The sequence below is a fragment of the Rhodococcus sp. MH15 genome (assembly GCF_019266045.1).
Classification (GTDB): Bacteria; Actinomycetota; Actinomycetes; order Mycobacteriales; family Mycobacteriaceae; genus Rhodococcus_F; species Rhodococcus_F qingshengii.
On the sequence record NZ_LPNP01000080.1, the window covers coordinates 733,738 to 791,408 of the forward strand.

Annotated in this window: 54 protein-coding genes (2 of these 54 only partly in view); 31 read left to right on the forward strand and 23 right to left on the reverse strand. The window is 62.1% G+C overall.

Annotated elements, in window-relative coordinates:
* The 4 genes from ATN37_RS26370 to ATN37_RS26385 all read left to right on the forward strand — a co-directional run.
* Positions 1–243, forward strand: partial view of a bifunctional 2-methylcitrate synthase/citrate synthase gene (locus tag ATN37_RS26370; protein WP_047269777.1) — the 3' end only. Its footprint begins 879 nt before the window's first position; 243 of the gene's 1,122 nt are visible here — the last part of the coding sequence; its start codon lies off the left edge, out of view; its stop codon occupies positions 241–243.
* 189 nt (positions 244–432) lie between these two features.
* Positions 433–1,215 (forward strand): enoyl-CoA hydratase, encoded by a 783-nt coding sequence (locus tag ATN37_RS26375; RefSeq protein WP_218695802.1) that lies wholly within the window; start codon positions 433–435, stop codon positions 1,213–1,215.
* Positions 1,216–1,275: 60 nt separating this feature from the next.
* The gene (locus ATN37_RS26380) at positions 1,276–2,136 is read left to right on the forward strand and encodes an SDR family NAD(P)-dependent oxidoreductase (RefSeq protein ID WP_047269779.1); all 861 of its coding nucleotides are present in this window, start codon (positions 1,276–1,278) and stop codon (positions 2,134–2,136) included.
* 9 nt (positions 2,137–2,145) lie between these two features.
* Positions 2,146–2,622: a MerR family transcriptional regulator gene (locus ATN37_RS26385; RefSeq protein WP_210377693.1), complete on the forward strand. Its 477-nt coding sequence runs from the start codon at positions 2,146–2,148 to the stop codon at positions 2,620–2,622.
* On the opposite strand, the gene ATN37_RS26390 is transcribed toward ATN37_RS26385, so the two are convergent.
* The gene (locus ATN37_RS26390; protein WP_218695804.1) at positions 2,619–3,539 is read right to left on the reverse strand and encodes a TIGR01777 family oxidoreductase; all 921 of its coding nucleotides are present in this window, start codon (positions 3,537–3,539) and stop codon (positions 2,619–2,621) included. The two genes, ATN37_RS26385 and ATN37_RS26390, sit on opposite strands and share 4 nt — an antisense overlap.
* Positions 3,536–4,213, reverse strand: coding sequence for a TetR/AcrR family transcriptional regulator (locus ATN37_RS26395; RefSeq protein ID WP_214924389.1), 678 nt, complete (start codon positions 4,211–4,213; stop codon positions 3,536–3,538). Before ATN37_RS26395 ends, ATN37_RS26390 begins: the two co-directional genes overlap by 4 nt.
* 145 nt (positions 4,214–4,358) lie before the next feature.
* On the opposite strand from ATN37_RS26395, the gene ATN37_RS26400 reads away from it, so the two are divergent.
* Entirely contained in the window at positions 4,359–4,763 is a 405-nt protein-coding gene (locus ATN37_RS26400) for an EVE domain-containing protein (protein ID WP_218695806.1), read from the forward strand.
* A gap of 12 nt (positions 4,764–4,775) precedes the next feature.
* The gene (locus tag ATN37_RS26405; protein ID WP_003940281.1) at positions 4,776–5,222 is read left to right on the forward strand and encodes a MarR family winged helix-turn-helix transcriptional regulator; all 447 of its coding nucleotides are present in this window, start codon (positions 4,776–4,778) and stop codon (positions 5,220–5,222) included.
* A gap of 6 nt (positions 5,223–5,228) precedes the next feature.
* Here ATN37_RS26405 and ATN37_RS26410 read toward each other — a convergent pair whose 3' ends face one another.
* Positions 5,229–5,882 (reverse strand): TetR/AcrR family transcriptional regulator, encoded by a 654-nt coding sequence (locus ATN37_RS26410; RefSeq protein WP_003939740.1) that lies wholly within the window; start codon positions 5,880–5,882, stop codon positions 5,229–5,231.
* Between the two features lie 94 nt (positions 5,883–5,976).
* Between ATN37_RS26410 and ATN37_RS26415 the strand changes: the two genes are divergently transcribed.
* From ATN37_RS26415 to ATN37_RS26455, 9 genes are all read left to right on the forward strand, one after another.
* The gene (locus tag ATN37_RS26415) at positions 5,977–6,438 is read left to right on the forward strand and encodes a MaoC family dehydratase (protein WP_042453553.1); all 462 of its coding nucleotides are present in this window, start codon (positions 5,977–5,979) and stop codon (positions 6,436–6,438) included.
* A 28-nt stretch (positions 6,439–6,466) separates the two neighbouring features.
* Positions 6,467–7,639: an acyl-CoA dehydrogenase family protein gene (locus tag ATN37_RS26420; RefSeq protein ID WP_047271166.1), complete on the forward strand. Its 1,173-nt coding sequence runs from the start codon at positions 6,467–6,469 to the stop codon at positions 7,637–7,639.
* A gap of 9 nt (positions 7,640–7,648) precedes the next feature.
* Complete coding sequence (locus ATN37_RS26425; RefSeq protein WP_218695808.1) at positions 7,649–8,782, forward strand: acyl-CoA dehydrogenase family protein; 1,134 nt, start codon at positions 7,649–7,651, stop codon at positions 8,780–8,782.
* 130 nt (positions 8,783–8,912) lie between these two features.
* Entirely contained in the window at positions 8,913–10,841 is a 1,929-nt protein-coding gene (gene htpG, locus ATN37_RS26430; protein ID WP_003940518.1) for a molecular chaperone HtpG, read from the forward strand.
* Between the two features lie 154 nt (positions 10,842–10,995).
* Positions 10,996–11,535, forward strand: a complete 540-nt coding sequence (locus ATN37_RS26435; protein ID WP_003940638.1) for a DinB family protein — start codon at positions 10,996–10,998, stop codon at positions 11,533–11,535.
* A 92-nt stretch (positions 11,536–11,627) separates the two neighbouring features.
* The gene (locus ATN37_RS26440) at positions 11,628–13,208 is read left to right on the forward strand and encodes an FAD-binding oxidoreductase (RefSeq protein WP_037128630.1); all 1,581 of its coding nucleotides are present in this window, start codon (positions 11,628–11,630) and stop codon (positions 13,206–13,208) included.
* Positions 13,205–14,122, forward strand: a complete 918-nt coding sequence (locus ATN37_RS26445) for a diacylglycerol kinase (protein WP_007731349.1) — start codon at positions 13,205–13,207, stop codon at positions 14,120–14,122. The genes ATN37_RS26440 and ATN37_RS26445 overlap by 4 nt, the downstream gene beginning before the upstream one ends.
* 46 nt (positions 14,123–14,168) lie before the next feature.
* On the forward strand, positions 14,169–14,996 hold the full coding sequence (locus ATN37_RS26450; RefSeq protein ID WP_007731350.1) for a potassium channel family protein: 828 nt from the start codon (positions 14,169–14,171) through the stop codon (positions 14,994–14,996).
* A gap of 47 nt (positions 14,997–15,043) precedes the next feature.
* The gene (locus ATN37_RS26455; RefSeq protein ID WP_007731351.1) at positions 15,044–15,730 is read left to right on the forward strand and encodes a TetR/AcrR family transcriptional regulator; all 687 of its coding nucleotides are present in this window, start codon (positions 15,044–15,046) and stop codon (positions 15,728–15,730) included.
* A 6-nt stretch (positions 15,731–15,736) separates the two neighbouring features.
* Here the strand turns inward: ATN37_RS26455 and ATN37_RS26460 are convergent, their stop codons facing one another.
* On the reverse strand, positions 15,737–16,921 hold the full coding sequence (locus tag ATN37_RS26460; protein WP_218695810.1) for a metallophosphoesterase: 1,185 nt from the start codon (positions 16,919–16,921) through the stop codon (positions 15,737–15,739).
* A gap of 123 nt (positions 16,922–17,044) precedes the next feature.
* On the opposite strand from ATN37_RS26460, the gene ATN37_RS26465 reads away from it, so the two are divergent.
* Complete coding sequence (locus tag ATN37_RS26465) at positions 17,045–17,674, forward strand: GyrI-like domain-containing protein (RefSeq protein ID WP_007731353.1); 630 nt, start codon at positions 17,045–17,047, stop codon at positions 17,672–17,674.
* 3 nt (positions 17,675–17,677) lie between these two features.
* On the opposite strand, the gene ATN37_RS26470 is transcribed toward ATN37_RS26465, so the two are convergent.
* The 6 genes from ATN37_RS26470 to ATN37_RS26495 form a co-directional block, all read right to left on the reverse strand.
* Entirely contained in the window at positions 17,678–18,070 is a 393-nt protein-coding gene (locus ATN37_RS26470; protein WP_029256216.1) for an RNA-binding S4 domain-containing protein, read from the reverse strand.
* Between the two features lie 24 nt (positions 18,071–18,094).
* Positions 18,095–18,988: an oxygenase MpaB family protein gene (locus ATN37_RS26475; protein ID WP_218695812.1), complete on the reverse strand. Its 894-nt coding sequence runs from the start codon at positions 18,986–18,988 to the stop codon at positions 18,095–18,097.
* Between the two features lie 164 nt (positions 18,989–19,152).
* Positions 19,153–20,001: a 3-hydroxybutyryl-CoA dehydrogenase gene (locus ATN37_RS26480; protein WP_003940434.1), complete on the reverse strand. Its 849-nt coding sequence runs from the start codon at positions 19,999–20,001 to the stop codon at positions 19,153–19,155.
* An 87-nt stretch (positions 20,002–20,088) separates the two neighbouring features.
* Positions 20,089–21,246 carry an acyl-CoA dehydrogenase gene (locus ATN37_RS26485; protein ID WP_003939784.1) on the reverse strand — a complete coding sequence of 386 codons (1,158 nt, stop codon included), beginning with the start codon at positions 21,244–21,246 and terminating at the stop codon, positions 20,089–20,091.
* 159 nt (positions 21,247–21,405) lie between these two features.
* Positions 21,406–22,098 (reverse strand): TetR family transcriptional regulator, encoded by a 693-nt coding sequence (locus tag ATN37_RS26490; RefSeq protein ID WP_003939674.1) that lies wholly within the window; start codon positions 22,096–22,098, stop codon positions 21,406–21,408.
* Between the two features lie 28 nt (positions 22,099–22,126).
* Positions 22,127–23,731: an acyl--CoA ligase family protein gene (locus ATN37_RS26495; RefSeq protein ID WP_218695814.1), complete on the reverse strand. Its 1,605-nt coding sequence runs from the start codon at positions 23,729–23,731 to the stop codon at positions 22,127–22,129.
* A gap of 131 nt (positions 23,732–23,862) precedes the next feature.
* On the opposite strand from ATN37_RS26495, the gene ATN37_RS26500 reads away from it, so the two are divergent.
* Both ATN37_RS26500 and ATN37_RS26505 read left to right on the forward strand, forming a co-directional pair.
* Entirely contained in the window at positions 23,863–24,729 is an 867-nt protein-coding gene (locus tag ATN37_RS26500; protein ID WP_030535167.1) for a response regulator transcription factor, read from the forward strand.
* Between the two features lie 115 nt (positions 24,730–24,844).
* Positions 24,845–26,272: an amidase gene (locus tag ATN37_RS26505; RefSeq protein WP_003940167.1), complete on the forward strand. Its 1,428-nt coding sequence runs from the start codon at positions 24,845–24,847 to the stop codon at positions 26,270–26,272.
* Positions 26,273–26,300: 28 nt separating this feature from the next.
* Here the strand turns inward: ATN37_RS26505 and ATN37_RS26510 are convergent, their stop codons facing one another.
* From ATN37_RS26510 to ATN37_RS26565, 12 genes are all read right to left on the reverse strand, one after another.
* Positions 26,301–26,981, reverse strand: coding sequence for a 3'-5' exonuclease (locus ATN37_RS26510; RefSeq protein ID WP_003940028.1), 681 nt, complete (start codon positions 26,979–26,981; stop codon positions 26,301–26,303).
* A 123-nt stretch (positions 26,982–27,104) separates the two neighbouring features.
* A complete protein-coding gene (gene menC, locus ATN37_RS26515; RefSeq protein WP_030535169.1) occupies positions 27,105–28,238 on the reverse strand; it encodes an o-succinylbenzoate synthase in 1,134 nt (377 codons plus the stop codon).
* On the reverse strand, positions 28,228–29,049 hold the full coding sequence (locus tag ATN37_RS26520) for a GNAT family N-acetyltransferase (protein WP_030535170.1): 822 nt from the start codon (positions 29,047–29,049) through the stop codon (positions 28,228–28,230). The genes menC and ATN37_RS26520 overlap by 11 nt, the downstream gene beginning before the upstream one ends.
* Positions 29,027–30,190 (reverse strand): M20/M25/M40 family metallo-hydrolase, encoded by a 1,164-nt coding sequence (locus ATN37_RS26525; protein WP_003939777.1) that lies wholly within the window; start codon positions 30,188–30,190, stop codon positions 29,027–29,029. Before ATN37_RS26525 ends, ATN37_RS26520 begins: the two co-directional genes overlap by 23 nt.
* Complete coding sequence (locus tag ATN37_RS26530; protein ID WP_218695816.1) at positions 30,187–33,570, reverse strand: alpha/beta fold hydrolase; 3,384 nt, start codon at positions 33,568–33,570, stop codon at positions 30,187–30,189. Before ATN37_RS26530 ends, ATN37_RS26525 begins: the two co-directional genes overlap by 4 nt.
* Entirely contained in the window at positions 33,567–34,358 is a 792-nt protein-coding gene (locus tag ATN37_RS26535) for an ABC transporter ATP-binding protein (RefSeq protein WP_003940215.1), read from the reverse strand. The genes ATN37_RS26530 and ATN37_RS26535 overlap by 4 nt, the downstream gene beginning before the upstream one ends.
* Complete coding sequence (locus ATN37_RS26540) at positions 34,355–36,235, reverse strand: dipeptide/oligopeptide/nickel ABC transporter permease/ATP-binding protein (protein ID WP_225320135.1); 1,881 nt, start codon at positions 36,233–36,235, stop codon at positions 34,355–34,357. Before ATN37_RS26540 ends, ATN37_RS26535 begins: the two co-directional genes overlap by 4 nt.
* Position 36,236: 1 nt before the next feature.
* The gene (locus ATN37_RS26545; protein WP_003940249.1) at positions 36,237–37,250 is read right to left on the reverse strand and encodes an ABC transporter permease; all 1,014 of its coding nucleotides are present in this window, start codon (positions 37,248–37,250) and stop codon (positions 36,237–36,239) included.
* Between the two features lie 61 nt (positions 37,251–37,311).
* On the reverse strand, positions 37,312–38,913 hold the full coding sequence (locus tag ATN37_RS26550) for an ABC transporter substrate-binding protein (protein WP_218695817.1): 1,602 nt from the start codon (positions 38,911–38,913) through the stop codon (positions 37,312–37,314).
* A gap of 227 nt (positions 38,914–39,140) precedes the next feature.
* The gene (locus ATN37_RS26555) at positions 39,141–40,739 is read right to left on the reverse strand and encodes an ABC transporter substrate-binding protein (RefSeq protein ID WP_099697550.1); all 1,599 of its coding nucleotides are present in this window, start codon (positions 40,737–40,739) and stop codon (positions 39,141–39,143) included.
* A 144-nt stretch (positions 40,740–40,883) separates the two neighbouring features.
* On the reverse strand, positions 40,884–42,485 hold the full coding sequence (locus ATN37_RS26560; RefSeq protein ID WP_007731373.1) for a CdaR family transcriptional regulator: 1,602 nt from the start codon (positions 42,483–42,485) through the stop codon (positions 40,884–40,886).
* Positions 42,486–42,534: 49 nt separating this feature from the next.
* On the reverse strand, positions 42,535–43,449 hold the full coding sequence (locus ATN37_RS26565; protein WP_050654830.1) for an SDR family NAD(P)-dependent oxidoreductase: 915 nt from the start codon (positions 43,447–43,449) through the stop codon (positions 42,535–42,537).
* Between the two features lie 100 nt (positions 43,450–43,549).
* Between ATN37_RS26565 and ATN37_RS26570 the strand changes: the two genes are divergently transcribed.
* Positions 43,550–44,167: a TetR/AcrR family transcriptional regulator gene (locus ATN37_RS26570; protein WP_007731377.1), complete on the forward strand. Its 618-nt coding sequence runs from the start codon at positions 43,550–43,552 to the stop codon at positions 44,165–44,167.
* A gap of 302 nt (positions 44,168–44,469) precedes the next feature.
* Positions 44,470–45,621, forward strand: coding sequence for a magnesium and cobalt transport protein CorA (locus ATN37_RS26575; RefSeq protein WP_007731382.1), 1,152 nt, complete (start codon positions 44,470–44,472; stop codon positions 45,619–45,621).
* 87 nt (positions 45,622–45,708) lie between these two features.
* Here the strand turns inward: ATN37_RS26575 and ATN37_RS26580 are convergent, their stop codons facing one another.
* Positions 45,709–46,326, reverse strand: coding sequence for a hypothetical protein (locus ATN37_RS26580; RefSeq protein ID WP_007731384.1), 618 nt, complete (start codon positions 46,324–46,326; stop codon positions 45,709–45,711).
* A gap of 109 nt (positions 46,327–46,435) precedes the next feature.
* Between ATN37_RS26580 and ATN37_RS26585 the strand changes: the two genes are divergently transcribed.
* The 11 genes from ATN37_RS26585 to ATN37_RS26635 all read left to right on the forward strand — a co-directional run.
* Positions 46,436–47,482, forward strand: coding sequence for an ATP-dependent DNA ligase (locus tag ATN37_RS26585; protein WP_218695818.1), 1,047 nt, complete (start codon positions 46,436–46,438; stop codon positions 47,480–47,482).
* A complete protein-coding gene (ligD, locus tag ATN37_RS26590; protein ID WP_003940248.1) occupies positions 47,482–48,522 on the forward strand; it encodes a non-homologous end-joining DNA ligase in 1,041 nt (346 codons plus the stop codon). The genes ATN37_RS26585 and ligD overlap by 1 nt, the downstream gene beginning before the upstream one ends.
* A 78-nt stretch (positions 48,523–48,600) precedes the next feature.
* Entirely contained in the window at positions 48,601–49,116 is a 516-nt protein-coding gene (locus tag ATN37_RS26595) for a DUF6764 family protein (protein WP_039973227.1), read from the forward strand.
* A gap of 108 nt (positions 49,117–49,224) precedes the next feature.
* Positions 49,225–50,436: a serine hydrolase domain-containing protein gene (locus ATN37_RS26600; RefSeq protein ID WP_003940004.1), complete on the forward strand. Its 1,212-nt coding sequence runs from the start codon at positions 49,225–49,227 to the stop codon at positions 50,434–50,436.
* Between the two features lie 15 nt (positions 50,437–50,451).
* Positions 50,452–50,670 carry a dodecin gene (locus ATN37_RS26605; RefSeq protein WP_003939815.1) on the forward strand — a complete coding sequence of 73 codons (219 nt, stop codon included), beginning with the start codon at positions 50,452–50,454 and terminating at the stop codon, positions 50,668–50,670.
* Positions 50,671–50,680: 10 nt separating this feature from the next.
* Positions 50,681–51,562 carry a hypothetical protein gene (locus ATN37_RS26610; protein WP_218695820.1) on the forward strand — a complete coding sequence of 294 codons (882 nt, stop codon included), beginning with the start codon at positions 50,681–50,683 and terminating at the stop codon, positions 51,560–51,562.
* An 81-nt stretch (positions 51,563–51,643) separates the two neighbouring features.
* On the forward strand, positions 51,644–53,326 hold the full coding sequence (locus ATN37_RS26615; RefSeq protein ID WP_218695822.1) for an FAD-dependent oxidoreductase: 1,683 nt from the start codon (positions 51,644–51,646) through the stop codon (positions 53,324–53,326).
* A 216-nt stretch (positions 53,327–53,542) separates the two neighbouring features.
* A complete protein-coding gene (locus tag ATN37_RS26620) occupies positions 53,543–54,466 on the forward strand; it encodes an Ig-like domain-containing protein (RefSeq protein WP_007731397.1) in 924 nt (307 codons plus the stop codon).
* Positions 54,467–54,540: 74 nt separating this feature from the next.
* Positions 54,541–55,515 carry a carbohydrate ABC transporter permease gene (locus tag ATN37_RS26625; protein WP_172827032.1) on the forward strand — a complete coding sequence of 325 codons (975 nt, stop codon included), beginning with the start codon at positions 54,541–54,543 and terminating at the stop codon, positions 55,513–55,515.
* Positions 55,512–56,414, forward strand: coding sequence for a carbohydrate ABC transporter permease (locus ATN37_RS26630; protein ID WP_003939837.1), 903 nt, complete (start codon positions 55,512–55,514; stop codon positions 56,412–56,414). Before ATN37_RS26625 ends, ATN37_RS26630 begins: the two co-directional genes overlap by 4 nt.
* A 37-nt stretch (positions 56,415–56,451) precedes the next feature.
* A protein-coding gene (locus tag ATN37_RS26635; RefSeq protein ID WP_003940485.1) for an ABC transporter substrate-binding protein crosses the window boundary here: on the forward strand, positions 56,452–57,671 show its 5' portion. It continues 112 nt past the right edge of the window; only the first 1,220 of its 1,332 coding nucleotides appear in the window; its start codon is at positions 56,452–56,454; the stop codon falls past the right edge of the window.

Sequence of the window (57,671 nt, forward strand, 5' to 3'; positions counted from 1 at the left end):
CAGATGTACGAGATCCTCGAGAAGACCATGGTCAGTGCCACCGGAATCAAGCCGAATCTCGATTTCCCCACGGGCCCTGCATATTTCCTCATGGGCTTCGACGTCGAGATGTTCACGCCGATCTTCGTGATGAGCCGCATCACCGGATGGACGGCGCACATCATCGAGCAAGGGCAGTCGAATGCACTGATCAGGCCGCTGAGCCAGTATTCGGGCGTGCCACAGCGCACAGTCGTGGCATGACACTTTTTGCTGTCGTGGCATGACGCCCCTTTGATACTGCGTCGGCGAGGTTCGGTTCTGGCATCACCGTCTCCTGGCCTCGTCGACGCTTCTCCGTTCGCACTATCTGCAACTTTGCATCGAGAATTCGCAAAGATATTCAAGTGCAATGTGTTTCGACTTTTCTCTACCGGAAATAACGTGAGTGTCATGACTGAAACGCACGAAGAAATCTTGATCATCCGTCGTGGCGAGACCCTCGACGTCGTGTTCAACCGGCCGGAAAAGCGCAACGCATTGACCCCGCAGATGTACGACGCCATTGCCGGAGCCTGCCGGCGCGCCGACTCCGACCGCGAGATTCGGTTGCTCACTCTCCGAGGTGCTGGGGGAGAGGCGTTCTCGGCGGGCTCCGACATTGGCCACTTTCAAACCTTCTCGAGCTTTCACGACGGGCTCGACTACGAAAGCCGGTTCGTCGGCGTACTGACCGAACTCGAGAAAGTGAGGGTTCCCACCCTCGCGGTCATCGACGGTGTGTGCGCGGGAGCAGGGCTGTTGCTGTCGGCAGCGTGCGATGTGCGGATCGCGACGCAGGGGTCACGCTTCTGCCTACCGATCGCGCGCACACTCGGAAACTCGTTGTCGATCCATTCCTTGGCGTTGCTGGCGGACAGGATCGGCAGTTCGCGTCTGATGTCGTTGATCGCTCGGGCTGGGGTGATGTCGAGTGGCGAGGCTCTGCGGAGCGGCTTCCTCAGCGACTGTGCAACAGAGTCCGAGTTCGCGACCCTGACTGCCCAGGTATCTCGCGATCTACTTGCCGCCGCCCCGATGACCGTCTGGACTATTCGGGAGTCCCTGCGACGCATCAGAACCCGAGTGATTGCCGACAACGATGATCTGATGAGCATGATCTACAGCAGTGACGACTTCAAAGCCGGCGTCGACGGTTTCCTTCGCGGGGAACGACCGGTGTGGGCCGGCGTGTAGTTCGGCGGTAGAACCACAGGCTTGCGTTGGAGCGCGCTCTAACCCCTAGCGTTGCCGACCATGACAACAAAGACCTGGATCATCACTGGAGTTTCTCAGGGTTTCGGCCGTGAACTCGCACTGTCTGCACTTCGATCGGGGGACGCGGTAGTCGCTGCAGTTCGTCGTCCCGAGTCCGTTGCAGATATTGCGTCGGAGCATCCGGATCGGTTCTCGGCGGTGACGTTCGACGTCCGCGACACCGCGGCGGCACCCAGCATCGTCGAATATGCGCTCGAGCGTTTCGGTCGCATCGACGTGCTGGTCAACAATGCCGGTCGTGGGATGGTCGGCGCGGCGGAGATGGTGGACGATTCGACCTTGCGGGATCTCATGGAACTGCACCTGATCGGACCCGCCGCGTTGGTGCGCGCCGTCCTCCCGTCGATGCGAGTGCAGGGCAGCGGGACGATCGTGCAGATGAGCAGTCAAGGCGGCCGTATGTCGTTTCCCGGCGTCGGGGCGTACTCGGCGTCGAAGTTCGCTCTCGAGGGTTGGTCGGAGGCTCTCGCCGGTGAGGTCGCGCAGTTCGGCGTTCGGGTGATGATCGTCGAGCCCAGCCGATTCCGTACAGCATTCAACACGCCTGGCGTTCTGAGCTTCGCCGAATCATCATCGGAATACCGTGATTTGCTGGATCCCGTTCTGCGGGACATGGCGGCCGCAGACGGTGTTCAGGAGGGTGATCCGGAGAAAGCAGCAGAGATCATCACCTCGCTTGTGCACAGCGAGAATGTGCCACTTCGTCTGCCACTCGGAAAGGAAGCCGTGGAGCGTGTCTCCGCGTCGTATCGGAAGAATCTCGCCGAGGTATGCGTCTGGGCCGACCTGGCTCGCAGCGCCGATTTCGCGGATGCTGCCGGACCCGTCCGTCCGTTCTAGGCTGAGAAGATGGCTACCGAAGACTTGATGCGTAAGGCACTCGAGGCACTTGGGGAAGTGAACGGGCCCATGTCGATCGAGGTGATTCACCGACTCGTCGATGCAGGAGACGTTCAGGAGCCGATGTCGATCGCCGAAGTCTCGGACCTGCTGGATGTCTCGGCACATACGCTGCGCTACTACGAGAAGATCGGTCTGGTCGAGGTCGATCGTGACTCGAGCGGACATCGTGTGTACGGTCCGGAATCGGTTCGCAGGCTGGTGTTTCTGACCCGCATGCGTATTTCAGGTATGGCGATTCGCGACCTGCAGCACTACGTCGAACTGGTCGACGCCGGTGAAGGGACAGTTCCGGAGAGGCTCGACATGCTGCTCGAACACCGGGACACCGTTCGTCGGCAGATCAAGGAGCTCACGTTGTCTTTGGCTGCGACGGAGTACAAGATTGCGACGTACGGCGGGCGGACCGGAGAGCAGGATATTTAGCCGAGTGAAACCGGAAGCAACCCTCGCGGGGTCTCTTGAGCGATCTGGTTCAGCGCAGACTCCGACGTCGGAAATTGATACTGGAAGCCGCTGTCCGCGAGCACCCCTGGTGAAACCCAGCGACTCTTCGTTACCAGTTCAGCCTCGGTGCGGATGATTCGTGCGCCGAACTCGAGCATCCAGCCCGGCGTCGGAAACCCATATTGTCGGCCAAGTTTCGCTCGTACCATCCGCATCATGTCGGTGTTGGTTACCGGATACGGGGATGCGATATTGACCGGGCCTGAGATCTCCGGATTCTCGTAGACGTGGATGATCGCGCGAATGACGTCGGCGATGTGAATCCAGCTGAACATCTGTCGGCCGTCGCCCATTCGTCCGCCGAAGCCCATTCGGGCGAGGTTGACGAACGGATTGATCGCCCCACCGCCGGCTCCGAGGACGATCGACATCCGAAGTGCCACTTTGCGAACAGGCGTTGGGGCTGAGAACAATTCGTGTTCCCACGCTCGCGCGACCGCTACGGAGAATCCCTTTCCCAGCTCTCCGTTCTTCTCGTCCATCGGTCGATCTCGTGCGTCTCGGTAGATCGTGCCGGTACTGGCATTCGCCCAGAGTGAGGGTGGCTGCGGCGTGCGGGTCAGCGCACGACCCAACAGTGCAGTCGTTTCCACTCGGGAGGAGAAGATGTCGTCGGCATTGCGCTTGTTGTAGCGGCAGCTCACGGAGCGGCCGGCGAGGTTGACGAGCAGATCCGTGCCGCTGAGTACATCGGCGACGCCGTGCTCGTCGGACCACGTGGCATCGCTCGTTCCTCCCCGGCCGATCGTCCGAACGTCGACCCCGTTGGATTCGAGCGTTCGAAGAAGGTGTTGGCCTACGTAACCCGACGCACCACAGACAACAACGGTCTTCATGGTTTTGTGTTCCCCTCTGCAGAAACGACTTTTGTCATCAGGGCGGCGACATCGCCGACCAGACCTCGTGCCACTGGCAGCCGGGCGAGTGTGAGCGCTTTGGCGATGATCGGTACCAGGCCGTCGACCAGGGATCGGGTGCGCGTTTGCCCCGGAGACGAGTCGGTAACCCAGTGCAGCGTCACGCCCAGATAGCTGAGCCACAAGAGTGTGGGGAGCTGGGTCTCCAATGACGACGGCGTCTTCTGCTTCGACGCCGCCAGTGCTTGGCGCATCAATTCGACGGCCATCGATCTCGCATCGGTCGACTCGGCCGAGAACGGGCTGGACTGTGATGTGGTGGGCAGGGCAACGTGCAGAAACGTGCTGCCGAAGCCGTGATAGGGCCCCATGACATCGAGTCCGGTGTGCAGAACAATCCTGAGATTTTCTGTCAGTGACCCACCTTCGCGAAGGAGTGGAAGCGCCCGCGCGCGGTGATCGCGTTGGATGACGAGATACAGCTCGTGAACCAGTTCGTCTTTACTGGCGAAATAGTAGTAGGCGTTCCCGAGCGAGACCTCTGCCTCATTTGCGATCTTGCGCATGGTCGTCGCTGCGAAGCCTTCGTCGCGGAAGAGCCGCAATGCTGTTTCCACTAGCTTTTCCCTGGTCTCGATCCCGCGACTACTCATCGACACTCCTTCTTTGAACATGTTCAAGTGCAGCGTACGCCCTGGAGTTGAACACGTTCAAGAGTGGATCTGTTGCGTGAAATATAATAAGCGCGCATACTAAATGTATGCATGAATGTGCTTTCGGTTCGCCAGGGGGCCGGCGATGAATGCCTGGTTAGGGGTTGTCTCTGCCGAACATGTGCGTCGCGCAGTGGATCTCGGTATCGCACAGATCGGGCACGGAAAGAGAGCTGGTTTGGTACGGATGAAAGCAGGTGACGTGCTGGTCTATTATTCGCCGGTCGAGTCCATGGGCGACCGAGATCCGTTGCGCGAGTTCACAGCTCTCGGTGTGATCGAAGAGGGTGAGATCTGGCAGGCGGACGAGGGGTGTTTCAAGCCGTTTCGGCGGCGAGTTCGGTACGAACAGTTCACGCCCGTTCCTCTCGACGCAGTCCGGAGTCGATTGGAGCTGACCTCGGCACCGAATTGGGGGTATCAACTCCGGCGTGGCTTGATTCCGTTGGATGACAACGACGTCGAGGTTCTGCGTTCGACGACGAGCTGACACACTGGCGCTGTGGCGAAGAAACTGGAAACCGACTTCGAGGACGCGGACGAGAGTCCCGGTCTGATGTTGTGGCGTGTCACCAATGCTTGGCAAGCCTCGATTCGCGCGGCGCTGCGACCTTTCGACCTGACCCACGTGCAGTTCGTTCTGCTCGCAGCACTGACCTGGCTGGATGCAGAGACGCCGATAACTCAACGCGGTCTTGCCGAGTACGCGCGCACCGACGCGATGATGACGTCACAGGTGATTCGGACCCTCGAATCCAAGGGGTTTGTCGAACGACGTCCACATCCGACCGATGCTCGTGCTCGCTCGCTTGCCGTCACGCCGGTGGGTGCGGCCTTGGCCGGCAGGGCGAACCGCGCGGTGGAATCTTCGGACCGGGAATTCTTCGCCGCTCTGGGGGATCGTCAGGCGGCCTTCGTTGCGATGCTCGGCGCGCTTGATCGACGGTAACAACCCTCAGTTTCGAGGAGGTTGCTCTGTAGTTCTCTGCAGCAGTGCGTATTTGGCGTCCAGCCCGTCCAGCAGGGATTCCAGTGCGAGTTCGAAGCTGGCGCCGTCGATCTCGGTGGCGCGCTCACGCAACAGGTGTGCTCGTGTGAGGTGCGGGTAACGCTCGGCGTAGATAGCGGGATCGTCCACGAATCCGCCGGAGAACGTTGCCGTCGCAGCACCCATGACCACGTACTTGACGGAAGCGCCGATCAGCGTTGCCGTGCGCTGCGGCCATCCGGCGCGCACCAGGCCGCCGTGGATGGCGTTCGCGCGATCGAGGGCGATGGGCCTGACGCTCGGACCGTAGGCCAGATAGGGAACGATGTTGGGATGCTTGCCCAGGGCAGCGTGGTAGGACCGCGCCCACGTACGCAGCGCGCCGCGCCAATCGTCGGAGTCGAAGCCGCTCACGTCGACGGACTCCATGATGACGTTCGCGACGTCGTCGAGTAACTCGTCCTTGTTGGCGTAATGGCTGTACAGCGACGGTGCCTGCACGCCGAGGACGGTGGCGAGTTTGCGCATCGAGAAGTCGGTCAAACCGTTCTCGTCGACCAGTTTCAGGGCGGTGTCCCTGATGATCGGCTTGCTCAGTAGTGGAACCCGCGGTCGCGCCATCGCACAGAAACCTTTCGTCTGAGTACTGGACAACCTTACACTGTGAGTTTATTATCCAATTAACCTAACAGTGTTCGGGAACGTGGAGGATCAGATGACACGGGTGTTCGAGAACAAGTCCGATCTCCTGGGGGCGGTCGGTGAAACGCTGGGCTCGAGCGAGTGGGTCGAGGTCACCCGCGAGATGGTCCACCAATTTGCCGACGCGACCGGTGACCATCAGTGGATTCATGTCGACGACGAAAGAGCCAGGCGCGAATCACCTTTCGGTGGACCAATTGCGCACGGGTATCTGACGCTCTCACTCCTGCCGCTTCTGTCGAAGTCCGTGTATCGCATCGACGGCGCGAAAATGGTCATCAACTACGGGTCCGACAAGGTTCGATTCCCGAGTCCGGTGCCAGTCGGGGCCAAGGTTCGAAATACCGCAGTGCTCTCCGCAATCGAAGAATTGCCGAACGGTTCACTACAGAGTCAGATCACCAACACCGTCGAGATCGAAGGCGTGGGCAAACCTGCCGTCGTTGCGCAGACCGTCGCGCGAATCTTGTTCTGAAATCCTGCAAGAAGAAAGCAGACTCCACATGAATCTCGAACTGACCACTGAGGAAGTTGCGTTCCGCGAGGAGATGCGAAAGTTCTTCACCACCGAATTCTCGCCCGAACTTCGAGCACGTGCAGCCGGATTCGGAAAGCTGACTCGTGAGGACATCGTTGCGGGTCAACAGATTCTGAACGCACACGGGTTGGCGGTTCCACACTGGCCGGTCGAATGGGGTGGCAAGGACTGGACTCCGGTTCAGCGCCACATCTATTCCGAGGAAATGCAGTTGGCGTCGGTACCCAACCCGTTGCCGTTCAACGTGAGCATGGTTGGGCCCGTTATCGCTGCCTTCGGCTCGCAGGAGCAGAAGGAGCAGTTTCTCCCGGCGACGGCTAACGCCGATATCTGGTGGTGCCAAGGTTTTTCGGAACCAGAAGCCGGTTCGGATCTCGCTTCACTCAAGACGGCCGCTGTCCGTGACGGCGCGGATTACATCGTCAACGGTCAGAAGACGTGGACTACTCTCGCTCAGCACGCCGAGTGGATCTTCTGTCTGGTTCGCACAGATGCCAGTGCCCAGAAGCGGCAGGCCGGAATTTCGTTCTTGCTCATCGATCTGGCAACTCCCGGCATCACGGTTCGCCCCATCAAACTGATCGACGGCAGCGTCGAGGTCAACGAGGTGTTCTTCGACAACGTCCGCGTCCCTGCGGAGAATCTTGTCGGCGAAGAGAACAAAGGCTGGGACTACGCCAAGTTCCTGCTCGGCAACGAACGCACGGGCGTCACGCGGGTCGGGTTCTCCAAAACTCTTGTCGCCACGGCAAAAGAGAAGGCGCGGGAAGTTCGCGTTGGAACCGGCACCCTCCTCGATGATCCGTTGTTCGCGGCTCGGTTGGCTGAGCTGGAAAACGATTTGCTTGCGCTGGATCTGACTCAACTGCGAGTTGTGGCGAGTTCGGCAGACGGCAAGCCGAACCCGGCGTCCTCGCTGCTCAAGCTCCGCGGCTCCGAATTGCAGCAGGCAGCAACGGAATTGCTGATGGATGTTGCGGGTCCGGACTCGTTGCCGGTGAACACGGTCGAGATCGACTCGCCGGAGTGGGCGCAGCAAGCGGCGCCGCGCTACCTGAACTACCGGAAGGTTTCCATCTACAGCGGATCAAGTGAGGTGCAGCGCTCCATCATTGCCTCCTCGATTCTCGGATTGTGAGCATCTGACATGAATTTCGAACTCGACGACGAGCAGACGATGCTTCGCGACACGACGCGTGAATTGCTCAACCGCAGCTGCGACGCGGAGAAGCGTAACGCCACCTCGGCCACTGACGAGGGATGGAATGCCTCGGTGTGGAAGCAGTTCGCGGAGCTCGGGCTGCTCGGCCTGCCATTCGCGGAGGCCGACGGCGGGATGGGCGCTGGGCCGGTCGAGACCATGGTCGTGATGACCGAACTGGGCCGCGCGCTTGCACCCGAGCCGTATCTGGGTAGTGTTCTGATCCCCGGCGGTTTGATCGCGGCTGTCGGTTCGGCAGATCAGCGGGCGCGGCTCCTGCCGGCGCTCAGCGACGGGACCACTCTGTCGGCCTTCGCGCATACGGAACCCGGCACGCGCTGGCCGGTCGCCACTGTCACGACCAATGCATCGCAGGAGGGATCGGGGTGGACGATCACCGGCGTCAAGAACCCGGTTCTGCAGGGCGACAGCGCGCACGTCGTGATCGTCAGCGCCACACTTCCAGGCGGCGGCACCGGGCTCTTCCTGGTGGATGCGGAGGGCTCAGGTGTCACACGGAGCACGTACGCCACCCACGACGGCCGTCGCGGTGCGCAGTTCACGTTCACCGATGCCGCGGCCGAACAGCTTGGTGAGGGCGGCGATGTCACGGAGGCGATCGTCGAAGCAGAGGTTCGGGCGCAGGCAGCTCTGTGCGCCGAGGCGATCGGGATCATGACCGAAGCTCTGCGACTGACGACGGAATACCTGAAGCAGCGCAAGCAGTTCGGTGTTCCGCTCGCGAAGTTCCAGACGCTGACTCATCGTGCGGCCGACATGTACGTGGCGCTCGAACTGGCGAGCAGCATGAGTCTGTACGCCACCATGGCCATCGCCGACGGAGTGATCGATCCGACCATCGCGTCGCGAGCGAAGCTGTCTGTCGGTCGCGCCGCGCATCAGATCGGTCAGGAAGCAATTCAGATGCACGGTGGTATCGGAATGACAGCCGAGTATCCGGTCGGGCACTACGTCTCGCGGCTGGTGGCCATCGAACACACTTTGGGCGCATCTGACGATCACCTCAGGGTGCTGGCCGCCGGCGTCTCGAACTATTCGATGGTGAACGTCACCGAGTAGATCGGTGGTGAAGATAACGGGAGGTCACGCGCAGGTCGCGTGGCCTCCCTTGTCTGTGCGGGGGGCGACCCGCGGTATTCGAGGTCAAGTAAAATTCCTGTGATCAGTCCGAGAAGAGAAAGGGATCGAAGTGACCGCGCATACCGAGCAGCTCGAGTTCCAAGCAGAAACACGTCAGCTGCTGGATCTGATGGTTCATTCAATCTATACGAACAAGGACAGCTTCCTTCGTGAGTTGATCTCCAACGCTTCGGACGCGCTGGACAAGCTCCGCCTCGAGTCTTACCAGGACAAAGACCTCAACGTCGACGTCTCCGATCTGCATATCGAGATCGACATCGACAAGGCAGCACGCACCCTGACCATCCGCGACAACGGCATCGGCATGTCGCGTGACGAGGTCGTCGACCTGATCGGCACGCTCGCCAAGTCCGGCACCGCCGAGGTACGTCGTAAGCTCAAGGAAGCCAAGGATGCAGCGGCATCCGAAGAACTGATCGGTCAGTTCGGCATCGGCTTCTACTCCACGTTCATGGTCGCGGACAAGGTCACGCTGCTGACCCGCCGCGCCGGTGAAGATCACGCGACGCGCTGGGAATCGACCGGCGAAGGCACGTACACGCTCGAGCATGTGAACGAGGCACCGCAGGGTAGCTCCGTGACCCTGCACCTGATGCCCGAGGATTCCGAGAACGGCCTGCACGACTACACGTCGGAATGGAAGATCAAGGAACTGGTCAAGAAGTACTCCGACTTCATCGCGTGGCCGATCCGCATGGATGTCGCTCGTACGTCGACGCCGGCCGAGGGCGAGGAGCCCGAGGTCACCATCGAGACCGAGACGATCAACTCGATGAAGGCGCTGTGGACTCGCGCCAAGGACGAGGTGTCCGAGGACGAGTACAAGGAGTTCTACAAGCACGTCAGCCACGCCTGGGACGAGCCTCTCGAGGTCATCCCGATGAAGGCCGAAGGTACTTTCGAATACCAAGCGCTGCTGTTCATTCCGTCGACGGCGCCGTTCGATCTGTTCATGCGTGAGCGCAAGGCCGGGATCCACCTCTATGTCAAGCGCGTCTTCATCATGGACGACTGCGAAGAGTTGGTGCCCGATTACCTGCGCTTCGTCAAGGGTGTCGTCGACGCACAAGACCTCTCGCTCAATGTCTCTCGTGAAATTCTGCAGCAGGACCGGCAGATCGCTGCCATCCGTCGTCGTCTGACCAAGAAGGTCCTCTCGACCATCAAGGACATGAAGGCGAACGAGCCCGAGAAGTACTCGACCTTCTGGACCGAGTTCGGACGCGCGCTCAAGGAAGGCCTGATGGCCGATGCCGACAACCGCAAGACGCTGCTCGACATCTCGTCCTTCGCCTCGACCAACAGCGAAGAGGGCGTGACCACTCTCGCCGAGTACGTGGAGCGCATGAAGGACGGTCAGGAACAGATCTACTTCATGACCGGCGAATCTCGTCACCTCATCGAAAGCTCGCCGCACATGGAGGCTTTCAAGGCCAAGGGCCTCGAGGTTCTGGTACTTACCGATCCCGTGGACGAGATGTGGGTCGACGCAGTCTCGGACTTCGACGGCAAGACCTTCCAGTCGATCGCCAAGGGCGAGGTCGACCTCGACACCGAGGACGAGAAGAAGGCGGCCGAAGCCGAGCGCGAAGAGAAGGAAAAGGAATTCGGCGCGCTGCTGACGTGGCTGACCGAAACCCTGTCCGACGACATCAAGGAAACGCGTCTCTCGACGCGCCTGACCACGTCGGCTGCCTGCATCGTCGGCGACGCGTTCAGCATGTCTCCGACGCTCGAGAAGATGTACAAGGCTTCGGGTCAGCCTGTTCCACACAGCAAGCGCATTCTCGAGCTCAACCCGGAGCATCCGCTTGTCTCGGGTCTGCGGGAGGCGCAGGCCGCCAATGACAATGCAGAGAACCTGACGGAGACGGCTCAGTTGCTCTACGGCATGGCGTTGCTTGCCGAGGGCGGCGAGCTGAGCGATCCGGCGCACTTCACGCGCCTGCTGGCCGATCGTTTGGCCCGCACAGTCTGATCTCGTCTAGCTCGCTCGAACTCCCGGCACTCACCTTCATCGGTGGGTGCCGGGAGTTTTTTCTTGATCGTTTTCTAATGAGGACCGTTTCTGTCCGCAATAACTTCTAACGTAGTTCTCACAGGGCACGAACCCACGAGCGAAGGAAAACATCATGAACGCACCGATCACCACCGTCACCGGCGAGCGCGCGGATCTCCTCCAGAGCCTGCGTCGGCATCGTGAATTCCTTCTCTTCACCGTCAAGGACCTCACCGACGAGCAGGCCGCTTCGAGGCCGACCGTGAGTGAACTGTGCCTCGGCGGATTGATCAAGCATGTGGGTCAGGCGGAAAAGGGATGGGTCGACTTCATTCTGGAAGGGCCGGCCGGACTTGGTGGGGACTTCGACCCGACCCAGTGGTCGGAAGAGATGCAACAGGAACGGGCGAACGAATTCGCGATGGTCGAGGATGAAACCTTGGCAGGCATCGTTTCCGAGTACGAGGGGATCGCGGCCAGGACCGACGAGTTGGTGGCCTCGCTGGACAGCCTCGACATCTCGCATCCACTGCCGTCGGCGCCGTGGTTCGAAGCGGGAGCTCGCTGGTCAGCGCGGCGCGCATTGCTGCACATCATCGCCGAGACGGCCCAGCATGCGGGCCACGCGGACATGCTTCGCGAAGCCATCGACGGTTCCAAGACGATGGGTTGATGGATGGATTGATCCACCGGGATGTTTACACATCACACAAATATGTAACACTAGTGTCTATGAGCACCGAAAAGTCTGCCTTGCAACCGCCGATGCAGTGGGACGCCTGGGGCGATCCGGCCAAGAAGCGTGAACTGTCGGACGCAGTCACATCATTGTTGACCGGATTTCTCGGTGTCTCCGCACCGACTCGATCGCGTCTCGCCATCGAAGACGTCCAGGTGGCTCCGTCCGCTATGGCCCAGTCGCATGTCGAAGCGCTGTCCGGGCTGGTCGGGGCCGAGTACGTCAGTACCAAGGATTCCGATCGAATCCTTCGGGCCGGTGGCAAGAGCACCCCGGATCTGCTTCGCCGTCGTAGCGTCGAGCCGCAGGACGCACCGGACGCAGTCGTCACCCCAGGGACAGACGCAGAGGTCGAGCAGATTCTCCGATACTGCTCTGCCAACCGGATCGCAGTGGTCCCATTCGGCGGCGGCACCAGCGTCGTCGGCGGGCTCGATCCCATTCGTGACGGGTTCGACGCAGTTCTATCTCTCGATCTGCGCAGGTTCGATCAGCTTGTCGGGTTGGACGAGGAATCGGGCATTGCGACGTTCGGCGGCGGAACTACCGGCCCACGGGCCGAGGAGCTTCTGCGTGAGCACGGTTTCTCGGTCGGGCACTTCCCGCAGAGCTTCCTGTTCGCCACTCTGGGCGGGTTTGCCGCCACCCGGTCTTCGGGGCAGGCGTCGGCTGGATACGGGCGCTTCGAGGACATGGTTCAGGGCCTCACCGTTGTCACCCCGAGTGGAGTGATCGAGACCGGGCGTGCGCCGGCATCCGCTGCAGGCCCCGATCTGGGTGAGCTTTTTGTCGGCTCCGAGGGCACCTTCGGCGTCATCACGCACGTGCGTGTGCGGGTTCACCGTCTGCCCGAGACCACCGTGCGCGAAGGGTGGAGCTTCCCCGACTTCGCCACCGGCGCAGCCGCATTGCGTGAGCTGGTCCAGGAAGGATCGGCTCCGACAGTATTGCGGTTGTCCGACGAGGCCGAGAGTGGCGTGAATCTGGCGACCACCGACAAGATCGGCGAGAACGCCTTCACCGGTGGTTGCCTCGGCATCACTACCTACGAGGGCACCGCTTCGCACACCGCTGAACGGATGGCGGAGGCCCGCGCAATTCTCACCGCTCACGGCGGCACGTCGCTCGGTGAGGAGCCCGGAAACAGCTGGGAACACGGGCGATTCGATGCGCCGTATCTGCGTGACGCTCTGCTCGACGTCGGCGCACTGTGCGAAACCCTCGAGACGGCAACCACCTGGGGTAACCTCGCGAACCTGCGCTCCTCGGTCACCGAGGCGCTGACCAAGGCTCTCGTCGAGCAGGGGACTCAGCCGCTCGTGATGTGCCACATTTCGCACACCTACAAGACCGGTGCTTCGCTGTACTTCACCGTCGTCAGCGCGCAGACCGAGGATCCGATCGCTCAGTGGCACAAGGCGAAAACTGCCGCTGGCGATGCGATCATCGCCGCCGGTGGCACGATCACCCATCACCACGCTGTCGGCGCCGATCACCGCCCATGGATGAAGGACGAGATCGGTGAATTGGGCGCGAACATCCTTCGCGCAGTGAAGAATGCAGTGGACCCTGCCGGCATTCTCAATCCTGGAAAGCTGATTCCGTGACCGAAACCCGCAGTCAGATCGAGAAGGTTACCGTCCTGATCAATCCGATGGCGGGACATGGTCACGCGCCTGCGGCAGGACGCAAAGGTGTTGCGCGACTGCGCGCTCGGGGAGTTGCCGTCACCGAGATCATCGGAACCGACGCCGACGACGCCAAGAAATTGGCCCGTCGTGCGATCGAGGAGGGTACCGACGCGCTGGTGGTGGTCGGCGGCGACGGTGCCATCAGCATCGGACTGCAGGCTGCCGCGTTGACGGATACGCCCATTGGGCTCATCCCGGCGGGCACCGGCAACGATCACGCCCGTGAGTTCGGTATTCCCACAGGCGATCCCGAGGCAGCAGCCGATGTCATCGCAGACGGTGTCGTGCAGCAGTCAGATCTGGCGAAGATCACGCTGGCCGACGGTTCCGTCGTCTGGTCGGGAACCATCATCGCCAGCGGCTTCGACTCGCTGGTCAGTGAGCGGGCCAATCGGATGTCCTGGCCCAAGGGGCCGATGCGCTACAACCTGGCGATGCTCGCCGAGTTGGCGAAGATGAAGCCGCTGCCGTACCGGATCGAACTCGACGACGAGGTCATCACGGTGGACGCGACGCTGGTCGCTGTTGGCAACGGGCGCTCGTACGGTGGCGGCATGCTCATCACGCCAGGAGCGTCGAAGTCGGACGGGTTGCTGGATCTGACCGTCGTCGGGCACGGTTCAAGGTTGCGTCTGGTGCGCCTGTTTCCGCGGGTGTACAAGGGAACTCACGTCTCGCTCGACGCCGTGCAAACGTACCGATCCAAGAAGGTCCGGCTGGTCTCCGAAGGCATCATCGCTTACGCGGACGGTGATCGGGTGGGACCGTTGCCCATCACGATCGAGGCAGTTCCCACGGCGCTCAACATCTTGACGCACACTCGGATCTGAGTCGGTTCTGCCGGGCACTAGGTAGCGGTGGTGTCAGACTTCTCGGATGAACGAATCGACGAAGTCGGCGCACCGCCGCACTGCGTGGACGTCGGAGAAATGGCAGCTAGCCACCGACATCCCGTTGACCGCTGCGGCCTGCCTTTTCTTGGTGGCGTACGCGTACCAAGTGCTGGCGCAACCGACGGGCCTTCCACATCGTCTGACCGAATGGACGATGTGGGCTGCGTGGGTCGTTTTTGCCGTCGACTACGCAGTTCGCCTGTGGTTGGCACCTGCCCGCGGTCGCTGGTTCGTCAGGCATCTCTTGGACTTGGCGATGGTGGTGTTGCCCATGCTGCGTCCGCTGCGCCTACTTCGGTTGGTCACACTGCTTGCGATAGTTCACCGCTCGAGCGGGCAAAGCTTGCGTGGACGGGTGGTTATTTACGCCACTGGTGCCACGGCCTTGCTGATCGGTGTCGCGGCGCTGGCCATGCTCGATGCCGAGCGTCACGCGCAGGGCGCTGCCATCACGTCGTACGGAACGGCATTGTGGTGGGCGATGGAGACGGTCACGACCGTCGGTTACGGAGACATGGCGCCCGTTACCACGACCGGGCGCATGATCGCCGGAGCATTGATGATCGGCGGAATTGCGTTGCTGGGCATCGTGACTGCCACACTCGCTTCCTGGTTGGTCGAGCGCGTGGCGGAACAGGACGAGGCATCCCAGGCCGCGACGCGTAAGCAGGTGGCGGACCTGTCCGAGGAAGTCCGAGCCTTGGCCACCCGCACGCACCGAGTCGATCTCGCGTCCGTCGATACCGATTCGCTGCGTCGCGAACTGGCGTCGAGGGGAGTCGTGGCGCAGCATGCACCTTCGGACAATTGACCCGCAGTACAGCAAACAATAGAACGATGGTCTGATAATCTTGCGTGATGGTGGCGACCCACGGATTTCAGCGCGCGCGCAGGCCTGAGCAGATCGAAGCGCGTCGGTGCGCGATTCTCGATGCGGCCCGCGCGATGCTCGGGTCCAGGCCCGTCGCCGACATCAGCCTGCGTGAGCTCAGTGAGAGCGTCGGACTGGCGAAGTCGAACGTGCTTCGCTACTTCGACAGTCGCGAAGCCATCTTTCTCGAAGTGCTCGACGAGAACTGGGTTGCGTGGTTGGACGGGTTGTCCGAGTCGTTGACCCCGACCGGTGACGACTCGCCGTTCGCCACTGAAATCCATGTGGCATCGACGGTTGCGGAATCGCTTGTCGCACAGCGTTTACTGTGTGAGTTGATGAGCGTAATGGCAGGTGTCCTCGAAAGAAACATCTCCGTCGACTTCGCCCGTGACTTCAAGAAGCGGGCAACGGTCAACTCGGGAAGGTTTGCGTCGCTGATTCATTCGCAATTGCCTCACCTCTCGGAGGGCGACGCGGCTCAATTCGCCAAGGTAACCCTGGTGATTGTTGCAGGCTTGTGGCCGACTGCCGAGCCTGCCGAATCCATGGTCGTCGTACTGAACGAGATGCAGGCGCCCCCTGCTGCCGACATGTTCGCAACCGGCCTACGTGAAGGTCTGATCAATCAGCTCGTCGGGCTGTCGGCGCGAGCGGCAACCCGAACGAGCTGAGCCCGTTCAGGCGCTGTGCAGCGTCAGGACGGTGATCTCGCTCGGTGCGAACACGCGGAATGGTGGACCCCAGAACCCGGTTCCGCGGCTTGTGTACAACTGCGTGCGGTCGCCGTGACGGGTGAGCCCGTGCACCGAAGGTTGATCGAGTTTGACCAGAAAGTTGAAGGGCCAGATCTGTCCGCCGTGGGTATGACCGGCGAGCTGCAGATCCACTCCCGCGGAAGCGGACTGAGTTACCTGCTTCGGTTGATGGGCGAGCATCAGGATCGGCAAATCGGGGTCGGTGCCGGCAAGGGCCATATCGAAGTTCGCGCCGTGACCGTCGAGCTTCGATCCCAGAGCGGTGGCGTCGTCGACTCCGGCGATGACCAGGTTGTCGCCGCCCTTGGTGACGACGAGGTGCCGGTTGTGCAGGGCATCCCAGCCGATCGAGGTCATGTAGTCGAGCCACTCCTGAGCCTCGTGGAAGTACTCGTGATTGCCGGTCACGTAGACGCGAGCGAGCCCGGCTTCGACCGATGCGAGGGGGGTGGCTTGGCCGAGTCGCTGCTCTACCGTTCCGTCGGCGATGTCACCGACGTGGGCCACGATGTCGGCGTCGAGATCGTTGACTGCCGCGATGACGCGCTCGGACCACTTCTCGCGATTGATCGGCCCGAAGTGGGTGTCGGTGATCGCGACTACCCGAAGTTTGTCCATCCGCGCACCAAGGCGGGGGATGGTGACGTCGACCTGCTTGATCCGTGGCAGTCTCATGGCTTCCCGGTAGCCCCAGATCAGCAGAAGGGCCGAGATGATCAGTGCCGCAACGGCGACGATCCTCGATCGAAGCGGGTCATCCACGCCGCCGACGAGCAATCCGAGCCTCAGGACTTCACCGAGCAGGGTCCACACGAACACGACCCAGATGATTCCGAGGAGGGCGTCGCCGACCAGGCGAACTGGATCGCGGTCAGTGTGTCCGTGGCTGAGCATCATGGTGGCAGGCAGGGTGATCAGGAGGGCGGCAAATAGAACGGTGCCGAAAACTGCCACCGCTGTCGGCCAGTCCGGCCGGACGAACAAGCTCCACCACGGGTACACGAACAACAGAGCCAAGATCGACGCGACAATCGCGGATATGGCAACGATCCGCAACGGTCTGCGGCGCGGAACTCGAGCGACGTCGGTCGCCTGGGGTGTAGTCACCCCGTCCAGAGTAAAGGTCCACTGGTCTATTAACAAGGGGACGGTGGTCCGCTATCGGAATGTCGGTGTTCTCGGATAGGTTTCCGAACATTGAAACTCGGCCAGTGATCAGGTGGGTGGCGTATGGAGAAGTACGACGTCAAGAAGGCATACAAGGATCTCTATTCCCCCGGGCGCCGCGATTTTGCCCTCGTGACCGTCCCGCGCTTCGGCTACTTCGCCGTTGACGGTCACGGTGATCCCAACACTGCCACCGAGTACTCCGAGGCGCTCGAAGCGCTGTATTCGGTGTCCTACGCGACCAAATTCGCGAGCAAGAAGGAACTGGATCGCGACTTCGTCGTGGGCCCGCTGGAAGGGTTGTGGCGGGCAGATGACCCCGAGGTGTTCGTGACGCGGGACAAGTCGTCGTGGGATTGGACGATGATGATCTCGCAACCGGAGTGGATCACGGAGACCGAACTGTCTGCGTCGATTGACGCAGTCCGGGCCAAGGCAGTGCGGGCCAAGAAGGAGATTGCCGCTCTCGACAAGGTCAGGTTTCTCGAGTTGGAGGAAGGTCTGTCCGTCCAGATTCTTCACGTCGGCTCGTACGACGACGAAGCTCCTACCCTGGACCGGCTGCACAACACGTTCATCCCGTCGAACGGCCTGAGCTTCAACGGCGATCATCACGAGATCTATCTCAGCGACGCTCGCCGTACACCGCCCGAGAAACTGAAGACGGTTCTGCGTCAGCCTGTTTCGAGGTAGCAATCAGGGCTCGAGGCCGCGCAACTTCTCGAGGTCGCGTCGCTCGCGTTTGGTCGGTCTGCCGGCGCCACGATCACGTCGCGGAATGGACGCGATCAGTTCGGGCGGTGGTGGGGGCGGCGAATTGTCCTGCAGGCAATCGGCGGCCAGCACGGCGCTGACTCGCTTCGTGATCGGCTTGACCACGACGACGATGCGCTCGATGCCGGATACACGCACCCGCACCTCGTCGCCGGCTTTCACCTGCTGAGCCGCCTTTGCCGACGTTCCGTTGACCCGAACGTGTCCCGATCGGCAGGCGGTCGCCGCCTGCGAGCGTGTTTTGAACAGCCGAACCGCCCACGTCCAGCTGTCCACGCGGACACTGATCGCGTCGGAGGGGAGTTGGGCTGGCACGCACTCCAGCCTACCGACGAGTGCTCACAGACCCTGCGCGCGGATGCCCGAGTAGGCGCGCGGTGCATACCGCAGTCGTAACGGCAGCAGATGCCAGAACCGATCTGTCAATGTCAGGAAGCGGACGAACCAGAAGTACATCCGTTCGTCGCGCGGCGTCCATTCCCATCCGAGAGTTTCGCGCGCCTTCTCCGGCATCAGTGCCTTGCCGATCCAGTTCGCCACGGCCATCGTGGGGCGAGAGCTAAGACGCCACAGCCACGTCGGAACCTTCGGAGCCGGTGCGATGTCGTGCTCGGCGATGCGCGTCGACCATTTTGTGGTGTGGGTGTTGATCAGGTGGTTGTCGAGCATGTCTTCCCAATACGTGCGGAAGCTGGCGTAGTCGTCGAAAGCCGGTCGGTCGGTGAGTCCGTAACAGCGCCAACAGGTTACGGCCTCACGGACAAGCTGGTCCTTCTGCTCCGCCGTGAACTTCTTGTACGCGAATCGCTCGTTGAAATCGAGTATCACCTCGAAGAACGTGACGTGTGTCCACCAGAAAGTGTCAGGAGCGAGGGCGTGGTAACGCCCGCCGGTTTCGTCGATTCCTTTGAGATCGGTGTGGAAGTTGCGAACGAGCGTGCCTGTGCCCTCTTCGGTCCGGTCGTACACGACGCCGTAGATGGGCGGCAGTGAGCGGAACAGCCGGTCGAGCGGGTTGTCGAAAAAATTCGAATGATCCTGCAGCGCTCCACTTACCGCGGGATGCATGTTCTGCAGCGTGCCTGCGCGTCCGAGATACAGCAGACCGCGAACGTCGCCGAAGTGTGTCCACGTCAGGGAACCGGGGCCGATCGGATCGGCTCGTAGTTCCCGGGGCTCTGGTCGCGCCTGGGGCTTAGGTCGACGAGTATCGGTGTCCGGATCGCTGCTCATCTGGTTGACCCTCCGCCTGCGCTCATGTGACAACGGTTGTTGTCAAATGATGACTTTTGCTGCGCCGCGCGAATTTGTCAATGGATTCGGCTAGATCTGCCCGAAAACAACTCCGGCCCCTCACCTGCAACAGGTGAGGGGCCGGAAGAGTGAAGCGGTCGGACTCAGGCGTATTCGTAGAAGCCGCGACCGGTCTTCTTGCCGAGGCGACCGGCGTCGACCATGCGGCGAAGCAGCGCCGGCGGAGCGTAGTGCGGTTCTGCGAATTCCGCGTACAGCGACTCCGCTGCTGCGAGAGCGATGTCGAGACCGACGGTGTCGAGCAGCGTCAGCGGGCCCATCGGGTAGCCGCAGCCGCCCTTCATCGCCTCGTCGATGTCTTCTGCTGTGGCGTAGCCGGATTCGAGCATCCGGACAGCCTGGCACAGGTACGGGATGAGCAGAGCGTTGACGATGAAGCCCGAACGGTCGCCCGCGCGAACCGTCTTCTTGCGCAAGGTGTTCTTGGCGTAGTCGGTGACGGCGAGAACGGTCTCTTCGGACGTCGTCAGGCTGACCACGATCTCCACGAGCGGCATGACCGGCACGGGGTTGAAGAAGTGAACGCCGACAACCTGGCCGGGGCGCGAGGTGGCCTTGGCGATCTTGATGACGGGGATCGACGACGTGTTGGTCGCCAGAATGCCTGCAGGCTTGACGATCTTGTCGAGCTTGCCGAAGATCTCGTACTTGAGAGCTTCGATCTCGGGAGCAGCTTCGATCACCAGATCGCGATCGGCGAACTCTTCCATGTCCAAGGTGACGCGGACGCGTGCGATCGCGGCGTCGGCTTCTTCCTGGGTGATCTTGCCCTTGGCGACGCCGCGGTTGATCGACTTGGCGATCCGTTCGCGGGCAGCGGCGGCAAATTCTTCTTTGGTTTCGAGCACCAGTACCGAGCTACCGGCTTTTGCACAAACTTCGGCAATGCCGGCACCCATGGTGCCGCCGCCGATTACGCCTACGAGTTCCACAATTCTCCTCAAAAATTAGGGGCAAGCCCCTGTGCGCCGTTCCGGTAGTCAGAACTACCAGAAAGGCGCACAGGGGCGCGAAGTGCCTTACTTCAACAGCGCACGCGACATCACGACGCGCTGAATCTGGTTGGTGCCTTCGTAGATCTGCGTGATCTTGGCGTCGCGCATCATGCGCTCGACCGGGAAGTCGGTGGTGTAGCCGGCACCACCGAACAGCTGCACGGCGTCGGTGGTGACCTCCATGGCAACGTCCGAAGCGAAGCACTTCGCCGCAGCGGAGATGAAGCCGAGGTTCTTCTCGCCGCGCTCGGCGCGTGCTGCGGAGGTGTAAACCATCAGACGTGCGGCTTCGACCTTCATCGCCATGTCCGCGAGCATGAACTGAACAGCCTGGAAGTCGCTGATGGACTTGCCGAACTGCTTGCGATCCTTGGTGTATGCCAGAGCCGCGTCGAGTGCGCCCTGGGCCAGGCCGACAGCCTGAGCACCGATGGTGGGACGCGTGTGGTCGAGGGTCTCGAGTGCCGTCTTGAAGCCGGTGCCCGGTTCGCCGATGATGCGGTCGCCGGGGATGCGGCAGTTCTCGAAGTACAGCTCAGCGGTGGGGGAGCCCTTGATGCCGAGCTTCTTTTCCTTCGGTCCGACGACAAAGCCCTCGTCGTCCTTGTGGACCATGAAGGAGGAGATGCCGTTTGCGCCCTTGTCGGGATCGGTGACAGCCATGACGGTGTACCAGGTGGACTTGCCGCCGTTGGTGATCCAGCACTTGGAGCCGTTGAGGATCCAGTCGTCGCCGTCAGCCTTTGCGCGGGTACGCATCGAAGCGGCGTCGGATCCGGCTTCACGCTCGGACAGTGCGTACGACGCCATTCCGCCGTTGACGAGGTCCGGGAGCACCTTGGACTTGAGCTCTTCGGAACCCTTGAGGATCAGGCCCATGGTGCCGAGCTTGTTCACAGCGGGGATCAGCGAGGAGGAGCCACAGACGCGGGCGACTTCCTCGATGACGATGCAGGTGGCGACGGAATCGGCGCCCTGGCCGTCGTAAGCCTCGGGAACGTGGATGGCGTTGAAGCCGGACGCGTTGAGAGCGGTGAGCGCTTCCTCGGGGAAACGTGCGTTCTCGTCGACGTCCTTGGCGTACGGCGCGATTTCCTTCTCGGAGAGTCCGCGGATAGCAGCCCGCAGTTCGTCGTGCTCTTCGTTCAGTGCGAAGAGATTGAAATCCGGGTTTCCTGCCATGGGAACGCTCCTTGGTGAAGGTGGCTTGAAGGCGGTCGGTGCGGCTCCGGCGTTACCAGCGAGATTCGCGGACAGACCGGTGCCCATGACCCCAGTCAAACACGGCACTGAGTGCCAGGTCAAGGGATGGGTGTGTGAAGTTTCGGTGCACGAGCAGTGTCAGCCGAGTTGTTCGTGGATTTTTCTGCTGATCTCATCAGCGGACGTGCCCGGGGGAAAGGCTACTACCAGCACGGACTTCGATTCTGGCGTGCTGGTCTTGGACCCGGGTGCCACGCCGTACGTCCGCCGAACGTCGAGCAATGCCTGACTTAGTGCGTCAGCTGTGGCGTCCTCGTCGCCTTTGATCATGCTTCGCAAGAGGTAGTTGTGGCACGCGGTGACAGCTGCGGCAAAACCGACAACCTCGAGGACAGGTTCGCGGGGCACAGCGCTGCGCAGGTAGTCGACGAAGAGGCGCTCGTAGCGGAATCCGGTGACGAGTTCGCGGTCGCGAAGAGCCGGAACATGCTGTACGACGCGGTATCGCCGCATCGACAGGTCTCGGTTCCTGCGGAAGAAATCGAAGACCAGTCCCGCGGCCTCGCACACGGACGCCCAGGGGTCGGCGGAATCGGACGCGAGGAACTCTGCGACGTGTTCGAGGAGGGACTCGTGATCGGCGAAGATCACGTCTTCCTTGGAGCGGAACTGCCGGAAGAACGTCCGACGCGACACACCGGCGGCAGCGGCGATCTGCTCGACGGTGGTGGCTTCGTACCCGTTCTCCGAGAACAACCGGATCGCTTGAGACGCGACGTGTACCCGAAACTGTGCGGGGTCAGTTCCGGGTACATCGGAGCGCTCGGTCATGGATGCAAGTATCCAGGTTTCGTCGGCGTCAGTTGTCGGCGCGTAGCTGGAACTTGAGAACCTTGCCGGTGGGGGTGCGAGGAAGGTCGAGCGGGAAGACGATGTCGCGGGGAACCTTGTACCCGGCCAGCAAAGTGCGGGTGTGCTCGACGATGTCTTCGGCGGATGCCTGTAATCCCTTGCCCAGCACCACGAATGCCTTCGGGCGCTCGCCCCACTTCTCGTCCGGAACGCCGACGACTGCCACGTCGATCACCGCGGGGTGACTCATGATCGCCTGCTCGACCTCGACGGTGGAGATGTTCTCGCCGCCTGAGATGATGATGTCCTTCGCGCGGTCCTTGAGCTGGATGTATCCGTCGGGATGCATGACGCCGAGGTCGCCGGAATGGAACCAACCACCGGCAAATGCTTCGGCTGTCGCGGCCTCGTCGCGGTAGTACCCGAGCATCACGTTGTTGCCGCGGAGCACGATCTCACCCATGGTCTGGCCGTCGGCGGGGACGTCGTTCATCTCGGCATCGACAACGCGAGCATTTTCGGCCTGCACCATGCCGACTCCCTGCCGCGAGAGAAGTGCGGCGCGCTCGGACTGCGGCTTGTCGTCCCAGGCTTCCTGGTATTCGCAGATCGTGTAGGGGCCGTACACCTCGGTGAGGCCGTAGACGTGAACCACGGTGACACCGATGTCTTCGAGTTTTCCGATGATCGTCGGTGACGGGGGAGCGCCGGCGGTGGTGATGCGCAAGGCGTCGACCTTGTGGGCCTGGTCTGCGTCGGCGATGGTGGAGCAGACGGTAGGAGCGCCGCACAGATGTGTCACGCCCAGATTGTCGATGGCGTCCCAGATCGCATCGGCGCGGACCGCGCGCAGGCAGATATGTGTGCCCGTGGCCTGAGTGACGGCCCACGGCGTGCACCACCCGTTGCAGTGGAACATCGGCAGTGTCCACAGATACTTCGTCGCTCCGTCGAAGCCGTTGTGGAATGTCTCGCCGAGCGAGTTCAGGTACGCCCCGCGGTGGGAGTACATGACGCCCTTGGGTTTTCCGGTGGTACCCGAGGTGTAGTTGATGGCGATGCACTGCTGCTCGTCGTCGACGCCCCAGTGCAGTGGCTGATCGGAGAGAGCTTCGCCTTCGGCAATCAGATCGGCGTACTGCCCGGTGACGATTCCGGTGGGAACGTCCGGATAGGGGACGGTGGAGTCCGGGATCTCGACGATCTCACGCAGGCTCTCCACGTTTTCCTTGGACGAGGTGACCGAACCGACGAATTCGGAGTCCACGAACAGGATCGTGGTTCCCGAGTGATCGAGAATGTATTCGAGTTCGGGACCGGCGAGGCGTGAGTTCAGGGCGATCAGGACCCCGCCGGCGAGGGGGACGGCAAAATGCGCGAACAGCATCTCGGGTACGTTCGGCGCCAGGTACGCGACGCGGTCACCGGGCTGAATGCGTTCACGCAGGACGCGGGCCAGAGCCGCGACCTCGTCACCGAACTCTCGGTACGAGTAGGTCCGGTCGCCGTGAACGACGGCGGTGCGCTCGGGGAACACCGCGGCGCTGCGCTCGAGAAAGCGCAGCGGACTGAGCGGGGTGTTGTTGGCTGCGACAGCTGTCGGGACAGACACGGTTCCTCCGAAGGCGACGTGGCACGGTTGGTGTCACGATAAGTGTGATCGGCACTACAAATGGCCTGGATGCACGCTATTGCCCAGCCAAAGGTGCCGCTACCCTCTGAATTGGGTACGTGGAGGTGAGAGTGAGCAGGGTACTGAGACCGAGCGACGACGACGCGTTGCGCGCCGAACTGCGTCGGCTGCACCCCAAAACCGAGTTGCCGGTTCTGTTCGGCGGCTGCGTCAGCGACCGGTCGCTGACCATCACCGGTCACGTCGGCACGCGCAGCAACATCCTGCGAAACCTGCGGATCGACGCCGAATGCGGACTCGGCGGTCGGGCGATCGCAGAACAACGACCGGGCGCGGTCCAGGACTACGCGAACTCGTCGCACATCACTCACGACTACGACTACGAAGTGGGCACCGAAGCGATCGAATCCTTGATGGCAGTCCCCATCGTCGTACGCGGGGTTACTCGCGGAGCGATCTACGGAGGACTGCGTGCCAACCTGCCGATCGGCGACGTGATCGCAGAGACGATGATGCGATCGTCGTACGCGTTGGCCCGAGAATTCGAGATTCGCGACGAAGTGGATCGTCGGGTGGCGATGCTCGATACCGCTGCGGTGGAACATGGTTCGAACCGCGATGCCCAGATATCCGAAGGGTTGACCGAGAGCGTCCTGGCGCTCGGCGAGATCGCGGCGAACCTCGAGGACATGGCTCTCAGCGCGCAGGTCCTCGCGGTCGAGGCAAAGTTGCGGGCGTTGGCGTCGCCGAAACCTTCCGCGAACACTCCAGTCGCGAACACCGTTGTCCTGTCGCCACGCGAGCGGGAGGTGATGGGGTACGTCGCTCTCGGACTGCGCAATGCCGAGATCGCCGAGAGGTTGTCCCTGAGCGTCGAAACGATCAAGACGTACATGAGGAATCTGATGGGAAAACTCGACGTCCGCAGTCGTCACGAAGCGGTCGTGGAAGCGCGGCGGCAAGGTTTGATTCTGTGAGGGCTTGATTCTCTGATCGGTCCCGCCAAGCGGAATTTCGGAACTGCGTCGCCACTCCGGTTGATATGACGGACCTCACTATCGGCAGAGTTCGACACGAGTGATGAGGGCATCGATGCAGGATTTGTTCGACAACAACGACATGACCGGCCTGGCCGAAGCGATCAAGAGCGGCGACGTCTCCGCCAAGGAAGTCCTCGAGTTCAGTCTGGACAGGCTCGACGAGCGCAACCCGGCAGTCAACGCGGTGATCAGTGAGCGCCGAGAGGAAGCGCGCAACGAGGTATCAGGCGGCCTGCCGGATGGTCCACTGCAGGGCGTCCCGTTCGTGATCAAAGACCTCGGCATGGACGTCGCAGGATTGCCGAGCACCAATGGATCTCGATTGTTCGCCGACGCTGTGGCAGAAAAAGATTCGACGCTCGTCGAGCGCTACCGCCAGGCTGGTCTGGTTGTCATCGGCAAGACGAACACCCCGGAGTTCGGCAAGAACGCGAGTACCGAACCTGCGCTGTTCGGACCCACCCGTAACCCTTACGCCCTTGATCGTTCGCCCGGCGGATCTTCGGGTGGCACGGCTGTAGCTGTTGCCGTCGGGATCGTGCCAGGCGGGCATGCCAGCGACGGTGGTGGATCGATCCGTATTCCCGCATCGGCCTGCGGCCTGGTAGGCCTCAAGCCGAGCCGAGGACGTACTCCGACGGCACCGGCGCGCACGCTCTTCTCGTCGCCGATGAGTGTTCATCACGCGCTCACCCGAAGTGTCCGCGACACTGCGTTGCTTCTCGATCTGTCCGCCGGGCCGACAGTGGGCGATCCTTACGTGATCCTGGCGCCGAAGCGGCCGTACATCGAGGAAGTGGGTGCCGATCCCGGACGGTTGCGGATCGGTCTGAGTAACGCTCTTCCTGACGGCACACCGGTGGACCCGGAGTGCTCGGCCGTCGCGACCGGTGTTGCCGGCCTGCTCGAAGAACTCGGTCACGATGTCACCGAGAGTGCCCCGAACTTTCCGCTCGATGCGCTCACTGCCGGGCTTTCGGTGTTGATGGGCATTCCGATGACGATCGAGGTCGACGAACGACTCGACGCCCTGAACCGCGCGATCCGCGACGACGACCTCGAGCCGATGGCGCGGATGATCTACGACCGCGCGAAGTCCGAAAGTGCGACGAACGTCGTCAAGGCGCTGCAGGAACTCGAGCGGGCCGCCCAGGTGATCGGTGCGTTCTTTGTCGATCACGACCTGTTGCTGACTCCGACGATGGCTCGGCCGGCAGCTCCGCTCGGTCTGCTCGATACGGCGAATCCTATGTCGATCTGGGAGCATTCGGCCGGGTACAGCGGCTTGACCAGTCCGTTCAACAGTTCAGGTCAGCCGGCGATTTCCTTGCCGATGGGTCATGACTCGGCCGGCGTTCCGATCGGCGTGCAGTTGGTCGGCGCGTTCGGCCGTGAAGATCTGCTGATTCAGGTTGCGTCGCAGCTCGAAACAGCCCGTCCGTGGTCCATTGCGCCGGTGTGGCCGCCGGTCCCGGCGTAGCGCGCGGTCGTCCGAGCCGGGGAGGACGTCAGGCGATGATGCGAATCGGCCACTGGCCGTTCACATCTGCCACGTCCCTCCCTTGGCTGAGAAGGTACTCGGCGAAATCGCGTTGCCGCTCGGCGTGCCAATCGGCTTGATCGACCATGAGATCGAGCCCCAGGATGTCGGGGAACCGCACGGCCAACTCGCGGGCCAACGCTGCCGCAGCTTTGGCATCGGCCTCGGCTTCGTGCGCCGACTCCAATGAAATTCCGTAGTGCTCGCACACGGCCGCAAGCGTTCGCTTGCCCTTGCGGAACGTATCCATCGCCCGATCGATCACGTACGGATCGATCACCAACCCCGGAACGAATGCAGGCTTGCCGATGCGCAGACCCTCGGCATGCATGACCGTCAGATCATAGGAGGCATTGAACGCCACGACGGCGTGATCGCGCGCCCAGGAATTGTGCAGAGCCTCGCGAATCTCTTCGTAGCCCTCGGAATAATCCTGGCCGTGTTGCGCCGCGAACTCGGTGCTGATGCCGTGAACAGCCGAGGCGCCGGCGGGGATGTCGACGCCGGGATCGAGTAGCCACGTGCGTGTTTCGACACTCGAACCGTCGATCACCGCGACGCAGGCACTGACGATACGAGCGGTCGACGGATCCCGCCCCGTGGTCTCGAGGTCGAACGCGCAGATCGGGCGATCGGACCAGCTACTCATCGGGGGCCTTTCGGTGCAGAACGTCATGTCCGAATCACTATGCACCCCCCTACCGACACAAACGACGAACAGCCACCTCCGGGGTGAAGGTGGAGGTGGCTGCTGCGTAACTGTGTGACGGACCTACAGAATCTCGGTTCCGACCGTGAAGCGATCCATGACGTCTTCGCGCGGAGTCACACCGAAGCCCGGTCCCTGCGGCACGGCGATGTGGCCGTCCTCGATGACAAAAGGTTCGGTGATGTCTTCCTTGTAGAAGCGATCGGACGCCGAGATGTCGCCGGGCAGCGTGAATCCGTCCAGCGCCGCGAGGGCTGCGTTGGCGGCGCGGCCGATTCCGGTCTCGAGCATCCCGCCGCACCACACCGCAATACCGTGTGCCGAGGCGAGATCGTGGATGCGCTTGGCTTCCAGATATCCACCGACACGGCTCGGCTTGATGTTGATGACCGAAGCGGCACCGAGCGTGATGGCATCCGCCGCATCCTTGGCCGACTCGACCGACTCGTCGAGGCAGATCGGAGTCGAAAGGGACTGGGCGAGCTTGGCGTGCTGCACCAAATCGTCCTCGGCCAGCGGCTGTTCGATGAGGAGCAGTGCGAATTCGTCCAGGCGACGGAGCAACTGCGCGTCGACGAGGGTGTACGCGGCGTTCGCGTCGACCTGCAGAGGAACGTCGTAGCCGAACTCCTTGCGCACCGCAGCCACGGGAGCGATGTCCCAGCCCGGCTTGATCTTCAGCTTGATTCGCACGTAACCCTGCGACAGATAGTTGCCGACGGTCTCGAGCAGTTGAGGGATGCTGTCCTGGATGCCGACGGACACTCCCGAGGGAACTCGCGTGCGAGTGGCACCGAGGTACCGAGCGAAAGACTGTCCGCGAGCGCGCAATTCAGCATCGAGAATTGCCATTTCGATAGCCGACTTCGACATCTGGTGACCCACGACGTGGTGAAGTACGCTGCCGACCGTCTCGGCCGAGAGCGGCTGATCCGACTGCGACTTACGTAGCGTCGGAACAAGATACTCGCGAAGCATCGCCCGCGCACCAGCGGTGTATTCGGAGTTGTAGTACGGATCGCTGAGCGAGCCGCACTCGCCCCAGCCGACGGTCTCCACCGGACCGTTGGGGCCGTCGGTGGTGCCGCTCACTTTCAGGACGAGGGTGTTGCGCTCGAGCTGGGTGCTGAATGACGTGGTGAAGGGGGAGACGAGAGGGATGCGCAGTTCGCGCAATTCGACGGACTCAATGTGCATGGACTTGCTCTTCTCCGGTTGTCTCGCAGATTTTCGTGAACATGTAATAGCCGCTGGGGTCGAAGCCGGTCGATTGCCATTCCTTCGAGGCGATCAGTGGTTCGAGGTACTCGCGAAGCGCGTGTCGCCAGGCAAAGGCAGAGGCGCGGTCGACTGTTCTCAGATGCTCGATGTCTCTGGGTATTCCGACTGCGATATCGACGCAGTCGGGTGGGATCGGGAGCATTCGAGGCGTACCGTCTTCGGTGGGTTGAAGCACCTTGAATGTATCATTCACGGCCACAGTAGAACTCGGAGATCCACCGACGTCGAGGTCCCAACTGACGAGCATACGATCGCTGGCGTCGCCTGCATTGATTCCGTCTGCCATCGACCCGTAGAAATCCGGGTTGTATTCGGCCGGTTCGGCTCCGAGACGCTGAATGTTGAAATAGGCATTTCGTGCGACCAGTGGATCGAAGGTCCACCGGATCGTCTTGACGCCGCGCTCGATGCACCAGTCTCGCTGATGATGCTTGAGGGCGCGGCCGATTCCCTTGCCTGCGTGTCCCGGTAGTACTCCGGCGATGTGTGAGTGCAGAACCTCGCCGAGAGGCTCGACGAAGAATCCGACGCAACCACCGATCATTTCGCCTTCGGAAAAGGCTCCCACCACGTAGTGACCACCGTGGTGAAGCGCAACCAACATCGCAGTGCCGAAATGAGCCGGTCCGGGACTGGTAGCCCAGATCTCGTCGAAAACGGCGGATAGATCGGCTATTTCGCGGGTATCGACCAGTTCTCGAAACTCAACCGCTTTGCTTTTCGACACGAGGGCCCCCTTCAGACGTGATCGAACGAATAAGGCCCGCAACCAACGCCGTCCTCGGAGCGATTGCGGACACGAGCGCATGCTCGGTCTCGGCGTGTGCACCGCCGCCGACGCCACCGAGGCCGTCGAGGGTGGGGATACCGATACCGGCAGTGAAGTTTCCGTCCGAGGCTCCGCCTACGGCGAGGCCGACGGGCGGAGTCAGATCATGCTCGAGCGCAACGCGTTCCGCCAACGCCAGCAACGGTGCGGACATCGTCCCTTCGAGAGGTGGACGGTTGACACCACCCGAGACCGTGACTACGGCTTCGGGGTGGATTGCCTGCAGGGCTCGGATATTCGCATCGACGCGCTCCTGCTCGGCGGCGCTGGTTGCGCGCACGTCCACGTCGACGAAGGCTTCTGCCGGAACGGTGTTGGTTGTGGTTCCGGCTGAAATGACAGTCGGGGTGACGGTGGTTGCCTGTGCCGGCGAGGACAAGTCGTTGATCGCGATCACGAGACGAGCCAGTTCTACTGCAGCGTTGATGCCTTTTTCCGGCTCCAGCCCGGCGTGGGCGGCGCGACCGGCAACATGGATCCGATACAGCGACACTCCCTTGCGGACAGTCTTCAGTTCGCCACCGTCACCGCCGGCCTCGAGAACCAGTACCGCGCCTGCCGCAAGTTCCTCGATGAGGGACCGCGACGTGGGTGAACCGATTTCTTCGTCACCGGTCACGAGGAGTGTGATTCCGTCGAGTGCATCGTCGCCGTGCAGCTCCCGGACGATAGCGAGGGCGTGGATTGCCTGAACGACACCAAGTTTCATGTCGAGTCCGCCCGGACCTCGGAGCGCTCCGTCGGTGACGGCTGCGGGCAGGCGTGTCAGGGTGCCGATCGGCCACACGGTGTCATGATGACCGAGCAGCATCAACCGCGTCGGTGAGCTGCCGAAACGGGTCACCAGATGGGTTCGGCCTTCCGTCACTATCGACTCCGGTGTCACGCCGAGTCGTTCGTGGACAAGATCTGACGTCCACTTCGCGCTGCGGGCAACAGCTTCGAGATCGTGTGACGGCGACTCGACTTCGATGAGCGCGATGGCGTCCTCGAGGATCTGAGGAAGTTGGCGCTCGGCCAGATCGCGGAGAATGGTCATCGGTTGTTCACTCGCGGATACGCGCGGCTTCCGACGTGTAGCAATTGTGTACTCCCGTTGTCGGAGAAAGTGATCCGGATCCAACCTGCTGATTGAGGGAGTCGGGTCCCGAACACTCCAGGGTGAACTTCGATCAGGCTGAGAGAGACGGACTCTGCGCTTTCGGCGGTGACCGAAGGGTCGATGTGATCGGTGCGGCGGGCGGTCAGGGAACCGCCGGTCCTTTCCAAGACGAAATCGGCTGCGGCATCGCGGTACAGGCCGCACAGCGCATCGAGTTCTTCAGGTGAGGACGTGACGCGGGTGTGGGGGTCACCAGGCGAGAATGCCGGTGTCACACTGACGCCGCCTATGGAACCGATTACTTCAGCCAGAAGATCGCCGGAGAGAGCGTCCATTGCTCCACCGTTGGCCATCAGGACCACGGCTAGACCGCACGACGGCACCACTCGCAAGAACGACTGCTGGCCGAGAGTTCCGCCATTGTGGCCATGAGCCAGTACACCGCCCCAATTGTGCAGCAGCCACGTGGTTCCCATGATGTCCGCTGACGACACGTCACCGATCTGGCGGCGCTCCTCGAGCATCGCCAGATGAGTGGAACGCCGAAGGAGAACCGGGTCCTCGCGCATCGAGTCCTGAGCGAACAGGAGTAGATCTTCGGCCGTGCTGTTGATGAGGCCGGCGGGGCCCATCGAGCGGGGGATGAGGAACTGTGGTGTCTGCTCGAGATTGTCGGCGCCGCCGACGTGCCCGACTGCGGCACCGGCGACGTGCCCGACTGCAGCGCGGTGCAGTGCCGTCTCCTCAGGCAGGGTCGTGGTTTTGGTCAGGCCGAGCGGTTCGATGATCCGCTCGCGCAGAACCGCGTCCCAACTCTTACCTCGGAGAACCTCGATGATTCGTCCGGCGATCACGAAGCCGGTGTTGCAGTACGACCAATCGGTGCCGGGGGCGAAGAGCTGCACCGTTGATTTCAGTGATGCGACGTATCGCTCGACGCAGTCGTCGCCGCGCCCGCCGTCGATGAAAACGTCACCGTCGATGCCACTGGTGTGAGTCAACAGGTGGCGAGTCGTGACCGTTTCGGTGGCTACCGCGTCGGCAACTGCGAAGTCCGGCAGGATGTTCCGGACAGGTGAGTCGAGATCCAGCAATCCTTCTTCGACGAGCTGCATGATCAGGGTGGCCGTCCAGACCTTGCTGATCGAACCCATCTGGAACAGCGTGTCGGGCGTAGCCGCGACGCCGGTGCGGGTACTGACGACACCGGACGTGATCACGGTGCGGTCGAATCCGCTGCGGGTTGTGGTCAGAATTCCCAGCGAGGCGCCGGGCACCCCGTACTTCGCACTCAGGGTGTCGAGTCGGTACTGCCAGTAGTCGGGATCGACCGTGGTCAGTGCGGGCTTGGGGGAGAGGTGCCGTTCGATCCAGTCGACGAGACGAGTGCTGTACTCCAGTCGGTGGGACGGCCGACCCGTCAACACGAAGGCATGTGACGCGTCCGGGAAAACCACCAACTCGGTCGGGGTGCCGGCCAAACGCAGTCCACCGAACCACTGTTCGGCCTGGTTGACCGGGCAACGGACGTCGCTGCCGCCGTGAAGGATCAGCGTCGGTGTCGTCACCTGGGAGACTCGCCCCAGCGGCGAAAGTTCCTGTACCCGAGATGACTGCGGGTCGAATTCGACCGTCTGCAGCAAGATGCCCTCGTCCGAGGGGCCGGCTGTGTTCGCGATGTCGCAAACGAGACCACCGGCGACCGCTACGGCAAACCGATCGGTGACGGACGTCAGGGCGCACGTCATGAATCCGCCGTAGCTGTAGCCCGTGAGTACCAGTTGCTTCGGATCGGCCATCCCCTCGGCGACAAGGGTTTCGACCGGTTCGAGCAGGTCGGCACGATCCGCCTCACCCCAGCCGTCCCGCACACCGTCGAAGAAGTCGTTTCCGTAGCCGTCACTTCCGCGCGGATTGATCATCAAGACCGTGAATCCCAGCGCGACCAGTTCCGCGTGGTATGCGTGCATCACGGTGGGCGTTCCGGTCCAGGCATTGTGTGGTCCGCCGTGGACGTCCAGAACCAGCGGACCGGCGCCCGTGACGTTCGGGTCGCGCAGGATCCAACCCTGAACACGGGTGCTGTCGCTGATGTCGAACCAACGCTCGGAGGCGACTGGAAACGCGACGGAAGTTGTCAGTTCCGTGTTCAATTCGGTGACCGTTTCGACTGCACGAGTCTCGAGGTCGATGACGGCGACCTCGCCGAAGGATGTCGCCGTTGCCAGCGCGACGACGGCTCGCCCGGACGTCAGGGCAAGGCCTGAGACCACTGTCTGCTCGCCGGTGAGAAGTGGTGAGACGGAGCCTGATCCGAAATCGACCTTGTGCAGTTCGGTGGAGCCGTGGTTGCGGATGCAGAAGACGATGTCGCCGTCGGCGGTGAAACTCGGTGCGCCACCGGGATAACCGTTTCCGCCCGGCATGACGTTTCGGTCGAGTCCGGACGTCAGGCTGCGGTCTTCCACTCGCTGGTCGCGGTGCAGGACAAGAAGTTCGTTGTTGTGAATGATCGGTGTGTGCCAACCGACTGCTACGACGGCGTCGCCGGCAGGTGTCCATGCAAGTGGTCCTGCGATGCCGCGTGCGTGCCCCAACATCCGCGGAGCGGAGGCGAGATCAGTCAGCGATACGGTCCAGGCGGAACTCGCCCGCGTCAGATCGGCGTCGCCGTCCATCGCCGCGGTGAAAGCCAGTTCGGTGCCGTCGGGACTGTACGCGGGATGCGAAGCGTCCCAATCGCCGTCCGTCAGCTGCCGAAGCGAGCCGGCGGCCAGATCGAACTCGAACAAGTGCGCCCGAACGCTGCCCCGGACACCGGATCCGTCGACCTTGTAGTTGAGGCGCTTCGTCACCAAGAGGCATGACGATCCGGCGGCAGTGCGGTCGACGGGGGCGCTGAAGGCGATCCGAGCGCCGTCGGGAGAGAACACCGGTGCCCCCGCGCCGAGCGGGAGCTGCGCCGTGGTGGTCAGCTGTGTTGCCGGGCCCCCGGTGGCGTCGACCTTCCACAGTTGTGGTGTGCCCGAGGAATCCGGCCGAACGAAGACCAACAGCGTCGAAACGGGATGCCAAGCCGGCGAGGTGTCGGCAGGTCCCGCGGTGAGCTGTAGTTGCGGGGAAGCCAACCAGATCGAGTGCTCGTTGGTATCCGCAGCCGGATTCGCTTCGGTACGTACGTATGCAATGCGTCCCGACGCCGATACGGCGATGCTGGTCGGTGTAACTACGGACGCGTAATCCTGGATTCTCGCCGAACGACGTTCTTCGGCACGGGCTACGGCAGCGGGGGAGTCGAGAGTGGTCGGCGTTGTCATTGGAACATCGGCTCCCCGAATGTCGGGATCGCGGACAACAGCTTTGCCGTGTACGGCTCCTTTGGCGAATCGATCACGTCGAGAACCGGCCCGTGCTCGACGATCTCGCCGCCGAGCATGACTGCGACGTGGTCACAGACGTAGCGGATCACCGCCAGGTTGTGACTGACGAACAGAACCGTCAGACCAAGCTGCTTCTGCAGATCCACCAACAGATTCAGAACCGCGCCCTGCACGGACACGTCCAGAGCGGAGGTGATTTCGTCGGCAAGCAGAACTGCCGGTGCGGCTGCCAAAGCCCGCGCGAGGGCAACGCGTTGGCGCTGACCACCCGACAACGACGATGGGTATTCGTGCGCCTTCTCCACCGGCAGTTGGACGGTGGTGAGGAGTCGAGCGACCTCGGCGGCGCGGTCGCCGCGGCTGCGCCGAGCTTTGTCACGACGCTCGGTGGACCGCAGCGCCTCGGCGAGTGACTGGCCGATGGTCATTCGCGGGTCGAGGCACGAGTACGGATCTTGGAAGACCATCTGGATCCGGTGGCGCAGACGAGCCGTCGCGCCGCGGGCGTGAGCGACGTCCACACCGTCGAGAAGGATCTGGCCGGAACTGGGCTCGGCCAGGCCGACAGTTGCTCGCGCCAGTGTCGACTTTCCGGAACCCGATTCACCGACGAGACCGACCACCGATCCGGAGGGGATGTCGAGATTGATGTTCTTGACGGCGTGGAATTTTTTCGAACCGCTACCGAGGTGAACGTTGACGTCACGGAATTCGAGTCTGCTCATCGGATCTCCTCTGCAACAGCCAACAGTTCTTCCAACTCGATGTCGGCGGTGCTCTCCTCGGCGTCGAGGCTCTCCACCTGCCAGGCTTCGTCGACGGTGGCAAGCGGCTTGTCGCGATCGGTGCTCATGGTGGGGACCGCGGCGATCAGCGCGCGGGTGTACGGATGCTTTGCACGGCCGGCAATCAGATCGTCGACTGCGATGTCTTCGACGATTTCGCCGGCAAACATGACGAGGACACGGGTGCACATGCCGGTGATGACGGCCATGTCGTGCGAGATGAGAAGGATTGCGGCGCCGGTTTCTTCGCGAACCTCGTGGAGCAGCCCGAGGACCTCACGCTGAACGGTCACGTCGAGCGCAGTGGTGGGTTCGTCCGCGATGATCAGAGCGGGCTTACCCATCAGACCCATGGCGATCATCGCGCGCTGACGCATACCGCCGGAGAACTCGTGGGGGTACTGCTTCGCACGCCTGGGCGCGTCGGGGATCTTGACGGCGTTCAGTCGCTCGACTGCCGCCTTCTTCGCGTCGGCCTTGCTCATACCTTCGTGGAGCCAACCGATCTCGGCGACCTGGTATCCGACCTTGAGAGACGGATTCATGGACGACATCGGATCCTGGAACACCATCGCCATACGTGTGCCGAGTTGGCGGGCAACCTTGCGCGAAGCCGCGTCGTCCGGCCGCTTGCCGTCCTTCATCAGCACGGTGCCGTCGAACTCGATGAGCCCGGCGTCGACCACGGTGGGGTGGTCGGTCAGCTGCGCGATTGCCATGCAACTCAGTGACTTTCCGGACCCGGATTCACCGACGATGCCCACGGTTTCGCCGCGGTGAACTGTAAAACTGATGTTGTCGACGGGGCGACGCCAGTCGTCACCCGCGGGGACTGCGACGGACATGTTGCGGACGGTCAGTACCGCGTCTTCGTCGGTGGGCGCCGAATCGGCCTGGGCAGTTTTCCGGTTGATCGGCTTCCACTTCGGCAGGCGACTGCTGATCGGGCTGCGAACTCCCGCGCCGCGAGCAATGGCCTCGCCGAGCAGCGTGAAGGTCAAGCCGGCGAGCACGACGGCGATGCCGGGGGCGAGTGCGGTCGCCGGGTTGACGAAGATCTTCGACAGACCTTCGTTGAGCATCCGGCCCCAGTCGAATGCAGGCGGCTGAATGCCCAAGCCGAGGAACGAGAGTCCGGCGAAGACCACCAGGCCGCTGCCGACAGCGATGCTGGCATTGACGATGAGTGGTTCACGGATATTGGGGAGAATGTGGCGGAACAGCAGCCCCGGCTTGGTAACCCCGAGGATGCGTGCTGCGTCGATGAAGTCGCGTCCGTTGACCGACGAAGCCAGTGCGTACGTCAACCTCGCGAACGGCGAGGCCAGGGCGAGGCCGATGGCGATCACCGCGCTGCCAGCACCCTGTCCGAGAACGACCAACAGGAAGATCGCGAGGAGCAGTCCGGGGAATGCGATGGCGAAGTTGAGGAATGCCACGACCATGCGTCCGACCCAGCGGGGAGCGAGCGTCGGGAGCGTACCGAGTATCAGGCCAATTGTGACACCGAGTGCGACGGCTCCGAGAGCCATGAGCACCGACAGTCTCGCGGCGGTCATCGTGCGGGCGAAGACGTCACGCCCGCCGGCGTCGGTGCCGAAGATGTGCTCGGAACTCGGTCCCTGAGACAGTGCCTTCGGGTTGGCTGCGACAGCGGCGTCACCCCAGATCATCGGTCCGAAGATGACGAGGGCGATCAGAGCGGTCAGGAAGGTGAGGGCCAGGATTCCCAATGGGGTGCGGAACGTTCCGACGATCCAGTGTCGTCGCGGGGGCGTCTTGGGGGCCGCAGTGGGGGCCGTAGGTGAGGTGCTCAACTCAGTTCTCCCGAATTGTGGATCGTGGGTCGATGAGAGCGAGCACCACGTCGACGATGAAATTGATGAGAAGGACGATGGCGCCGTAGATCACGACCAGTGTCTGGGCGAGCGGGTAGTCCTTCTCGGTGATGGACTTGACCAGCGCCATGCCCATGCCGGGCCAGGCGAAGATGCTCTCGATGAGCACGGTGCCGGCAATCAGACCACCCAGGAGGAGTCCGGCGAGCGTCAGCGTCGACGTCATGAGGTTGGGCATTGCATGACGGAAGTAGATTCGTGCCACGGGCATTCGCTTGGCGCGCGCCGTACGGATGTAGTCCATGTCCAACACGCCGAGCGCCTCTGCACGGACGATGCGCGACATCGAGGCGATGGCACCGATCGACATGGCCGCGACCGGGAGGATGTAGCTTTCCGGTCCACCTCGGCCGGCGACGGGCAGAACAGGGAACGTGACGGCAAAGAGGTAGACCAGCGCCGTACCGAACATGAACTCGGGGATCACGGCGATGGTGCCCGACGTTGCGGTGTAACCGATCTCGACTCCGCGTCGTCGACCGTTGCGGGTCAGTGCAGCGAAGATGAGGCCGATCGGAATGCCCACTAGCAGCACCGTGACGACTGTGAGTACAGCCAGTTCGAGTGTTGCCGGTAGGCGGGACGCGATCACCTCGAAGACCGGAGTCCTCAAGGTGATCGAGTCACCGGGATTCCCGCTCAGCAACCCGCCGACGAATCGGAAGTACTGCTGCCACAAGGGAAGGTCGTAACCGAGCTGAGACCTCGTTGTCTCGACCAGTTCGACCGGTGCGTTCATTCCCAGTGCCAACCGAACCGGGTCTCCCGGAATCAGTTGGAGCATCAGGAACGCCGCAGTCACCAGCGCCCAGAGTGAAATCACGAAGGTGCCGAAACGACGCAGAAGATATGCGGGCCAGCTGTCGGACTCGAGCCACTTTGCTCGAGCCTGAGGCGCCGCTTCTGGTTTCGCGGCTTCAATAGTTTGACTCATGGGCTGTCTTTCCGAGGGCGGGATGCTGGGGCGGGAAGATATTTCAGAGTGGGCGGACGGCCTACTGGTAGAGACGCAGCGCAGAACCGTTGAGCGACTTGCCGAATGAGAGTCCGGCCTTGTTGAAGTACACGTTCATGACGGAGTCTGCGAAGGGCACGGCCGCGATCGTCTTGGTGAGCTCCGACTCGGCGTCGGCCCAGGCGTCACAAGCGTCGCTACCGGTCAGACTGGAAGCCTTGGTGGCTGCTGCTTCGTAGGCGGGGTTGCTGACCGATCCGAAGTTCTTGCCTGCTGCGGGAACCGGCCCGGCAAAGTACGCAGTGAAGGTGCTGGGCAGCGAGGAGTTGACCTGGACCCAGGCGATGTCCCAGGCAGAGTTGTCCTTGCCGCTCAGAATGACGTCGATGATCTTGTTCGAGTCGCCCCCGGTCACCTCGACGTTTGCGCCGAGTTCGGACCACGCCGACTGAGCAAGTTCGGCCGCCGCGTTGCGCGGATCGTCGGTGCCGTCGTACACGAGGCGGAGATTGAGCGGCTTGCCATCCTTGCTTCGCTTGCCGTCAGCGCCGGCGGTCCAACCAGCGCCGTCCAGTGTTGCCTTGGCGGCAGTGAGGTCGAAGTCCGGAAGGTTGCCTGCGACAGAGTCGTAAACGCAGGCGCGCGGTTCGACGGCGACGAGGCTGGTTGCCCGGACACCGTGTCCGGCGGTGATGACCTGAGTGAGGTCGTCGAGATCGACCGCTTGGATCAGGGCCTTGCGCACTGCGGGATCGCTGGTGGGATTACTCGCGATCTGGTTGAAGTACATCTGGCCTGCCGGCAGAGGCCGACCGACGGAGTCCAGATTGGCTGCCGCGACGCGGTCCTTGTCCGGACCGGCGATCGGAGCTGCGTTGAGTTCACCCGAGAGCAGCTGATTTGCGGCGGTGCTCACGTTCGGCGACATGGCGGCGACGACCGTCTTGGGGACGCCCGGGGTGTCGGAGGTCGTGCCGTCGGGGCCCCAGTTGTAGCCCTCGCGACGCTGGAACGTGTAGTGGTCGTTGGCGGCAACTTCGGTGACTTCGAACATGCCGGTGCCGAGCGACTTCTTGTTCGACGCTGTCGGATCTTTCAATCCGGCCTCGCACAGGATCGGCAGGCGACCGACGTTGAGAAGAAGGAACGGGCTCGGCGCCGGAGTGGTCACCGTGACAGTGCGCGTTGCCGGATCGGCAGTCGCAGTGGCGCCGGTCGGTACGGAGGACCCGCGCAACTGTGAACCGTTGTCCGGGTTGGCCACGAAGTTGATGTTGTCCGCGACGGTCTGCGGTGTCAGCGTCGATCCGTCGGTACAGGTCACCCCGTCACGGATGGTGAAGGACGCCGAGGTCGGGGTCTCCTCCCACTTCTCCGCCAACCACGGTCCGACTTCACTGGTATCGGGATCCTGGTAGATCAGGTAGTCGTACGCCAAACGAGACAACTCGGCGGTCGCCGAGGCGGCCGACATGATCGGGTTGAGTGCACCCGGATCGGCCTGCAGGGCGAAACGGAAGGTCCCGTCGGTGGCCGGTTCACCGCCACTGGCGCCCGAGGACGTGCCTCCCGAGCCACAAGCAGACAACACAAGCGTGAGCCCTGCGGCTGCCGCAAGTGTTGGATAGAAGCGGTGTTTCATGGTGCCTCCGTGATGGAGCAGGGGCCCGAGCGAAAAACGTGAGGGCGCGGTTGAGTGTTGACTGCTAAATCTTGGCGCATGACGTGACGCGCATCTCTGTCGATCCTCACGAAAATCGGGTCGATTTTCGTCCGCTCCCACGAAAACCGTCAGGATCAGTGAATACCTGTCCGTATACCGACAGCGACCGGCGAAACACGACGATTTCCCCGGTCGCTACCGGCGGTCTACTGGTACAGGCGCAGGGCCGAACCGGTGAAATTACGGCCGAATGCGAGACCCGCATTGTTGAAGTAGAGAGTCGTGATCTTGTCGGCAAAAGGTACCGCGGAGTTTGCTTTGATGATCTCTGATTCGGCGTCTGCCCAAGCGGCACAAGCATCCTCGCCGGTCAGTCCCGAAGCCTTGGCGACGGCTGCGTCGTAGGCCGGGTTGGAGATCGACGAGAAATTGAGTCCCGCAGCTGGCACCGGACCGGAGAGGAAGGGTACGAGCATGCTGGGCAGCGCGACGTTGATCGGCTCCCACGCAACATCCCACGCGGTGTTGTCCTTGCCGCTGAGTGCTACATCGAGGATCTTGTTCGAGTCTCCGCTGGTGAGTTCGACAGTTGCGCCCAGATTGTTCCAAGCGTTGAGTGCGACGTCGGCGGCAGCATCGGTCGAGTCACCGAACGTTTCGTAGACCATCCGAAGTCGGAGCGGTGTGCCGTCCTTGCTGCGCTTACCGTCGGCACCGATTTTCCAGCCCGCTGATTCGAGAGTTTCTGCGGCTGCGCTGGGATCGAAGGCCGGCAGGTTTCCGGCGACAGAGTCGTAGATGCAGGCCCTCGGTTCGATGGACACCATCGTGGTAGACCGGGTTCCGCGGCCGGCGGTGAAGATCTCGGCGAGGTCGTCGAGATTGAGCGCCTGGACAAGGGCTTTGCGCACGGCCGGATCGCTGGTCGGATTACCCGGGCTGTGATTGAAGAACATCTCGCCTGCCGGAGCCGGCTGCTTGACCGTGTTCAGGTTCGCGGCATTCAATCGGTCCTGATCGGCGCCGGAGACGGCGGCGGCATTCAGATCACCGGACAACAGCTGATTCGCAGACGTACTCGTATTGGTCACGATGGACGCGACGACATTCTTGGGCACTCCGGCAGTGTCGGAGGTGGTGTCGTCAGGTCCCCAGTTGTATCCGTCGCGCCGAACGTAGGAGTAATGATCGTTGGCGACTGCCTCGGTCATCTGGAACATGCCCGATCCGAAGGTCGTCTTGTTTGCCGCCGTCGGATCCTTCAACCCTGCCTCGCACATGATCGGAATCCGCGCCAGATTGAGGAGCAGGAAGGGCGAGGGCTCCGGAGTCGTAACAGTCACTGTCCGTGTTGCCAGGTCGGCGTTGGCAGTTGCAGTTGCCGGTGCGTACACCCCGCGGAGAGCGGATTTGTTTGCGGCGTTCGTGATGAAGTTGACGGTGTCTGCGACAGTCTGAGCAGTCAGGGCGGATCCGTCGGTACAGGTGACGCCGTCGCGAATGGTGAACGACGCGGAAGTAGTTGTCTCTTCCCATTTTTCGGCGAGCCACGGCCTGGTGACGCCGGTATCGGGATCTGGGTTGAGCAGATAGTCGTAGCTCAGACGTGCCAGTGCGTGTGCCGGTGAAGCGGCAGTCATCAGCGGATTCAGAGCGCCGGGGTCGGCCACGAGTGCAAACTTGAAGGTGCCGTCGGTGAGCGGCTCACCCCCACCCGAACCTGATGATCCACCCGACGAGCATGCGGTCAGGGCAAGGACAGTGCCGGTTGCCGCGGCCAGTAGTGCGTAGGACCGTTGTTTCATGGTGCCTCCGGAAGGTGTGGTCCCGCCCGAGTGACGCGAGGTCTGTCGGGTCAGGAGCAAAAGACGATTGCTTGAATCTTCACCCAACAAAAGAACGAGAACATCGTCCGGATTTACGAATGTTTCGTGAGACTTGGTAGATCGCTACAACATTGTCGGATGGAAGAGACGAAGCTGGAGCATCAGGCTGAATCGAGTTTCCGGATCATCGAGATCGATGCCGGCAATCCCGGCAAGCTTCTTGAGGCGGTACCGGAACGTGTTGACGTGGATGTGAACCAAGGACGCAGCAGCCGGAATGTCGCCGAACGTGTCGAGCCAGGCGCGGAGAGTGTCGACAAGGTTGATGTCGTGACTGCGGTCGTACTCGCGCAGTACCGCGAGCGGACCCGATGCGGTCTCGTTCTCGTCCGCCAGGGCGTCGGAGAGGCGCAGAAGTAGGGAATTGATCTGCACGTCGTCGGCGCGCGCGACGGTCCGGCCCGAAGAATTCCACGTCGACCTCAGAACGCGAAGTGCTCGGTCGGCTTCGTCGCGTGACTTCTCCAGCGTCATCACGTCGGCCACTGTCGCACCGATTCCGATGACCACCGACTTTTCCGAACGGGAACGGTCTGCAAACTCCGACGCGATCCGACGCACGTAGTCGTCGTCGGTCTGGTGCCGGGTGTGTGGGATGACGGCGTAGACGGTGCCGCCGATCGCTGCCGCCACCGACAGCGGAAATACTTGGTCGAGATAGGTATTGAGTGTCAGGGCCAGTTGATCGACATCGGCTTCGGCCTCCAACGATGCACCGGCGCCGCTACGGAAGCCGGCCGCAAGTACGTTTGCCTTCGAGCGGCCGTAGCCCAGTCGCTCGGCCGCTTCCTTGGCTGAAGTGCCGCCACTCAGTAACGTGATCACCTCGCCCAACCTCAGCCGTCGTGCGGAATCGGCTGCCAGCTTGGCGCGAAGCAAACTCATCGCGGCCACGCCCGCCGCCTCGACGAGCGTTTTGACCTGCAATTCGTTCGGCTCCTCGTCCAGGATCACCCAGATCGAACCGAGGATCTGCGATGCCGCATGTATTCGCATGCCGACGCGGGGCCTGATGCCCGGCCCGATACCCGGTAGAAATACCGGCAGGGTAGAGCCGTAGATCTTGTTGAAATACCCCATTGACCTGAGCCGATCGGAATAGTGCTGCGGCACTTGATGTCCGAGGACACTCTGCTTACGTGCCTCGTCGCCGAAGGCTTGATCCGCCGAGAACGCGAGGATCCGGCTCGACTGATTCTCGATGGTGACCGGGCCGTTCAATACCTGAGCGATCGAGTTGGCAAGATCGAACAGGTCGGCGTCGGCGGCCGACGTGCGGTCCCCGTTGTTGCCGGATTCGAGGATCTCGTTGATCAACGACGCGCTTTGCAGCCAGCTTGCATCCTTGACCATTCCGAGGAGTGCGACGTCGGTGTCGGCCACCGCCTTCTCGACGAGGCCGTCGAAGTCCAGGGGCTCTTTGACGATCAGCGCTACCGCACCTGCCGAGCCGTATTCTCTTACCGCCGTTGCGATATCGGCCGAACCTGCGAGACCTGCGCCGAGTACGACGGCGCCCGCACTGTCCTGGGTAGCTTCGGACCCTTCGTGCAGGGTCACGCGGCTGACAGTGCGGGCGCCGTCGACAGTGTCGCCACCGCTGAGGAACGTCATTCCCAGTCTGTCGACGATGTCGACGATCGATACTCCCGTAGGTGTGGTCACCACCACACCTTAGGGGGAGCGGGGTCGATCAGTTGTCTGGTTGCTCTGCTCAGTTGCTGGGCTGCTCCGCCACGGCCTTCTCGACGAACCGGCGGGTCTGATCGAACGCCGCGGGCACCTGGACGGAATCGGTCATGTCACTGATCTCGGACCACCGTTCGGCGACGACCTCGGGGGAGAGTGCGCTTTCGGGGATGTAGACGCCCTGCGACTCTTCCATGCGAGCGATCGCGAAGACGCCGGCGCCGGCGCTGAGGATGGTCTTCGTCGGTGCGTCATCGGAGACCATGAACAGTGCGCCGGGTGAAATCGATTCGGGTGCAAGCAGAGCGAGAGTCTTCTCGTCGAGGAGGTCTTCGGTCATGCGGGTCGCGGCGGTCGGGGCCAGCGAGTTGACGCGGATGCCCTTGCGTTCGCCCTCGATGGCGAGAACGTTCATGAGGCCGACGACGCCGGACTTCGCGGCGCCGTAGTTCGCCTGGCCGAAGTTGCCGTAAATTCCCGATGCCGACGTAGTCATGAGGATGCGTCCGTAGTTCTGTTCGACCATGTGCGGCCAGACTGCCTTGGAACAGATGACGGAACCCATCAGATGCACGTCGATGACTTTGCGGAAGTCGTCGAGCTCGGCCTTGATGAACGACTTGTCGCGCAGGATTCCGGCGTTGTTGATCAGGATGTCCACGCGGCCCCACTTGTCCACGGCCGTCGCGACCATGGCGGCAACGGCGTCGACGTCAGTGATGTCGCAGTGGTCCGCGATGGCCTCGCCGCCCAGCTCGACGATTTCCGCCACTACCTTGGCTGCTGCGGTATCAGCGCCGCCACTGCCGTTGACCGAGCCACCCATGTCGTTGACGACGACGCGTGCGCCGCGTGCGGCGAGGGCCAATGCGTGTGAACGGCCGAGTCCGCCGCCTGCGCCCGTGATGATCGCTACCTTGCCGGAAAAATCCAACGACATTGGAAAACCTCTCTGATCTGGGATACTACTCAGTATTACTATGCGATGGCGTGGAAACAGTCAAGGGCCGGCAGGCAGTGTGAATGGGAGTGGAAGTCGAATGAGTAGTGATCTTCCGGACGTGCGATCCGCGATCATCACCAGCGCCGCCGACGCCTTTGCCGAAGACGGTTACGCAGCCACGACTGTAGATTTACTGGCCGATCGAATCGGCGCCACCAAAGGTCTTGTCTACTACCACTTTCGTTCCAAGTTCGACATCTACCTGGCAATCTACGAGCGCGGGATGAGCCTGCTCCGCGCTGAGGTCGAGTCTCGGATGGGCGGGGCAGAAAGCGGCCTCGCGCGTCTCGAAGCGATGTCGCACGCCCACCTGGTCAATCTCATGACACATCTCGGGTACCACCACACGATCCACCAAGGCGTCCGGGGCCAGATGAACTCCGCGCTCAAACCGAGACAACAGCAAGTCCTCGTGGAACTGAATTCGCTGCGACTCGATTACGAGAATCTGTTCGTCGACGTGATGACCGAAGGTGTCGCGGATGGTTCCATTCGTGCGGGCTCACCTCGAATGGCGGCAAAAGTCCTCCTCAGCAGTCTCAACGGCATCGACCTCTGGTACCGAAGGCGTGAAGGGCAGACTTTGGCGGAGACGGAGTCGTTGGCGGACCAGATCGTCGAACTGTTGATCGGCGGATTGCGCGCTGCGAACTGACTGAAAGCTGCATTCGTCGAGCGGGTTTCCTCCGACCGGTTCGTGCTGTCCTGCGGCTTGTCGTTCGGTTTGTCCCGCTCTGACAGTCGGGGTAGCATGTTGGCGTCGTGCGCGGACTTGCGTAGGAATTCAGGGAAGAGGAGGTGTGGCTGTAATGCGTGGCCAACCTCCGAGTACCAACTGAAGCTGTAGCCGCCCGGGTTGATCCGGTATTTTGCTGCAGCTTCATCGTGTGTTCATCGGCTTCGGCTTTGCTGTGAAGCAAGCGTCGTCGTTCACTCTTCCCTCGAAAGCTGTTCAGCATGCGCGAATTTCGTCGTTCACGTTCGGTACTGCCGCGTCGTTCCGCGGGGCTCGGTGACTCACATCCCGGACACTCGCGTGCCGCACGCACCGTCGTCAAGGCTGCCCCGCCCGAGGCGGTGGCGCCCGTCGAATCGACCGTCGTCAACAGCGGCGTGTACCGCGACGGCGAGCGGATAGCGTCACCGTCCACGCTGGCGGAAGCACTGTCATGCCTTCCGGATTCGCAGTCGATGGCGTGGATCGGCATGTACCGGCCCGACGACGCCCAGTTGTATGCCGCTGCACAACATTTCGACCTCCACGAACTGGCGGTCGAGGATGCGATCGTCGCGCACCAGCGCCCCAAGCTCGAGCGCTACGGCAAGACACTGTTCGTGGTGCTGCGTGCTGCGCGGTACCGCGACGAGACCGAGCGGGTCGAATTCGGCGAGTTGCACATCTTCTGTGGTCCGAACTTCATTCTGACCGTCCGTCACAGTGAATCGCCGGATCTGTCGGCGGTGCGGACTCGCATGGAGAACGATCCTGACCTGTTGCGGTTGGGTACCGAGGCCGTTCTCTATGCCATTCTCGACGCAGTCGTCGACGGGTACGCCCCGGTGGTGGCCGGACTGCAGAACGACATCGACGAGATCGAAACCGAAGTATTCAGTGGCGATCCCGGAGTTTCGCGTCGCATCTACGAACTGACCCGTGAGGTGATCGAATTCCAGCGGGCGACGCGTCCGCTGCTGGGAATGCTGCGTGGGTTGTCGGCAGGGTTCGACAAGTACCACACGGACGAGGAACTCCAGCGATACCTGCGCGACGTCACCGACCATGCGACGACTGTGGTGGAGCGGGCCGACGGCTTTCGTCAGTTGCTCGGAAACATCCTCACGGTGAACGCAACTCTGGTGTCGCAGAACCAGAACGAGGAGATGCGCAATCTGACGCAGGCAAGCTACGCGCAGAACGAGGAGATCAAGAAGGTCTCGGCGTGGGCGGCAATTCTCTTCGCGCCGACGCTCATCGGAACCGTGTACGGGATGAACTTCGACGACATGCCGGAGCTGCACTGGCACTTGGGCTATCCGTTTGCACTCTCGATGATGTTCCTGACGTGTGGAAGTCTCTACACGATCTTCAAACGTCGGGGCTGGTTGTAGAAAGCATTGGTGTAGAAAGCGCTGTGCGCCTTGCCAACCGAGATCGGTTGGCAAGGCGCACAGGTGTTCTTCGGGAGGGCGCTCGAATCAGAGCGTTGCGACGCAGACCGTGAACTTACGTTCCGGGTGCTCGAATCCCGAGTCTGCCCCCGAACCGCATTCGTCGATCGACGTGGAGTTCTGCAGAATTTCGACGACCTCGACGACGTTGGTGCCGCTGGTATCCGAGCATTCGATGCGGGCGGGCTCGTCCATTCCGCTGCCGAGATCCATGCATCCGCCGACTACCCAGTCGACGTCGAGACAGACAGCGCCCTGCTCGTCACCCGCGAGGGTCTCGTAGTAGTACGAGTCGACATCGGAGGCACACAGATCAGAGGTGGGAACCTTGGCGACCACCTTGTAGTTGGAATCCTTGCTACCGCAGTCCGCGTTGTCGATTTCCGCGGCCGTCGTGGTACCGCCGAGTTTGACGCAATCACCGATCGACACGTCGATGTCGACGTCGCCGCCGTCGTCCGAACCCTCCTGGCCGGTGATCTTCGAGGTGGTCGGGGCTGCGGAGGTAGTGGTCGAATCGGCAACCGAGGAAGATGATTCCGCAATGGCTTTCGGCTCGATGTCGGAACCGCAACCGACGGTGAAGGCGGCGATTGCAGAAGTTGCGATCACCGCAGTGCAAAGTCGCCGGACGATTCCGGACATAAGGACCCCTTTGTTGATTCTTGGATAGTTCTGTTGGTTCGTGGATTGTTCGGGACCTATTCCAATACATCGGTAGTCGAATTGCCAACCGGACTGTCAGTATGGGTAGGTGGAGCTACCCCTGATGCCGCCGCTCGCCCCGATGCTCGCGAAGGCTGCGGCCACTGTGCCGCCTCAGCCCGAGTCCGGTGACCCGACGTGGTCGTACGAGCCGAAATGGGACGGATTTCGAGCAATCATCTTTCGTGACGGTGACGAAGTGGTGCTCGGATCGCGAGGAGGAAAGGACCTGGCGCGGTACTTTCCCGAAGCGGTGGAAGCCGTCAAGTCTGAATTGCCCGAAAAATGTGTGGTGGACGGAGAACTGGTGGTTCCCCGTGAGATCGACGGTGTGACGCGCCTGAGTTGGGAAGCGCTCTCCGAGCGGATTCACCCCGCCGCGAGCCGCGTCGCATTGTTGTCGGAACAGACGCCCGCGCAATTTGTCGGGTTCGATTTACTGGCGCTCGGCGATCGCGACGTCTCGATCGAGGACTTCGGGGTCCGACGTGCGCTGCTCCTCGATTGCATCGGTGGCGGGCCGAGTTGCCACGTCACGGCAGCGACGGCCGACAGCGCCGAAGCAATGGCCTGGTTCGAAACCTTCGAAGGCGCGGGTCTCGACGGGGTTGTCGCCAAGAAGCTGGCGGGACCGTACCTGCCGAACAAGCGCGAGATGATCAAGGTGAAACACGCCAGGACCGCGGATGTCGTACTGCTGGGCTACCGTCCCCACAAGAGTCAGCCAGGTATCGGGTCGATGCTTCTTGGTCTGTACGACGGTTCCGAATTGAAGATGATCGGTGGCGCTTCTGCTTTCACCGCGGCGCGGCGGATCGAGTTGTTGGCCGAACTCGAACCTTTGCGCCTCGGGGACGACGTTGTAGCCGAGGGAGAGGCCAGCCGGTGGAGATCGGCCGCAGACCGCTCCTGGATTCCGCTTCGTCCTGAGCGGGTGCTCGAAGTGGCGTACGACCAGATGGAAGGGGAACGCTTTCGGCACGCCGCACGATTCCTGCGCTGGCGTCCGGACAGGGTGCCCGACGAATGCACATTCGATCAGTTGGAGGTTCCGGTGCGATACGACTTCGCGGATGTTCTTGCAGGCGGTAAGTGATGGCGAGCCCGGCAGAGGAACTGGACGTCGACGGGATCGCGGTCCGATTGTCGAGCCCGGACAAGATCTACTATCCGCAGTTGGGTGAGGACGGCGGAACCAAACGGCATCTTGTCGAGTACTACCGAACGGTGGCGCTGCAGGGTGCAGCGTTGCGGGCGCTCCAAGATCGGCCAACTCATCTTCAGCGATTCCCCGACGGCATCGAGGGCGAAGAGGTTTACCAGAAGCGGCTGCCGGCAAAACGGCCCGAGCACGTCGAATCCTGCGAGGTCACGTTCCCGTCGGGTCGCAAGGCCGACGTCCTTCGAGTGCGAAGTGCTGCGAACATCGTGTGGGCCGCCAATCTCGGGACTGTCACGTTTCATCCCTGGGCCGTGCGGTGCCCGGACACCGACCACCCGGACGAACTGCGCATCGATCTCGATCCGCAACCGGGGACCGGGTTCGACGAGGCCGTTGCCATCGCGGACGAGGTCCTTCGCCCTCTGCTCGCTGAGTTGGGATTGGAAGGATTTCCCAAGACGTCCGGTGGCCGAGGCCTTCACGTCTACATCCCGCTCGAGGCGCGCTGGGATTTTGTCGAGGTCCGTCACGCGGGTATCGCCCTCGCCCGTGAAGTCGAGCGTCGTAGTGCCGATCGCGCCACAACCGCGTGGTGGAAGGAAGAGCGGGGTGAACGGATCTTCATCGACTTCAATCAGAATGCCCGTGACCGGACGATCGCGGCGGCGTATTCCGCTCGTAAGACGCCGATCGCAACTGTGTCGACGCCGGTGACCTGGGACGAACTGCGCGACGTGCATCCAGACGACTGCACCATCGCCACGGTTCCCGGCTTGCTCGCCGATCGTGGTGATCCGATGGAAGCCATGCACGACAAGGCCTTTGCCCTCGATGTTCTGTTGGAGATGTGGGAGAAGGATCTGGCGGCAGGACTGGGCGATCTGCCGTACCCGCCGAACTATCCCAAAATGCCCGGTGAACCCAAACGTGTTCAACCGAGCAAGGACCGCGATCGGAAGAACAAAGACGGGTAGCGTCAGAGGCGGACATATCGGGTAATTCGATCAGACGTCGAATGTACGGTCACGTCGAATGCACTGTGGGGGTTGGATATGGATCGCCGGAAAATGCGAGCAGCAAGCTTAGCGGCGGGCGGTGTGATTCTTGCCGCCTTCGGATTGTCACTCGGTAGCGGAACAGCGTCAGCCGCGACGTTGGATTGTTCGGCGCGCGGGCAAGATCAGACGATCGTCGACGGGTCATCCGCATGCCGAGCGGTGGCAGATCCCTCCAGTTACGCGATTTCACACGTCGAGGGCGACGGCGTCGGCGTCGCGGATTCTCGAGACGGCGGCAGGTCGGCAGGCCTCGGCCTCTTCGGCGGCGTTGCTGCGGCGGAGTCGCGCGGTGGGTTACTTGCCGCGGTCGCGTACGGCCCGGGTTCGCTCGCACTCGGTCGCACCGACTCCTCACCCTTTGCCGTGGTGCTCAGCGGACCTGGCGGCAGAGCGGCAGTGGGTGACGCGGACGTCGGGGCGATCTGCTCAGGTGGTCCCACCCTTGTTTTCAATATCGCCACAGGTCAGGGATGTTTCAGCGACGGCACTTCGACGTGGGTCACCCCGTGAGGGCACCCCGGCCCTGAGCCTCTTGCGTGACAGTGGTCACAATGGTGTCAAGCTCCTGCCACCGATCGGGTGACCGGGCAACTTGATCAGCGGGGATCGGAGGACGCGATGACTCCCAGTGCACGACGGGGTTCACTCGCCCGGGTGGAGGTGCCTTCGCGCACCGAGCTGTACGTGGACCGGCGATTCCTTCCCTTGGCCGACCGCTTCTTCGCGATGTATCGCCAACCGCAACAAGGTGGCGGCGCTCTCGTCGTGTACCTGGGCGGTGAGAAAGTGCTCGACATCTGGGCCGGCAATGCCGATCGTGATCGGCGCTGGGACCACGACACGGTGTCGCTGTCGTTCTCGACCGGCAAAGGCGTCGCCAGCACCGTCGTTCACCGACTCGCCGAACGTGGGTTGATCGACTACGACGCCCCGGTTGCTCGGTACTGGCCTGAATTCGCGGCGGCCGGCAAGGACAAGATCACCGTCCGTGAACTGATGTCACATCGCGCGGGCCTTCACCGAGTTCGCGGCTTGATGCCGCATCCTCTCGACCTGATGGACTACGACGCGGTCGTTGCCGCCCTGGCTGCCGAGAAACCGGATCCGCGTCGGCTTCGAGGCCCCGGCTATCACGCTGTGACCTACGGCTGGTTGGTAGCCGAACTTGTGGCCAGGGTGTCCGGTCAGCCGTTCATCGACGTCGTACAAGCGGAGATAGCGAAGCCCCTCGGAGTCGACGAATTCTGGTACCGCGTACCCGAAACCGAGCGTCCACGGATCGCGAAGCTGTTCCCACATATCAACCCTGCCGGCTTGAACTGGGCCTTCGCGTCGACCGTGCTCTCACACGTCGGTCCGACTCGCGGACTCGCGGAGGCCGCGATGCCGGACGGTTTCGACGTCATGGTGCGCAACCCGGCTGTCCACGACGCCGTCATGCCGGGCTGGAACGGAGTGTTCAGCGCGCGTGCTCTCGCGAAGATGTACGGCGCCATCGCGAACGGCGGCGTGATCGACGGGAAGCGGTTCCTGAAGGAATCGACCATCGACCAGATGTCGACCATCCAGACTCGCGATCGGGATTACGTGCTGGCGGTGCGGCCCAACTGGACTCTCGGTTACCACCCGCCGATCATTGCCGCGCGGCGGCAGCCGCGGAATGCGATAGGCCACTACGGAGTCGGCGGTTCAGGCGCGTATGCGGACCTGTCCAGCGGACTCTCGCTCGGTTTCACCACCAACAGGTTGGGTAGTGCTGTGACAGCTCTCGGTGATCTTCGCCTTGCGAGGCTCGGCGCCGAGGCGCAGGAGTTGGTTCGTCGAATCTGACACGAAGGGAATGCCATGAGCAGCAACGTGTACCGGGTGACCGAGATCGTCGGCTCGTCCACCGAGAGCAGTGACGCGGCAATTCGCACCGCCATCGCCCGGGCGAACGAGACGGTGCGCAACCTCGAATGGTTCGAGGTGGTGGAAACTCGCGGTCACATCGAGAACGGCGCCGTGGCGCATTTCCAGGTCACGTTGAAGGTCGGCTTCCGGCTCGACGGCGACGAATCTTGAGTCGTCGTTCATGAGTGTTGATCTCAGGGCGGCCGTCGGGTTCATGGCGGGACATGCCAGAACTCTCGATCGGCATCGACTGAATTTGATTCTCGGACAGGGTGACCGGACCGCGGCATTGGCGGCTGTGGACAGTTATCGCAACCCGGACGGTGGGTACGGCTGGGGACTCGAACCGGATCTTCGCTCGGCATCGAGCCAACCTGGCGGCGCGCTGCACGCCTTCGAAGCCTTTGCCGACATCGGAACGCCGACGCCCAGAGCGGTCGAACTGTGCGACTGGTTGCAGACCAAGTCGCTGGCAGGCGGCGGTTTACCCTTCGCCTTCCCGATTGCAGACCCAGCCGGATGTGCGCCCTTCTGGGTGAGCGCGGATCCGTTGGCGCCGTCGTTGCAGATCACCAGCATCGTGTGTGCTGCAGCGGCTCGCGTCGCCGAATTCGACGAGGCCGTCGCCGAACATCCGTGGTTCGCCTCTGCCGTTCGATATTGCCTCGACGCGATCGACGGGGCCGATTCTCTGCATGCCCTCGAGCTCGCCTTTGCCTTGCAGTTTCTCGACGCGGTTCACCGGAACAGTCCCGAAGCGTCGTCGTTGGTGAGCACTCTTGGTTCGCGTATCCCGGCCGACGGCTTGGTTCACGTGGACGGGGGAGCCGAGGGCGAATTCATGCGGCCCCTCGATTTCTCACCGCTTCCCGGCGGCCCGACCCGCGCGTTGTTCGACGCATCAGTGATCGAGTCCGAACTGTCTGCGCTCGCTGCGCGACAACATGGCGACGGCGGTTGGGCGGTGGATTTCGACAGCTATTCGCCCGTCGCGGCGTTGGAATGGCGAGGTCACGCCACCGTGCAGGCGGTGTGGCTGCTGATGCGCAATGGGGTGATCTGAAAACGATTCTCGCGCCAAATTGGAACACGTTATAGTCTGGGAACCAGTTCGAGCTTCGTGTTTCAGGGATAGGGGAATGTCATGGCGTATGTGATCACGCAGCCGTGCTGCAACGACGCCTCGTGTGTTGACGTGTGTCCGGTCAATTGCATTCACCCGACACCGGACGAAGCTCCGTTCGCGACCACCGAAATGCTCTACATCGATCCCGACACCTGCATCGATTGTGGTGCGTGTGTGGACGAATGCCCGGTCGAGGCGATCTTCCCGGACAACGAACTCGACGAGGACGACGCGCCGTACCTGCAGATGAATGCGTCGTACTTCGAGAAGCATCCGATGGGCCCGGATTGGCCCGAGCCGATCACGATGGCCAAGATCGATCCCGAACTGGGAACGCTGAAAGTGGCGATCGTCGGCTCCGGCCCGGCCGCCTGCTACGCGGCGATGGAACTGACCGGCAAGCCTCGCGTCGAGGTCGACATGTTCGATCGACTTCCCACTCCATACGGTTTGGTGCGCGCCGGCGTGGCGCCAGACCATCCCGGAACCAAGGGGGTCACCGATCAGTTCCGCGCCGTCGTCGCGAAGAAGACTGTGCGCTGCCACTTCAACGTCGAGGTGGGCACCCACATCTCGCATTCGGAACTCTTGGACCATCACCACGCAGTGATCTACGCGGTGGGTGCTGCCGGGGATCGCAAGCTCGAGATCCCGGGCGAGGATCTGCCGGGAAGTCACGCCGCCACCGAGTTCGTCGCCTGGTACAACGGCCACCCGGGATATGCCGATCGGACTTTCGATCTGTCCGGCGAGCGAGCGGTGATCGTCGGAAACGGCAACGTCGCACTCGACATCGCACGCATCCTGGTGACCGACCCTGACCAGCTTGCGAAGACGGACCTCGCCGAGCACGCATTGGAAGCGCTGCGGAACAGCAAGATTCGTGAGGTGGTCATTCTCGGGCGTCGTGGGCCGGCGCAGGCCGCGTACACCAATCCCGAACTGTTGGCGCTCGGACAGATGGCGAACGTGGACGTAGTCGTCGACCCGATCGAAGCCGAACTCGACGAGGCCAGTCAGGCGTTCGTGGAAAGCGATGCCGCCGAGCCGTCCGTCCTGCTCAAGGTCAAGCAGGCGCAGGAATTTGCTTCGCGTACCGCAGATCCTTCTCGCAAGCGGATCGTTCTCCGGTTCCTCACCTCTCCCGTCGAGATCCTCGGCGACGGTGAAGTCTCGCAGGTGCGGATGGTGAAAAACGAATTGGTGGCAACGCCGACCGGTCAGCTCTCCGCCCGGCCTACCGAGACCGAGGAGACGATCGACACTTCACTGGTGCTTCGGTCGGTCGGATACCGCGGCACACCGATGGCCGACTTGCCCTTCGACGACGCTCGCGGCGTGATCCCCAACGAGAACGGCAGAGTAATCGACACCGAGACCGGAACGCCGATCCCGGGTGTCTACGTCGCGGGTTGGATCAAGCGCGGACCGACGGGCGTGATCGGCACCAACAAGTACTGCTCCGCCGAGACCGTGTCGATGATCTTCGACGACTTCGCTGGTGGGCGCCTCGCCACCCCGACCGAGGATGCCGACAAGTTGCAGGTTTTGTTGGCAGACCGGTCGCCGGATCAGGTGGACTATCAAGGTTGGCAGCGTATCGACAAGGCAGAACGCGCATCCGGTGCCGCAACCGGACGACCGCGAACCAAACTCATCTCGATCGAATCCATGTTGGCCGCTGCCCGCAGCGACGGATAGCAACGTTTGGGCGAACATCCGAATTGCTCGATTGCCGCTTTTGTGTGTTAATGACTATGGAAATGTGCGGTTTGCTCTCTTCGGCGTGCTCGGGTGTGTAGGTGTGCGCCCGGCGGGCGCGTCCGAATGGTGCATCGGCATCGGTGCCAGGCGGGTATCGATGCCGGCCGCGCAAAATCCACGTGAGTACGTGGTCATTCGAGCGAAGGTAGTGACATGGGCAGCAAACAGGGTCGTCGGACGTCACGGGTTGCCGTGGCAATCGTCGGAGCGGTGGCTGCCGGCCTGGCTCTCGCCGGACCTTCCGCGGCCGTTCCTCTCTTCCCCGGTGGACCCGACATTCCGTTGCCCGTCATTCCCGGCGTTCCGTACCTCGATCCGGCGATTCCGGTTCCGGGCATCCCGGGTACACCGATTCAGGCTCCCATCGGCGTCCCCAACTTCTCCGCGCCGTCGCTCAATCCGTCCGCGGGTGAGACAGTCGGCATCGCGCAGCCGATCATCATTCGTTTCAACGAGGCCGTCGGCGACCGTGCTACGGCCGAGCGCGCGATTCGCGTGACCACCGATCCTCCGGTCGAGGGCAGCTTCTACTGGATCAACGACAGCCAGGTCCGTTGGAAGCCGACACAGTTCTGGCCGGCGAACATCTCCGTGACCGTCGACGCCGGTGATTCGCACTCCACGTTCAACATCGGTGACGCACTCGTCACCGTCGCGGACGACAACACCAAGCAGGTCACCGTCACCCGCAACGGTGAGGTCGTGCGCACCATGCCGACGTCGTTCGGCAAGCCGGGTCACGAAACACCGAACGGCACGTACATCGTCGGCGAGCAGTTGCGCGACATGTACATGGATTCGTCCACGTACGGCGTCCCGATCGATTCTCCCGAGGGTTACCGCACCTACGTCGAGTACGCGACACGAATTTCCTACAGTGGCATCTTCGTCCATGCCGCTCCGTGGTCGGTTGCGCAACAAGGTTTCACCAATGTCAGCCACGGCTGCCTCAATGTCAGCACCGAGGACGCCAAGTGGTTCTTCGAGAACGCAGGCAAGGGTGACCCGGTGATCGTGCAGAACACCGCAGGTGGAGTCCTCAGCGGCGCCGACGGATTGGGCGACTGGAACCGCTAGACATCGACGAGGAAGGCCCTGCGCGAGAAGTATTCGCGCAGGGCCTTTTTCGTGTCGCGTTCAGCTCGAGTGTCTTGTACGTTCACCATTCATTCGTTGCGGGCGGTCAGACTGCCTCAGTGAGATCGAGTCCGGAAAGAACGCTGCCCACTTCAGGCAAGCCAGGTCTGTGGGGCAGACCATGGCGTGATTACGCGCTCTTCGCGCTCTTGGTCGGCCCCAATCTCGCGTTGCTGATCTTGTTCACCTATCGCCCGCTGGTGGACAACATCCGACTTTCGTTCTTCGACTGGAACATTGCGGACCCGAAGGCGACGTTCATCGGGCTGAGCAACTACCGCGAGTGGTTCGGACGAAGTGACACCTGGCAGATCGTCACCAACACAGTGATATTCACGTTGGTTACAGTGGTGGGTTCGATGGTCATCGGTTTGGCGTTGGCCATGCTGCTCGATCGCAAGCTCGTCGGGCGAAACCTGGTTCGGTCGGCCATCTTCGCGCCGTTCGTGATCTCCGGTGCAGCGATCGGTGTCGCGTTTCAGTTCGTCTTCGACCCCAACTTCGGCCTGATCCAGGATCTCCTGCACCGTGTCGGACTCCAATCGCCCGACTTCTATCAGGATCCCCACTGGGCGCTGTTCATGGTGACGGTGACATACATGTGGAAGAACCTCGGGTACACGTTTGTCATCTATCTCGCTGCACTGCAAGGAGTTCGGCAGGAGCTGAACGAAGCTGCCGAAATCGACGGCGCCAAGCCGTGGACCAAGTTCCGCCGGGTTCTCCTACCTCAGTTGCGCCCGACGACGTTCTTCCTCTCCATCACCGTCATGCTCAACTCGCTCCAGGTCTTCGACATCATCAACGTCATGACCCGTGGTGGCCCGCTGGGTACGGGGACGACAACGATGGTCTACCAGGTGTACAACGAGACGTTCCGAAACTTCCGGGCGGGCTACGGTGCGACGGTTGCCACCATCATGTTCCTGATCCTGCTGATCATCACCGTCTACCAGGTTCGTGCCATGGATCGGGGAGAAGAGAAATGACAGCGGTAGAGGAAAAGAAAAGCGCTGCTCCGACTTCCGTCGTTAGGCCGGGGCCGGACCGCAAGAACGTGGACCGGCGTGAGGTCGGTGTGAAGATCCTCGGCTATGCGGCAATGGTGATCGCGTTGGTCATCATCGTCCTGCCGCTCTACTGGATCGTGATGACCTCGTTCAAGGAGCGCCCGGAGATCTACACGCAGCCGGCAACGTGGTGGCCGTCGTCGCTGCATCCCGAAAACTATTCGGAAGCAACCACATCGGTCCCGTTCTGGATGTTCTTGCGGAACTCGATAGTGATCACGACGATTCTGTCGGCGGCGAAGTTCGTTCTGGGGACTCTCAGCGCCTATGGGCTTGTTTTCCTGCGCTTCCCGGGGAAGAACTTCGTCTTTCTCGGAATCATCGCCGCATTGATGGTTCCGAACCAGATCACCGTGATCTCGAATTACGCGCTCGTGGCAGAGTGGGGCTGGCGTAACACGTTCCAGGGCATCATAGTTCCGCTCGCGGGTGTAGCCTTCGGTACGTTCCTCATGCGCAACCACTTCCTCTCGATCCCTTCGGAGATCGTCGAGGCGGCGCGGATGGACGGAGCCGGCCACTGGCGGTTGCTCTGGCGCGTGGTGCTCCCCGTTTCCGGACCCACGATGGTGGCGTTCGGCATCATCACGGTGGTCAACGAATGGAACGAGTACCTGTGGCCGTTCCTCATGTCCGACGATTCCTCGGTAGCGCCGCTGCCGATCGGATTGACCCAACTGCAGAACAACGACGGACTTACCAACTGGGGTCCGGTCATGGCAGGAACGGTGCTGACGATGCTACCGATCCTGGTGATTTTCCTTCTGCTGCAACGACACATGATCAAGGGCCTCACCTCCGGTGCGGTCAAGGGCTGACAGCTTTCCCGTCACATTTCTTTCTCGAGGAGCAGTAATGGCAAACATGAACAGGCGCGGATTCTTGAGCCTCGGCGGTGCAATCGCCGCCGGAGCCGCACTGACCGCGTGCGCGGGATCCGGCGGGTCGAGCGCTGATGCTGCGGGAACATCCGGTGCGTCGGGTGATTCCAACACCATCACCTTCTGGTCGAACCACCCGGGTAAGTCCACCGACGTGGAGAAGGAACTGATCAACCGCTTCCAGACCAAGTACCCGGACCTGAAGGTCAACTTGGTGGACGGCGGCAAGAACTACGAAGAGGTGGCACAGAAGTTCAACGCTGCCCTCTCCGGTGGAGATGTGCCCGATGTGGTTGTGCTGTCCGATGTCTGGTGGTTCAACTATGCACTGGCCGGGGCAATCGAGCCGCTTGACGGACTCTTCTCCGAGGTGGGGGTCGACTCGGCCGACTACGTCGATTCACTGCTCGCCGACTACCTGTTCCAGGGCAAGCACTATGCGCTTCCCTACGCGCGGTCGACGCCGTTGTTCTACTACAACAAGGCGGTCTGGTCGCAGGCAGGTCTTCCCGACCGTGGGCCGGCGACATGGCAGGAGTTCGACGAGTGGGGACCCGAGCTGCAGAAGGTCGTGGGCAACGGCAAGTTGGCACACGGGTGGGGCAACGCGAAGGATTACCTCGGCTGGACCTACGAAGGCCCAATCTGGACGTTCGGCGGCTCGTACTCCGACCAGTGGAATCTGCAGCTCGACAACGAGAAGACCATTGCCGCAGGGCAGTTCCTCTCCAGCATGATTCACGACAAGAAGTACGCCGCGGTCTCCACTGACATCGCGAACGAATTCGGTACCGGCATTCTGGCGTCGACCATCGCGTCGACGGGCGATCTGTCCGGCATCAAGAAGACTGCCAACTTCGACTTCGGCACCGCTTTCCTCCCGGCAGTGGACGGAACTCCCGGTTGCCCCACCGGCGGTGCCGGGCTTGCCATCCCGTCCAAGATCTCCGATCAGCGTAAGAAGAACGCGCTCAAATTCATCGACTTCATCACCAATGGTGAGAACACGGCGTACTTCTCGCAGAACGTCGGCTACATGCCGGTCCGCAAGTCGGCAACCTCGGAGCCGAGCATGAAGGCGTTCCTCGACGCGAACCCCAACTCCCGTACCGCTGTGGATCAGCTCTCGCGTACGCGCTCGCAGGACTACGCACGCGTGTTCGTCCCGGGTGGGGATCAGATCATCGGCACCGG

Coding starts and splice junctions, on each gene's coding strand:
- ATN37_RS26375 (WP_218695802.1), top strand. CDS start 433: ATGACTGAAACGCACGAAGAAATCTTGATCATCCGTCGTGGCGAGACC.
- ATN37_RS26380 (WP_047269779.1), top strand. CDS start 1,276: ATGACAACAAAGACCTGGATCATCACTGGAGTTTCTCAGGGTTTCGGC.
- ATN37_RS26385 (WP_210377693.1), top strand. CDS start 2,146: ATGGCTACCGAAGACTTGATGCGTAAGGCACTCGAGGCACTTGGGGAA.
- ATN37_RS26390 (WP_218695804.1), bottom strand. CDS start 3,539: ATGAAGACCGTTGTTGTCTGTGGTGCGTCGGGTTACGTAGGCCAACAC.
- ATN37_RS26395 (WP_214924389.1), bottom strand. CDS start 4,213: ATGAGTAGTCGCGGGATCGAGACCAGGGAAAAGCTAGTGGAAACAGCA.
- ATN37_RS26400 (WP_218695806.1), top strand. CDS start 4,359: ATGAATGCCTGGTTAGGGGTTGTCTCTGCCGAACATGTGCGTCGCGCA.
- ATN37_RS26410 (WP_003939740.1), bottom strand. CDS start 5,882: ATGGCGCGACCGCGGGTTCCACTACTGAGCAAGCCGATCATCAGGGAC.
- ATN37_RS26415 (WP_042453553.1), top strand. CDS start 5,977: ATGACACGGGTGTTCGAGAACAAGTCCGATCTCCTGGGGGCGGTCGGT.
- ATN37_RS26420 (WP_047271166.1), top strand. CDS start 6,467: ATGAATCTCGAACTGACCACTGAGGAAGTTGCGTTCCGCGAGGAGATG.
- ATN37_RS26425 (WP_218695808.1), top strand. CDS start 7,649: ATGAATTTCGAACTCGACGACGAGCAGACGATGCTTCGCGACACGACG.
- ATN37_RS26435 (WP_003940638.1), top strand. CDS start 10,996: ATGAACGCACCGATCACCACCGTCACCGGCGAGCGCGCGGATCTCCTC.
- ATN37_RS26440 (WP_037128630.1), top strand. CDS start 11,628: ATGCAGTGGGACGCCTGGGGCGATCCGGCCAAGAAGCGTGAACTGTCG.
- ATN37_RS26450 (WP_007731350.1), top strand. CDS start 14,169: ATGAACGAATCGACGAAGTCGGCGCACCGCCGCACTGCGTGGACGTCG.
- ATN37_RS26455 (WP_007731351.1), top strand. CDS start 15,044: ATGGTGGCGACCCACGGATTTCAGCGCGCGCGCAGGCCTGAGCAGATC.
- ATN37_RS26465 (WP_007731353.1), top strand. CDS start 17,045: ATGGAGAAGTACGACGTCAAGAAGGCATACAAGGATCTCTATTCCCCC.
- ATN37_RS26475 (WP_218695812.1), bottom strand. CDS start 18,988: ATGAGCAGCGATCCGGACACCGATACTCGTCGACCTAAGCCCCAGGCG.
- ATN37_RS26485 (WP_003939784.1), bottom strand. CDS start 21,246: ATGGCAGGAAACCCGGATTTCAATCTCTTCGCACTGAACGAAGAGCAC.
- ATN37_RS26490 (WP_003939674.1), bottom strand. CDS start 22,098: ATGACCGAGCGCTCCGATGTACCCGGAACTGACCCCGCACAGTTTCGG.
- ATN37_RS26505 (WP_003940167.1), top strand. CDS start 24,845: ATGCAGGATTTGTTCGACAACAACGACATGACCGGCCTGGCCGAAGCG.
- ATN37_RS26510 (WP_003940028.1), bottom strand. CDS start 26,981: ATGAGTAGCTGGTCCGATCGCCCGATCTGCGCGTTCGACCTCGAGACC.
- menC (WP_030535169.1), bottom strand. CDS start 28,238: ATGCACATTGAGTCCGTCGAATTGCGCGAACTGCGCATCCCTCTCGTC.
- ATN37_RS26525 (WP_003939777.1), bottom strand. CDS start 30,190: ATGACCATTCTCCGCGATCTGGCCGAGCGCCAACTTCCTCAGATCCTC.
- ATN37_RS26530 (WP_218695816.1), bottom strand. CDS start 33,570: ATGACAACGCCGACCACTCTCGACTCCCCCGCTGCCGTAGCCCGTGCC.
- ATN37_RS26535 (WP_003940215.1), bottom strand. CDS start 34,358: ATGAGCAGACTCGAATTCCGTGACGTCAACGTTCACCTCGGTAGCGGT.
- ATN37_RS26545 (WP_003940249.1), bottom strand. CDS start 37,250: ATGAGTCAAACTATTGAAGCCGCGAAACCAGAAGCGGCGCCTCAGGCT.
- ATN37_RS26550 (WP_218695817.1), bottom strand. CDS start 38,913: ATGAAACACCGCTTCTATCCAACACTTGCGGCAGCCGCAGGGCTCACG.
- ATN37_RS26555 (WP_099697550.1), bottom strand. CDS start 40,739: ATGAAACAACGGTCCTACGCACTACTGGCCGCGGCAACCGGCACTGTC.
- ATN37_RS26565 (WP_050654830.1), bottom strand. CDS start 43,449: ATGTCGTTGGATTTTTCCGGCAAGGTAGCGATCATCACGGGCGCAGGC.
- ATN37_RS26570 (WP_007731377.1), top strand. CDS start 43,550: ATGAGTAGTGATCTTCCGGACGTGCGATCCGCGATCATCACCAGCGCC.
- ATN37_RS26575 (WP_007731382.1), top strand. CDS start 44,470: ATGCGCGAATTTCGTCGTTCACGTTCGGTACTGCCGCGTCGTTCCGCG.
- ATN37_RS26580 (WP_007731384.1), bottom strand. CDS start 46,326: ATGTCCGGAATCGTCCGGCGACTTTGCACTGCGGTGATCGCAACTTCT.
- ligD (WP_003940248.1), top strand. CDS start 47,482: ATGGCGAGCCCGGCAGAGGAACTGGACGTCGACGGGATCGCGGTCCGA.
- ATN37_RS26595 (WP_039973227.1), top strand. CDS start 48,601: ATGGATCGCCGGAAAATGCGAGCAGCAAGCTTAGCGGCGGGCGGTGTG.
- ATN37_RS26600 (WP_003940004.1), top strand. CDS start 49,225: ATGACTCCCAGTGCACGACGGGGTTCACTCGCCCGGGTGGAGGTGCCT.
- ATN37_RS26605 (WP_003939815.1), top strand. CDS start 50,452: ATGAGCAGCAACGTGTACCGGGTGACCGAGATCGTCGGCTCGTCCACC.
- ATN37_RS26610 (WP_218695820.1), top strand. CDS start 50,681: ATGAGTGTTGATCTCAGGGCGGCCGTCGGGTTCATGGCGGGACATGCC.
- ATN37_RS26615 (WP_218695822.1), top strand. CDS start 51,644: ATGGCGTATGTGATCACGCAGCCGTGCTGCAACGACGCCTCGTGTGTT.
- ATN37_RS26620 (WP_007731397.1), top strand. CDS start 53,543: ATGGGCAGCAAACAGGGTCGTCGGACGTCACGGGTTGCCGTGGCAATC.
- ATN37_RS26630 (WP_003939837.1), top strand. CDS start 55,512: ATGACAGCGGTAGAGGAAAAGAAAAGCGCTGCTCCGACTTCCGTCGTT.